The organism is Helicobacter cholecystus (assembly GCF_003364215.1).
Taxonomy (GTDB): Bacteria; Campylobacterota; Campylobacteria; order Campylobacterales; family Helicobacteraceae; genus Helicobacter_G; species Helicobacter_G cholecystus.
Genome location: NZ_NXLU01000002.1, coordinates 173,015 through 230,275 on the forward strand (window position 1 = coordinate 173,015; position 57,261 = coordinate 230,275).

General features: G+C 34.4%; 59 protein-coding genes and 4 tRNA genes (2 of these 63 only partly in view). 38 read left to right on the forward strand and 25 right to left on the reverse strand.

Features of this window, described 5'->3' with window-relative positions:
• The 7 genes in view from hypF to CQA62_RS02650 are tightly spaced (at most 9 nt apart) and all read left to right on the forward strand, a layout consistent with a single transcriptional unit that may run on beyond the window.
• Positions 1–370, forward strand: the end of a protein-coding gene (gene hypF, locus CQA62_RS02620) for a carbamoyltransferase HypF (RefSeq protein WP_104724486.1). The gene continues 1,841 nt to the left of window position 1, outside the view; 370 of the gene's 2,211 nt are visible here — the last part of the coding sequence; its start codon lies off the left edge, out of view; the stop codon is at positions 368–370.
• Positions 371–372: 2 nt separating this feature from the next.
• On the forward strand, positions 373–1,038 hold the full coding sequence (gene hypB / locus CQA62_RS02625; protein ID WP_104724485.1) for a hydrogenase nickel incorporation protein HypB: 666 nt from the start codon (positions 373–375) through the stop codon (positions 1,036–1,038).
• Complete coding sequence (locus tag CQA62_RS02630) at positions 1,038–1,283, forward strand: HypC/HybG/HupF family hydrogenase formation chaperone (RefSeq protein WP_104724484.1); 246 nt, start codon at positions 1,038–1,040, stop codon at positions 1,281–1,283. Before hypB ends, CQA62_RS02630 begins: the two co-directional genes overlap by 1 nt.
• Positions 1,276–2,394: a hydrogenase formation protein HypD gene (gene hypD / locus CQA62_RS02635; RefSeq protein WP_104724483.1), complete on the forward strand. Its 1,119-nt coding sequence runs from the start codon at positions 1,276–1,278 to the stop codon at positions 2,392–2,394. Before CQA62_RS02630 ends, hypD begins: the two co-directional genes overlap by 8 nt.
• Positions 2,395–2,403: 9 nt before the next feature.
• Positions 2,404–3,408 (forward strand): hydrogenase expression/formation protein HypE, encoded by a 1,005-nt coding sequence (gene hypE / locus CQA62_RS02640; protein ID WP_104724482.1) that lies wholly within the window; start codon positions 2,404–2,406, stop codon positions 3,406–3,408.
• Positions 3,408–3,749 (forward strand): hydrogenase maturation nickel metallochaperone HypA/HybF, encoded by a 342-nt coding sequence (locus CQA62_RS02645; protein ID WP_104724480.1) that lies wholly within the window; start codon positions 3,408–3,410, stop codon positions 3,747–3,749. Before hypE ends, CQA62_RS02645 begins: the two co-directional genes overlap by 1 nt.
• Before the next feature lie 6 nt (positions 3,750–3,755).
• Entirely contained in the window at positions 3,756–4,451 is a 696-nt protein-coding gene (locus CQA62_RS02650) for a M48 family metallopeptidase (RefSeq protein ID WP_104724478.1), read from the forward strand.
• Here CQA62_RS02650 and CQA62_RS02655 read toward each other — a convergent pair.
• The 7 genes from CQA62_RS02655 to selA all read right to left on the reverse strand — a co-directional run bounded on the left by CQA62_RS02655 (position 4,441) and on the right by selA (position 13,021).
• The gene (locus CQA62_RS02655; protein WP_104724645.1) at positions 4,441–4,818 is read right to left on the reverse strand and encodes an ankyrin repeat domain-containing protein; all 378 of its coding nucleotides are present in this window, start codon (positions 4,816–4,818) and stop codon (positions 4,441–4,443) included. The genes CQA62_RS02650 and CQA62_RS02655 overlap by 11 nt on opposite strands.
• A 47-nt stretch (positions 4,819–4,865) precedes the next feature.
• Positions 4,866–6,293, reverse strand: a complete 1,428-nt coding sequence (locus tag CQA62_RS02660) for a catalase (protein ID WP_104724476.1) — start codon at positions 6,291–6,293, stop codon at positions 4,866–4,868.
• Positions 6,294–6,440: 147 nt separating this feature from the next.
• A complete protein-coding gene (traF, locus tag CQA62_RS02665; protein ID WP_104724474.1) occupies positions 6,441–7,547 on the reverse strand; it encodes a conjugal transfer protein TraF in 1,107 nt (368 codons plus the stop codon).
• Positions 7,548–7,606: 59 nt separating this feature from the next.
• Positions 7,607–8,818: a molybdopterin molybdotransferase MoeA gene (locus tag CQA62_RS02670; RefSeq protein ID WP_104724472.1), complete on the reverse strand. Its 1,212-nt coding sequence runs from the start codon at positions 8,816–8,818 to the stop codon at positions 7,607–7,609.
• Positions 8,819–8,820: 2 nt separating this feature from the next.
• Positions 8,821–9,828 carry a hypothetical protein gene (locus tag CQA62_RS02675; RefSeq protein ID WP_104724470.1) on the reverse strand — a complete coding sequence of 336 codons (1,008 nt, stop codon included), beginning with the start codon at positions 9,826–9,828 and terminating at the stop codon, positions 8,821–8,823.
• Positions 9,825–11,669, reverse strand: a complete 1,845-nt coding sequence (gene selB, locus CQA62_RS02680; RefSeq protein WP_104724468.1) for a selenocysteine-specific translation elongation factor — start codon at positions 11,667–11,669, stop codon at positions 9,825–9,827. The genes CQA62_RS02675 and selB overlap by 4 nt, the downstream gene beginning before the upstream one ends.
• Positions 11,669–13,021: an L-seryl-tRNA(Sec) selenium transferase gene (gene selA / locus CQA62_RS02685; RefSeq protein ID WP_104724466.1), complete on the reverse strand. Its 1,353-nt coding sequence runs from the start codon at positions 13,019–13,021 to the stop codon at positions 11,669–11,671. Before selA ends, selB begins: the two co-directional genes overlap by 1 nt.
• Positions 13,022–13,074: 53 nt before the next feature.
• Between selA and CQA62_RS06880 the strand changes: the two genes are divergently transcribed.
• From CQA62_RS06880 to CQA62_RS02695, 3 genes are all read left to right on the forward strand, one after another.
• Positions 13,075–13,172: transfer RNA gene (locus tag CQA62_RS06880), tRNA-Sec, on the forward strand.
• Between the two features lie 64 nt (positions 13,173–13,236).
• A tRNA-Gln gene (locus CQA62_RS02690) sits at positions 13,237–13,311 on the forward strand.
• 28 nt (positions 13,312–13,339) lie between these two features.
• Positions 13,340–13,416, forward strand: a tRNA-Met gene (locus CQA62_RS02695).
• A 184-nt stretch (positions 13,417–13,600) separates the two neighbouring features.
• Here CQA62_RS02695 and CQA62_RS02700 read toward each other — a convergent pair.
• From CQA62_RS02700 to ccoG, 5 genes are all read right to left on the reverse strand, one after another.
• Entirely contained in the window at positions 13,601–15,205 is a 1,605-nt protein-coding gene (locus tag CQA62_RS02700; protein WP_104724464.1) for a phytoene desaturase family protein, read from the reverse strand.
• 73 nt (positions 15,206–15,278) lie between these two features.
• A complete protein-coding gene (locus CQA62_RS02705) occupies positions 15,279–15,839 on the reverse strand; it encodes an acyltransferase (protein WP_104724462.1) in 561 nt (186 codons plus the stop codon).
• A complete protein-coding gene (locus CQA62_RS02710) occupies positions 15,836–16,783 on the reverse strand; it encodes a Gfo/Idh/MocA family oxidoreductase (RefSeq protein WP_104724460.1) in 948 nt (315 codons plus the stop codon). Before CQA62_RS02710 ends, CQA62_RS02705 begins: the two co-directional genes overlap by 4 nt.
• Positions 16,780–17,622: a DNA ligase gene (locus CQA62_RS02715; protein WP_104724458.1), complete on the reverse strand. Its 843-nt coding sequence runs from the start codon at positions 17,620–17,622 to the stop codon at positions 16,780–16,782. Before CQA62_RS02715 ends, CQA62_RS02710 begins: the two co-directional genes overlap by 4 nt.
• Before the next feature lie 9 nt (positions 17,623–17,631).
• Positions 17,632–18,966 carry a cytochrome c oxidase accessory protein CcoG gene (ccoG, locus tag CQA62_RS02720; RefSeq protein WP_158653683.1) on the reverse strand — a complete coding sequence of 445 codons (1,335 nt, stop codon included), beginning with the start codon at positions 18,964–18,966 and terminating at the stop codon, positions 17,632–17,634.
• 75 nt (positions 18,967–19,041) lie between these two features.
• Between ccoG and CQA62_RS02725 the strand changes: the two genes are divergently transcribed.
• The 4 genes from CQA62_RS02725 to CQA62_RS02740 all read left to right on the forward strand — a co-directional run bounded on the left by CQA62_RS02725 (position 19,042) and on the right by CQA62_RS02740 (position 22,777).
• A complete protein-coding gene (locus tag CQA62_RS02725) occupies positions 19,042–20,085 on the forward strand; it encodes an autotransporter outer membrane beta-barrel domain-containing protein (protein ID WP_158653682.1) in 1,044 nt (347 codons plus the stop codon).
• The gene (locus tag CQA62_RS02730; RefSeq protein ID WP_104724452.1) at positions 20,082–21,032 is read left to right on the forward strand and encodes an autotransporter outer membrane beta-barrel domain-containing protein; all 951 of its coding nucleotides are present in this window, start codon (positions 20,082–20,084) and stop codon (positions 21,030–21,032) included. The genes CQA62_RS02725 and CQA62_RS02730 overlap by 4 nt, the downstream gene beginning before the upstream one ends.
• A gap of 7 nt (positions 21,033–21,039) precedes the next feature.
• The gene (locus tag CQA62_RS02735) at positions 21,040–21,861 is read left to right on the forward strand and encodes a helix-turn-helix domain-containing protein (protein ID WP_104724450.1); all 822 of its coding nucleotides are present in this window, start codon (positions 21,040–21,042) and stop codon (positions 21,859–21,861) included.
• A gap of 82 nt (positions 21,862–21,943) precedes the next feature.
• A complete protein-coding gene (locus CQA62_RS02740; protein ID WP_104724448.1) occupies positions 21,944–22,777 on the forward strand; it encodes a YncE family protein in 834 nt (277 codons plus the stop codon).
• A gap of 34 nt (positions 22,778–22,811) precedes the next feature.
• Here the strand turns inward: CQA62_RS02740 and CQA62_RS02745 are convergent, their stop codons facing one another.
• Positions 22,812–23,786: a transaldolase gene (locus tag CQA62_RS02745; RefSeq protein ID WP_104724446.1), complete on the reverse strand. Its 975-nt coding sequence runs from the start codon at positions 23,784–23,786 to the stop codon at positions 22,812–22,814.
• A 40-nt stretch (positions 23,787–23,826) separates the two neighbouring features.
• Between CQA62_RS02745 and CQA62_RS02750 the strand changes: the two genes are divergently transcribed.
• Positions 23,827–24,492, forward strand: a complete 666-nt coding sequence (locus CQA62_RS02750; protein WP_104724444.1) for a hypothetical protein — start codon at positions 23,827–23,829, stop codon at positions 24,490–24,492.
• Here the strand turns inward: CQA62_RS02750 and ligA are convergent.
• From ligA to waaF, 3 genes are all read right to left on the reverse strand, one after another.
• Positions 24,473–26,422, reverse strand: a complete 1,950-nt coding sequence (gene ligA, locus CQA62_RS02755) for an NAD-dependent DNA ligase LigA (protein ID WP_408609841.1) — start codon at positions 26,420–26,422, stop codon at positions 24,473–24,475. The two genes, CQA62_RS02750 and ligA, sit on opposite strands and share 20 nt — an antisense overlap.
• The gene (locus CQA62_RS02760) at positions 26,391–27,209 is read right to left on the reverse strand and encodes a ferritin-like domain-containing protein (RefSeq protein WP_104724440.1); all 819 of its coding nucleotides are present in this window, start codon (positions 27,207–27,209) and stop codon (positions 26,391–26,393) included. Before CQA62_RS02760 ends, ligA begins: the two co-directional genes overlap by 32 nt.
• A 94-nt stretch (positions 27,210–27,303) precedes the next feature.
• Positions 27,304–28,290, reverse strand: coding sequence for a lipopolysaccharide heptosyltransferase II (waaF, locus tag CQA62_RS02765; RefSeq protein ID WP_232006789.1), 987 nt, complete (start codon positions 28,288–28,290; stop codon positions 27,304–27,306).
• A 109-nt stretch (positions 28,291–28,399) separates the two neighbouring features.
• On the opposite strand from waaF, the gene hisS reads away from it, so the two are divergent.
• The 8 genes from hisS (at position 28,400) to CQA62_RS02805 (ending at position 36,023) form a co-directional block, all read left to right on the forward strand.
• Complete coding sequence (hisS, locus tag CQA62_RS02770) at positions 28,400–29,707, forward strand: histidine--tRNA ligase (protein ID WP_164752734.1); 1,308 nt, start codon at positions 28,400–28,402, stop codon at positions 29,705–29,707.
• Positions 29,704–30,495 carry an NYN domain-containing protein gene (locus CQA62_RS02775; protein ID WP_104724434.1) on the forward strand — a complete coding sequence of 264 codons (792 nt, stop codon included), beginning with the start codon at positions 29,704–29,706 and terminating at the stop codon, positions 30,493–30,495. The genes hisS and CQA62_RS02775 overlap by 4 nt, the downstream gene beginning before the upstream one ends.
• Positions 30,496–30,605: 110 nt before the next feature.
• Complete coding sequence (locus CQA62_RS02780) at positions 30,606–31,910, forward strand: Na+/H+ antiporter family protein (RefSeq protein ID WP_104724644.1); 1,305 nt, start codon at positions 30,606–30,608, stop codon at positions 31,908–31,910.
• A gap of 3 nt (positions 31,911–31,913) precedes the next feature.
• The gene (locus CQA62_RS02785; RefSeq protein WP_104724432.1) at positions 31,914–32,303 is read left to right on the forward strand and encodes a winged helix-turn-helix domain-containing protein; all 390 of its coding nucleotides are present in this window, start codon (positions 31,914–31,916) and stop codon (positions 32,301–32,303) included.
• A 67-nt stretch (positions 32,304–32,370) separates the two neighbouring features.
• The gene (locus CQA62_RS02790; protein ID WP_104724430.1) at positions 32,371–33,612 is read left to right on the forward strand and encodes an efflux RND transporter periplasmic adaptor subunit; all 1,242 of its coding nucleotides are present in this window, start codon (positions 32,371–32,373) and stop codon (positions 33,610–33,612) included.
• The gene (locus CQA62_RS02795) at positions 33,609–34,289 is read left to right on the forward strand and encodes an ABC transporter ATP-binding protein (RefSeq protein WP_104724428.1); all 681 of its coding nucleotides are present in this window, start codon (positions 33,609–33,611) and stop codon (positions 34,287–34,289) included. The genes CQA62_RS02790 and CQA62_RS02795 overlap by 4 nt, the downstream gene beginning before the upstream one ends.
• On the forward strand, positions 34,286–35,506 hold the full coding sequence (locus CQA62_RS02800; RefSeq protein ID WP_104724426.1) for an ABC transporter permease: 1,221 nt from the start codon (positions 34,286–34,288) through the stop codon (positions 35,504–35,506). Before CQA62_RS02795 ends, CQA62_RS02800 begins: the two co-directional genes overlap by 4 nt.
• A 43-nt stretch (positions 35,507–35,549) precedes the next feature.
• A complete protein-coding gene (locus tag CQA62_RS02805; protein WP_104724424.1) occupies positions 35,550–36,023 on the forward strand; it encodes a DUF2147 domain-containing protein in 474 nt (157 codons plus the stop codon).
• A 29-nt stretch (positions 36,024–36,052) separates the two neighbouring features.
• On the opposite strand, the gene CQA62_RS02810 is transcribed toward CQA62_RS02805, so the two are convergent.
• The gene (locus CQA62_RS02810; protein ID WP_104724422.1) at positions 36,053–36,547 is read right to left on the reverse strand and encodes a peptidylprolyl isomerase; all 495 of its coding nucleotides are present in this window, start codon (positions 36,545–36,547) and stop codon (positions 36,053–36,055) included.
• 70 nt (positions 36,548–36,617) lie between these two features.
• Between CQA62_RS02810 and CQA62_RS02815 the strand changes: the two genes are divergently transcribed.
• Complete coding sequence (locus tag CQA62_RS02815) at positions 36,618–37,601, forward strand: hypothetical protein (RefSeq protein WP_104724420.1); 984 nt, start codon at positions 36,618–36,620, stop codon at positions 37,599–37,601.
• Positions 37,602–37,605: 4 nt separating this feature from the next.
• Here the strand turns inward: CQA62_RS02815 and CQA62_RS02820 are convergent, their stop codons facing one another.
• Genes CQA62_RS02820 through gap form a run of 5 tightly spaced genes read right to left on the reverse strand, consistent with a single transcriptional unit; the run spans position 37,606 to position 42,840 of the window.
• Positions 37,606–38,322: a TerC family protein gene (locus CQA62_RS02820; RefSeq protein ID WP_104724418.1), complete on the reverse strand. Its 717-nt coding sequence runs from the start codon at positions 38,320–38,322 to the stop codon at positions 37,606–37,608.
• Positions 38,323–38,361: 39 nt separating this feature from the next.
• Entirely contained in the window at positions 38,362–39,309 is a 948-nt protein-coding gene (corA, locus tag CQA62_RS02825; RefSeq protein WP_104724416.1) for a magnesium/cobalt transporter CorA, read from the reverse strand.
• A 1-nt stretch (position 39,310) separates the two neighbouring features.
• Positions 39,311–40,525, reverse strand: a complete 1,215-nt coding sequence (locus CQA62_RS02830; RefSeq protein WP_104724414.1) for a phosphoglycerate kinase — start codon at positions 40,523–40,525, stop codon at positions 39,311–39,313.
• 50 nt (positions 40,526–40,575) lie between these two features.
• Positions 40,576–41,835, reverse strand: a complete 1,260-nt coding sequence (locus tag CQA62_RS02835; protein WP_104724412.1) for a glucose-6-phosphate isomerase — start codon at positions 41,833–41,835, stop codon at positions 40,576–40,578.
• A gap of 15 nt (positions 41,836–41,850) precedes the next feature.
• Positions 41,851–42,840 (reverse strand): type I glyceraldehyde-3-phosphate dehydrogenase, encoded by a 990-nt coding sequence (gene gap / locus CQA62_RS02840; protein ID WP_104724410.1) that lies wholly within the window; start codon positions 42,838–42,840, stop codon positions 41,851–41,853.
• A gap of 209 nt (positions 42,841–43,049) precedes the next feature.
• Here gap and CQA62_RS02845 point away from each other — a divergent pair, with 209 nt between their 5' ends.
• Positions 43,050–43,334, forward strand: coding sequence for an HU family DNA-binding protein (locus CQA62_RS02845; protein ID WP_104724408.1), 285 nt, complete (start codon positions 43,050–43,052; stop codon positions 43,332–43,334).
• A 27-nt stretch (positions 43,335–43,361) separates the two neighbouring features.
• A tRNA-Arg gene (locus CQA62_RS02850) sits at positions 43,362–43,438 on the forward strand.
• 1 nt (position 43,439) lies between these two features.
• Here the strand turns inward: CQA62_RS02850 and tsaD are convergent.
• Entirely contained in the window at positions 43,440–44,447 is a 1,008-nt protein-coding gene (gene tsaD / locus CQA62_RS02855; RefSeq protein ID WP_104724406.1) for a tRNA (adenosine(37)-N6)-threonylcarbamoyltransferase complex transferase subunit TsaD, read from the reverse strand.
• 54 nt (positions 44,448–44,501) lie between these two features.
• Here tsaD and CQA62_RS02860 point away from each other — a divergent pair, with 54 nt between their 5' ends.
• The 4 genes from CQA62_RS02860 (at position 44,502) to CQA62_RS02875 (ending at position 47,964) form a co-directional block, all read left to right on the forward strand.
• The gene (locus CQA62_RS02860) at positions 44,502–45,515 is read left to right on the forward strand and encodes an agmatine deiminase family protein (protein WP_104724404.1); all 1,014 of its coding nucleotides are present in this window, start codon (positions 44,502–44,504) and stop codon (positions 45,513–45,515) included.
• Between the two features lie 83 nt (positions 45,516–45,598).
• On the forward strand, positions 45,599–46,921 hold the full coding sequence (locus CQA62_RS02865; RefSeq protein ID WP_211305524.1) for an NCS2 family permease: 1,323 nt from the start codon (positions 45,599–45,601) through the stop codon (positions 46,919–46,921).
• Positions 46,922–46,924: 3 nt separating this feature from the next.
• Complete coding sequence (gene fliQ, locus CQA62_RS02870; RefSeq protein WP_104724402.1) at positions 46,925–47,191, forward strand: flagellar biosynthesis protein FliQ; 267 nt, start codon at positions 46,925–46,927, stop codon at positions 47,189–47,191.
• The gene (locus CQA62_RS02875; RefSeq protein WP_104724400.1) at positions 47,185–47,964 is read left to right on the forward strand and encodes a UDP-N-acetylmuramate dehydrogenase; all 780 of its coding nucleotides are present in this window, start codon (positions 47,185–47,187) and stop codon (positions 47,962–47,964) included. The genes fliQ and CQA62_RS02875 overlap by 7 nt, the downstream gene beginning before the upstream one ends.
• Here the strand turns inward: CQA62_RS02875 and CQA62_RS02880 are convergent.
• Both CQA62_RS02880 and CQA62_RS02885 read right to left on the reverse strand, forming a co-directional pair.
• The gene (locus CQA62_RS02880) at positions 47,957–48,280 is read right to left on the reverse strand and encodes an ArsR/SmtB family transcription factor (protein WP_104724398.1); all 324 of its coding nucleotides are present in this window, start codon (positions 48,278–48,280) and stop codon (positions 47,957–47,959) included. The genes CQA62_RS02875 and CQA62_RS02880 overlap by 8 nt on opposite strands.
• A complete protein-coding gene (locus CQA62_RS02885; protein WP_104724396.1) occupies positions 48,281–49,240 on the reverse strand; it encodes a permease in 960 nt (319 codons plus the stop codon).
• 135 nt (positions 49,241–49,375) lie between these two features.
• Here CQA62_RS02885 and CQA62_RS02890 point away from each other — a divergent pair, with 135 nt between their 5' ends.
• The 8 genes from CQA62_RS02890 to CQA62_RS02925 all read left to right on the forward strand — a co-directional run.
• A complete protein-coding gene (locus tag CQA62_RS02890; protein WP_104724394.1) occupies positions 49,376–51,532 on the forward strand; it encodes a PD-(D/E)XK nuclease family protein in 2,157 nt (718 codons plus the stop codon).
• A gap of 78 nt (positions 51,533–51,610) precedes the next feature.
• On the forward strand, positions 51,611–52,477 hold the full coding sequence (locus CQA62_RS02895) for a methionine ABC transporter ATP-binding protein (RefSeq protein WP_104724392.1): 867 nt from the start codon (positions 51,611–51,613) through the stop codon (positions 52,475–52,477).
• Positions 52,471–53,145: a methionine ABC transporter permease gene (locus CQA62_RS02900; protein WP_104724390.1), complete on the forward strand. Its 675-nt coding sequence runs from the start codon at positions 52,471–52,473 to the stop codon at positions 53,143–53,145. The genes CQA62_RS02895 and CQA62_RS02900 overlap by 7 nt, the downstream gene beginning before the upstream one ends.
• A gap of 14 nt (positions 53,146–53,159) precedes the next feature.
• Complete coding sequence (locus tag CQA62_RS02905; RefSeq protein WP_104724388.1) at positions 53,160–53,954, forward strand: MetQ/NlpA family ABC transporter substrate-binding protein; 795 nt, start codon at positions 53,160–53,162, stop codon at positions 53,952–53,954.
• A 206-nt stretch (positions 53,955–54,160) separates the two neighbouring features.
• Positions 54,161–55,912: a M3 family oligoendopeptidase gene (locus tag CQA62_RS02910; protein WP_104724386.1), complete on the forward strand. Its 1,752-nt coding sequence runs from the start codon at positions 54,161–54,163 to the stop codon at positions 55,910–55,912.
• The gene (locus tag CQA62_RS02915; RefSeq protein WP_104724384.1) at positions 55,905–56,354 is read left to right on the forward strand and encodes a hypothetical protein; all 450 of its coding nucleotides are present in this window, start codon (positions 55,905–55,907) and stop codon (positions 56,352–56,354) included. The genes CQA62_RS02910 and CQA62_RS02915 overlap by 8 nt, the downstream gene beginning before the upstream one ends.
• Positions 56,355–56,356: 2 nt before the next feature.
• Positions 56,357–56,629 (forward strand): hypothetical protein, encoded by a 273-nt coding sequence (locus CQA62_RS02920; RefSeq protein ID WP_104724382.1) that lies wholly within the window; start codon positions 56,357–56,359, stop codon positions 56,627–56,629.
• Positions 56,629–57,261 carry the 5' portion of a TerB family tellurite resistance protein gene (locus CQA62_RS02925; RefSeq protein WP_104724380.1) on the forward strand. Its footprint extends 135 nt past the window's final position, so 633 of the gene's 768 nt are visible here — the first part of the coding sequence; the start codon lies at positions 56,629–56,631; the stop codon falls past the right edge of the window. Before CQA62_RS02920 ends, CQA62_RS02925 begins: the two co-directional genes overlap by 1 nt.

The window sequence follows — 57,261 nt, forward strand, 5'->3', positions numbered from 1 at the left end:
GGGGGAGAGTGGGGTGTTGCTTCAAAACCTCTATTGTGAAAAGTATGCTCATATCAGTTATAACTTTAAGCTTAATAATGGCGAGATAGAGTTGGATTTTGTAGAAATGTTTCAAGATTATCTTAAAGAGAGTAAAGAGAGGATTGCATCAAAATTCATTAACACTCTGATTAACCTTGTGCTCTTGATTGCTCAAGAGAGAGATTGTAAAATCGTGCTTTGTGGGGGAGTATTTTGTAATAATATTTTGAGTGAAAAAATTTTAGAAAAATTAAGAAAAAGTGGGAAATCTTGTTATATTGGAAATAAGATTCCTCCCAATGACAATGGTCTTGCTTTGGGACAAATGTATTATCTTTTAAAGGAGTGAAAATGCAAGATAATCCACAACTTAAAAAATCACTTGATTTGGTGCAAAAGGTTTTAAGTAAGAATGATCAAGAGGCAATGAAGATTCGTAATTTTTTTAATGATCAAGGTATTTTGGGATTAAATCTCATGAGTTCTCCTGGAAGTGGAAAAACAACACTCTTAGAGCAGCTTTCCCTTAAAAAACCATTTAGTTTTAATGTGATTGAGGGAGATTTAGAAACTGAAAATGATGCAAATAAGCTTAGAGAAAAAGGAATTGAGGCGGTGCAGATTCAAACTGGGAGTGCATGCCATTTAGATGCTTTTATGATTTCTGAGGCACTTTCAAAGATGCAATTTGAGGGCATTGATGTATGTTTTGTAGAGAATATTGGAAATCTTGTTTGCCCTGCAAGCTATGATGTGGGTACACACTACAATATTGTTTTGCTCTCTGTTACAGAGGGGGATGATAAAGTGGAGAAATATCCTGTAATGTTTAAAGAAGCAGATTTAGTGCTTGTGAGTAAATGTGACTTGATTGAGCATTTTGATTTTGAACCTGATTTGGTGCTTACTAGGGCAAGAAAACTTAATCCAAAAGTTGAGATGATTAAATTTTCAAGCAAGAGCGGTGAGGGTTTGGATGAGCTTATTGCTTGGATTAATTCTAAAAGGAGAAAATAATGTGTCTTTCTATTCCATCACAAGTTGTATCTATTAATCAAGAAGAAAAGACCTGTATCGTCGATACAATGGGAACTCAAAGAGAGGTGAGTTTGGATATTTTACAAGAAGAAGTTGAAATTGGGGATTATGTGCTTATTCATATTGGCTATGCAATCAATAAAATCTCCAAAGAATATGCTTTACAATCTTTGGAGCTTTATGAGAAAATTGTAGATTCTATGCAAAAGGAAGAAGATGCTTAGTTTAAAGGATTTGTATCATGGTTTTAGAGATCCTAAAAGTATTTTAGCTCTTTGTGAGAATATTAAAGAGCAAGCAAGGGGTTTAGAGAAAAGAATTCGCGTGATGGAGGTATGTGGAGGGCATACTCATAGCATTATGAAATATGGTATCAATCAGCTTGTGGGCGATATTTTTGATTTTATTCATGGGCCAGGATGTCCAGTATGCATTATGAGTAAATCTCGTATCAATCATGCTATAGCTTTGGCTAAGCAGGAAAACGTCATTTTGGCAACTCTAGGAGATATGATTAGGGTGCCAAGCTCTGAGGGTTCTCTCTCTGAGGCTAGAGCAAATGGAGCAGATGTAAGATTTGTATATAGCCCTTTAGATTTAATTAAAATTGCAAAAGAAAATCCAAATCAAACAATTATTTATTTTGCCATTGGTTTTGAGACAACAACTCCAATGAGTGCGGCACTTTTAGAGCGTATGGAGAATGAGGGGGTTAAAAATATTTTATTTCATATCAATCATGTTTTAGTTCCGCCTCCTATGAAAGCCGTATTAAATATTCCTGAAGTAAACATTGATGCATTTATCGCCCCCTCACATGTTTCTGTGATTACAGGAAGTAAGATTTATGAGGAATTTCCCAAAGATTTTAAACGCCCAACTGTAGTTGCAGGATTTGAACCAGTGGATATTTTAGAGGGACTAAGTATGATTCTTAATCAAGTGAAAAATTCAGAAGTAAAACTTCAAAATCAATATACACGCTCTGTAACTTTTGAGGGCAACACATTAGCCCAAGAGAAAATTGAGCATTATTTTGAAAAAAGAGAGAGTTTTGAGTGGAGAGGAATTGGAGAGATTCCCTATTCTGCTCTTAAGCTTAAAGAGGAATTTCAAATTTATGATGCAGAAGTGATCTATGCAGATATTTTACCTAAAGATAAAGTCGCAGAGCCTAAGGGTTGTATTTGTCCAAAAATTATTTGTGGAAGTGCAAAACCTATAGAGTGTAAACTCTTTGCTAAAGTTTGCACACCTACTTCTCCTATTGGAAGTTGTATGGTCAGTAGTGAAGGAGTTTGTAATGCATATTTTAGATATGGAAATTTACTTTAGGAGAGTGGTATGAAGCTAGAAAAAATTAGTCTTGCTTGTGGAAATGGTGCAAGTGAGAATAATGCTTTGATTGAGGGAGTTTTCTATAAACATTTTAAAAATGAGATTTTAGAGCAAAGCAATGATGCCTCTATTTTTCAAGCACAAGGAAAATTAGCCTTTAGCACGGATTCTTTTACTATCTCTCCTTTATTTTTTAAAGGAGGGGATATTGGAAAACTAAGTATTTGCGGGACTTGCAATGATTTGGTGATGATGGGGGCAAGACCAAAATATTTGAGTGCTTCTTTTATTATTGAAGAAGGGTTTGAAGTGAGTAAGCTTGAAAGCATTGCCCACTCTATGGCTAAAGAGTGTGAACAAAATGGTGTAAGAATTATTACAGGAGATACAAAGGTTGTTGCTAGGGGGCAAGCTGATGGAGTGTATATCAATACTGCTGGGATTGGAGAGGTGATTTATGAAGGGATTTTGGCTTCAAACTTGAAGAGTGGTGATGTGATTATTGTCTCAAACAGTATTGGAAAGCATGGAGCAAGTATTTTTGCTCAAAGAGAGGGGATTGAACTTGTTTCCAATCTTAATTCAGATTGTGCATCTTTATGGCAAGTACTTGAGAGTGTATTTGCAAGTGATGTAAAAATCAATGCCTTAAGAGATGCAACGCGTGGAGGGATTTCAGCAGTTTTAAATGAGTGGGCAAAAGCTTCAAAGGTTTGCATTGAGATTGTAGAAGAGTGGGTGCCTATTTCAAGTGAAGTTCAAGGGATTTGTGAATTTCTAGGTTTAGAGGCTTATGCATTAGCCAATGAAGGGACTTTTGTAATGGCGACTCCAGAGAGTGAAGCTCAAAAGATCTTAAATCTTTTACATGCCAACCCTCTAAGTACTGAGGCAAAAATTATTGGAAAAGTGAGCAAGGAATATGAAGGAAAAGTTGTGTTGCACTCAAGTTATGGGACAAAAAGATTCCTTGATATGCCAAGTGGTGAAATTTTGCCAAGGATTTGCTGATGCATGAATATTCAGTCGTTCAATCTTTTATTGAACTTTGTGAAGATTATGTAAAGGAAAATCAATGCCAAAGAGTTTTGGAGGCTAAAGTCAAGGTAGGGATTTTAAGTGGAATTGAGTTGGGATTATTTCAAAGAGCATTGGAGACTTTTAAAGTTGGAAGTGTCTTAGGGGATGCTAAGATTGAGTATGTGATCCAGCCTCTAGTGCTAAAGTGCCAAGATTGCAACCGTATCACCCAAACTCAAAAACATCATGTGCAATGCTTACAATGTGGGAGTGTTGAAGTTAAGATTTTAGAGGGTGAAGAGATGACTTTGCTTCATCTTGAAATGGAATAAGAGAGTGTGATTAAAGAAATTAAGGGCTTAGGTGCTTTAACTCATGTGCATTTCACACTTCAGCAAAAAAAGATTAAAAGTATTATTTTAAGAGTTAAAGCTAATAATCATATTCATATTACTTTTCCTTATGGTGTGGGGATTGAAGAGATTGTAAGGGCAGTAGATAAAAGAAAAGAATGGATAGAATCCAAGCTTATTGATTTTTCCTGTGTACAGAAAGAGCAGTATTGCAATGGGGGATGGATATACCATCTAGGAAATATATACTCTATTGATTATATCTTTGCACCTAGAATTCATGTGAGTTTATATGAGGGAAAAATTCAAGTGAGTGCAAAAGAAGAAAGTGCAATAAAGCCAATACTTGAAAAATGGCAAAAAAAAGAAGCCCAGAGGATATATGCTGAGATTTTATCTTATTGGGCAGAAAGATTGGGAGTGCAAATCTCTTGTCTTTCTATTAAAAAAATGTCTTCACGCTGGGGATCTTGTAATCCTAAAAAAGGTTATATCAATCTTAATTTTGTATTAGTTAAGATGCCAAGAGCACTTATTGAATATGTTGCCGTGCATGAGCTTATTCATTTCTTTTTTTATTACCATAATAAAGACTTTTATGCGATGATGAACAAGTGTCTCCCTGAGTGGAAACAAAGAGAGACAATGCTAAAGGAATGGAGCAGGAAGATTAAGATTTAGAGTTTTTGCTCAGATGTAGAAGTCTTTTTGCCAAAGCAAAATGTCCAAACAAAAGAGCAAAGCGATAGGGTGTCATTCCAAAGCCACTACTTTGGTGAAGATTGGCACCATAACTTATAAGGAGTTTTGCTATATCTTCATAGCCTTTAAAGCATACACCAGCAAGAGGTGTTTGTCCTCTTGCATTGACTTCATTAACATTTGCTCCTCTTTCTAAAAGCATTTTTGTAGTTTTTAGAGCATTATTGTAACTTGCAAGCATTAAGAGCGAATCTCCTTTATGGGTTTTAAGATTAATATTTAACCCTGCATCAAGCATTATGCCAAGATTACTATAATCATCTTTTCTTGCAAAATCAAAAGCCATTAAGCATAATTCTTCAAACCTTTGCTCTTCTTCTAAAGTAAGTTGCACTAAAATCTCCTTAAAGCTGTTTTTACACCCTGTGCATACTCTGCAGAGATTTGTTCAAAAAGATCTAATGCTTTTTGGATAATTCTCTCTTCTACGCCATCTAGAGAATCCGCAATATTATTAAAGAGTTGTTGTTTTTGTTCCTTGCTCATAAGAGTAAAGAGTGCTCTTGGTTGAGAAAAATAGTCTTCATCAAGTGGTGCATAGCGTTGTGCATGACCTTCTAAGATAAGATCAGGTTCTAAATATTCTTTATGCTCCTTGGGTGCATCCGCATAACTATTAGGCTCATAATATGCACAACCATTGTTGTATGTATCAAAATTCATACTTCCTGCAACATTATAAGTATTCACCTCATTTCTTGCCCGATTAACAGGTAAGAGGTGATAATTCGTTCCTACACGATACCTTTGTGCATCCGCATAGCTAAAGATTCTTGCCTGAAGCATTTTATCAGGACTAAAGCTAATTCCAGGGACAATGTTAGCAGGACAAAAAGCAGCTTGTTCAACTTCATTAAAATAGTTTTGGACATTTTGATTAAGAATGAGTTCCCCAACTTCAATTAGAGGTGCAACTTTGTGAGACCAAACTTTTGTTACATCAAATGGATTAAAACCAAGTTGACCAACCTCTTCTTCTCCTAGAACTTGGATATAAAAAGTCCATTTTGGAAAATCCCCTTTTTGAATGCTTTCATACAAATCTCTTTGATGGCTTTCACGATCTTTTGCAATAAGTTCTCCTGCTTCTTGATTGCTAAGGGTTTGAATGCCTTGTTGGGTTTTAAAATGAAATTTCACCCAAAATCGTTGATTATCTTTATTGATGAGACTATAAGTATGGCTTCCATATCCATTCATATGGCGATAGGTTTTTGGAATCCCACGATCACTCATAAGAATAGTCACTTGATGAAGTGATTCTGGAGAGAGTGTCCAAAAATCCCATGCTGCATTATTACTTCTAAGATTATTTCTAGGATCCCTTTTTTGACTATGAATAAAATCTGGAAATTTGTATGCATCTCTTACAAAAAAGACGGGAGTATTATTCCCTACCATATCCCAATTGCCTTCTTTTGTATAAAACTTAATTGCAAATCCTCTAGGATCTCTTTCTGCATCTGCAGCACCAAGTTCTCCTGCTACTGTTGAAAATCTCAAAAACAAAGGTGTAACCTCTCCTTTTTGAAGAACTTGTGCTTTGGTATATTGAGAAATATCTGCAGTTACTCTTAGCTCACCATAAGCACCACTTCCTTTTGCATGGACAGTTCTTTCAGGGATACGCTCTCTATTTTGGTGGGCAAGTTTCTCTAATAAGATATAGTCTTGGAGCAAAAGTGGCCCCTTAGCTCCCGCTGTGAGTGAGTTTTGGTTATCTGCAACGATATTTCCAAAGTCATTTGTTAATTTTCTCATATTTTCTCCTTAATGATTTTAGATAATAAAAATTATCAATAAATTAATATTACTAATTAAAAAATAACAATAAAAAAACAAGAGTTTAAAAGTTTTAATAGAAGAATAAAAAGTTTATAGATCTCTCCCCAAAAAAGAGGAAAGAGATTAGAAGGAGAAACCAGCACCAACCTGTAGTGCAATATAGTCAGGGATTTTCTTTCCATTCACTGGACTTGTCTTCTTGCCAAATTGTACACCAATATCAAAGAATGTAAGTCCCAGTCCCAAAGAGAAGATCATATCATCTGTATGTTGTAAGTCTGTTGCGATACCTCCACGAAGTGCAATCCAGCTAAAATCAAATGCAGTCCCTAATCCAATCATTTGAGTTTTGAACTTTTCATTTCCAAGATCCTTGTTTGCAGTGATATCAACATCCATTCCAATCATAAACCAATCAAGATCCAAAGCCACACCAGCACGAGCTTGCGGAGCAATTGTAAAATTTCCAGTGCTCGTCTTAAATGTTGGAGAGTTAAGATATTTTCCTACCACTCCCATTGTGAAGCAATCAGCAATTTCATAACTTACTCCTAAATCAATTCCAAAGTTTGAAACTCCATCAGCAACTTTAAAATTCATAACATCTTTGAGGGTATCTTTTATATTTGAACCCTCTGCAATTTTAAGGTTTAGATTGGTTACTGAGAGACCCATATATTTTGCAACAATACCAAAACTAATATCCCCAGCATTTGTATCAAGTTCAAGAGCATAACCTACAGGAACTTCAAGAAGTGTAAATACAGAACCCCCAGTTAAAATTTGTGCATCTTGTAGATTGGTAGTGGGGGGTACTAATTGTAGAGAAGCATGTGCGCCCATATTTAAAAAAGCACCTGCAGCCAAAACCCCAAATCCAAAATCTGGAAGTTGAAGTGCTATGCCATCTTGATTTGTAATTTGGAGATTACTGCTTTTTGTTAGCCCATTAAGTTTAGATTCAATAAGATCTTCAGGAGTGCTTTGAACAATATCAAAAAGCTCATAGAAATGATTGCTCTTTGCTTGAAGTCCAGCATAGAGTCCAACCTTAAACCCATCATCTGCAGCCATTAGGGCAGGGTTATAATAAAGTCCCCAAGAAGAGTGTTTCATTGCGACACCAACACCCCCCATACCAAATGCTTGACTTCCCATAGTCCCAAACTCAAGAGCTTGAACTGAAGTGAGTGAAGCAATTAGAGCAAGTGATATTTTTATTTTTTTCATTATTCCTCCTATCTATGCAAAGACATAATCAGATTCTACCCTTTATTTGAAAATATGTTCTAAAAATTTATCCATTGAAATTTTTCCCCTTCAAAAGTAAAGGGGAGGAGTAAAATTTTAATTTCCTCATTTTCTTTTATATTTTCAAATCTTTCATCAAAGATTGCAATGGCATTGCTTTCTTTGATGGGTAAAATTGCCCCTGAACCATATTTTCCATCTTTATATGCCTTAAAATATTCACCATCAAAACTACCCAAAATCATATTGCTCCTTCCATTCTTTAGTTTAAAAGAGCTTTTATTTTTGGCTTTAAGTGAGTAAGGAAAGAATGAATTTGCACCTTGGAGTGCAAAAAGAGAGGGAAGGGCGATAGTGATAAGATTGAGAAGACCACTGAGTGGATTTCCTGGAAGTGAGAAAATAATGGTATTTTTAAGTCGTGCCATAAGCATTGGGCGTCCTGGTTTAAGGTTGATTCCATGAAATAAAATCTCTGCCCCTTTTGCAAGCAAGGCTTTTTCAAAAAAATCAGCCTCTCCCACACTTGCTCCTCCACTTGTAAAAACTACATCAAAATTTTTAAATTTATCAATTTCTTCTTCAATCGTTTCTAATTGATCACTTAAAATCCCTTGATAGTGTGGATTAAAGCCATAAGAGCTTAGAAGTGAATGATAAGAGAGTGCATTAATGTTGTAAATTTGCTCCTCTTTTGCACTTTCTCCTAGCTCAACGACTTCATTCCCACTAGAGTAAATTGCAATGTTGAGCGGTGAAAAAACTTCAAACCTATCAATTCCTTGAGAAGCAACTAAGGAGAGATTGGCATAAGTGAGTTTTTCTCCACGCTTAAGTAAAATTTCACCCTTCTTGCATTCTTCTCCTTCAAATTTAATATTGCTGTGAGGTTTGAGTTCTTTGATAGGCTCGATACAATCTCCTTGAAGTTTGGTATTTTCAAATGGAATGACTAAGAGTGCATTGCTAGGGACTTTTGCACCCGTCATAATCTTAAAACACTCTTCTTTGGGAATGAGATGGGGTGGAGTATCTCCAGCAAGGATTGTGTGTGTAATTTTATAGCTTTGTGCAATTTCACTCACCACATATCCATCCATTGCAGAATTGCTGAAGGCAGGGAGATTACGCTCACAGTATAGGTCTTGAGCCAAAATCTTATTGAGTGCTTCAAAACTTTTGATTTGCTGAGTTGTTCTGTTGAGTGATTGAGAGAAGGCAATTTCATAGGCTTGTTTTAAGGTAATCATATTTATATCTCCAAAGTTCTAAGTTGATTATAGTGATGGGCAAGAATTGAAGGGATTTTGGGATCAAAATCTGTAAAACTAATACTCAAGAGCTCTCTAGAAATAAGTTCAGTATATCCCATTTCTTGTAAAAGAAATGATGGCCTTGAAAAGCCAAAGAGACACTCTTGTCCATTGATTACATTAATCCCTTCAATTTGTAAGCTTTGTAACAAATTCCTTGCTTTAACTCCTTTTAATCTTAATGCTAGAGTATTGCAAAGAGAATGGGTTAATGGGGCAAATAAAGAGATATCTTTGTGATTAAGAAGAGAGAAGAACTCCTCTTTCTTGTCTTCTTTGGGAGTGCAATAGGATTTAATCTTTTGCAAAAGTGTGCCATAGAGCTGATGAGTGTAGCGTGTAGGGGAGAAGTAGTGAGTATGCGAGAGAGAGGAAAGAAATACCCCATGACCTCTTAAAAATCCCAAGCTCTCACAATCACATAAAAAGATTGTGTTTTTTTCTATTTTAGGCTTAAGACCAAAGCGCACAGCATAGCTAATATCAATGATAAAGAGTGCATCTTCTCTTTGTTTTATAAGTTTTTGTATGGGATTGATTGTGAGCAAATCTTGATTGATGTAGGGGATGATGAATGTATCACAAGAGTTAAATCTATTTAAATTTTCAATAATTCCACTCTCTTGAGTAGGAAGTATGGGGGTGATGGGAATGATAGATTTGAGGAGATGATAGGATTGATAAGCTTGTTGATGATTGCTTAGAGCAAGGGCAATATTGTGCTTATGAGTATGCAAAGAAAGTAAAAGTTCGCTAAATGCTCCGCTTAAAAAAGAAAAATTTCCTCCACTCTCCCCCCCAAAATATTCACTTAAAGCCTCAAGTTCTTTTTGATTATGTTTGAATATAGTTTGAGAAGCAGGGGGAATATTTTGGGTGGGAAGAGAGAAGAAAAATGCATTATCTTCTAGAGTGATATTAGGGTTTTGCAAAATATCAAGCTTCATTTTTGCCTCCTTTGATGCTTATAGATTCTCTTTGTCCCATCTTTTGTAATATCTTCAAAGCTATCTAAATACTCTAGATAGGCAATAAGATATTTTCTAGAAAGGGGTAAAACTTCTTTAAGACTTCCCACGTCTATAAAACTTTTTTCTTCAATCACACTTCGCATTAAGGCTAGGATTTCATTTAAAGCCTTTGTGGTGATGAAAAGATTATGCTCAAGTCTTACAACTTTTTGAGAAGCACAAAGCTTTTTGAGTGCATCATCCCCACTCTTTCTATCAATATTTAAAGATTCGTAAATATTATAAGGTGCCTCTGGGGAGTAAGATTGACTAAGGAGAATATTATAGATCTTATCCACTAAAAAATCTGCTTGATTTTTGATTTTACTTGTTTTGCTTGTGTATAAACCATTATGCAATGCAAGTTTTCCATAGGAGTGAAGAGAGGTTAAAATATGTTGTAAATAAGGCTCACTTGCCCAAGGAGTCTTGAGTTTTAAACTGGAGGCAGAGAGAAGAGCATTTGGATTTTTTTCTAGAGTTGAGAGAATATTTTGTGTAAGCTTTTGAGTGCTTTTGATTGAGTAGAGTACAAGATTTTTCTCATCAAAAAATACCTCTTTTAATTCTTTTGCAATTTTGCAAGCCTCAAAGTGAGAGAGTGCAAATCTTTGGCTACTAGAAATGAGTCCAAAACCCTTAAGATGAATAGAAGCAAGAAATAAGAAAGCTTTTGAAAAATCTTTTTGGAGCAAATAGGTTAAAAGCTCAACTTTTTGAGTCTTTTTAATAGGATCAGTAATAGGTGCTAAGATTTTTCCACCACATAGAGTTTGATTATTACTTCTTAGAATGAAGGCTTCCTCAAAGATAGAGTAAATTTTTTCTTCACACACAAGATTTGCAAAACAGCTTGTAGAACTTAAGAAATGCAAAGGAATAATTTTAACATTCACTCTTTTTGCACCAATATGCAATGAAGCATACTTTGGGAGTGAGTTAAATCCAAAAAGATAAACATCTAGCTTGTCAAACCCTCTTAAATATCCCTTTTTAGAAATAAGCATTCCACGTTTAAGCTCATTTGCTCTCACTCCAGAAAGATTAAGTGCTACACGATGAGAGGGGAGGGCAGATGAGGCAAAATCTGAGTGAATTTTAATTCCCCTGACATTCACTTCTTTGGCTAAATCATAAATAAAAACTCTCTCCCCCTTTTTGATTTCACCACTTAAAGAGCTTCCACTCACAACACAGCCTGCACCACTGATAGAAAAAGCTCGATCAATATAGTATCTAAAAAAGCCGACATCCTCTTTTTGAGGTTTTTGTAATGTTTGTAGATAATGTAAGATATCTATTTTATCTCTCTCTTGATTTAATGTGCTAAAAGTAAAAATTTTTTCTAGAGAAATTTCAAGAGAAGAGAAAAAGTCTTGGATTTGTTTTTTGACCTCTTGGATTCTGTGCGGAGAGCTTTTATCGCATTTACTGATCACACAAAAGCATTTTTTAATTCCTAAAAAATTTGCAATCTGCATATGTTCAATGCTTTGAGGCATTAATCCATCATCACTTGCAATAATTAAACAAATCACATCAACGCTAAAAGAACCTGCTATCATGTTTTTAATGAGTTTTTCATGTCCTGGAACATCAATAAAAGCAATATTGCGAGAGGGAAATTTAAGATTTGAAAAACTAATGTCTAAAGTAATTCCTCTTGCTTTTTCTTCTTTGCTTTCATCCCCATCAAAACCATTGAGTGCTTTGATAAAAGAAGTTTTTCCATGATCAATATGTCCTGCAAGCCCAACTAAAATATCATTATTTTGCATCAAATTTCCTTGCTAATTTCTTCAAGTGCCTCTTTGATTTGGATGTATTCACTCTCTTGGATACAGCGTAAATCCAAACATACTTTCTCTTGAATAATTCTAGCAATAATTCCCCTTTCCCTTAATTTTTGCTCTAAAACTGAAGCTTTAAGATTTGGAAGGCTTAAAGAGATGCCATAAGATTTAAAAGGGGTTTGAGGCAAACTTCCACCTCCAGCCAAAGAATCTAAAACAATAGTTTGAGACATCAAGGGGGGAATAGGTGCAAGAAGAGAGAGGAGGGCTTGAGTTTTTTGTTTGATTTGCTCAGTTGAGAGATTAAGCATGCAGAGAGTGGGAATTTTTTCAAACTCTTCATTAAGATAAGCCCTTAGAGTAGCCTCAAGTGTAAGTGTGGTAAATTTATCTATCCTTAATGCTCGTAAGAGATGGTTTTTTTTGAGTTGTGCAATGAGTGCAGATCTTCCTATAATTATTCCAGCCTGAGGTCCACCAAAGAGCTTATCTCCACTAAAGCTTAAAAGTGAAGGATTGGCTTTGCAAAGTTCTAGAATACTTGGTTCTTCATTTGTGCAAAGTCCTTGCATATATCCACTTCCTAAATCATAATAATCAATTAATCCTTTTTGTTTTGCTAGATCTGTTAAGGCAGAGAATTGTACACTTGCAGTAAAGCCAATTTGTTTAAAATTACTTTGATGTGCTTTCATTAGCATTGAAGTTTCTGTATTGATTGCTTCTTCATAATCGCTTAGATGGGTTTTGTTGGTTGTACCCACTTCTACAAGTTTACTTCCTGAAAGTTTCATCACTTCTGGGATTCTAAAAGCTCCTCCAATTTCTACCAACTCACCCCGTGAGATAATGACCTCTTTATCTTTACCAAAAGTGCTAAGTACAAGTAAAACTGCACTTGCATTATTATTCACAACAATGGCATCTTCACATCCTAAAAGTGTGCAAAGTAAATGTTTAAGATGGGTATATCTCTCACCTCTTTTCCCCTGTTTAATATCATATTCAAGATTGTTGTAACGTACAAGAAGAGGGAAAACTTCATCTAAAATCTCTTGAGAAAAAAGACTTCTTCCAAGATTGGTCTGAAGCACAACGCCTGTAGCATTAACAAGGGGCAAAACACTGCTTTGTGTGTGTTTAGAGTAGAGAGAGAGAAGATGAGATTTTAAAGTATGAATACAAAAAGAATGCAAAGTATTGCAGAGGATTTGCTCTCTAATCTTTTGCAGTTCTTCTTGAATAAGAGGTTTTAAAATCTTGCTTTTACACTGAGTGAAAAGTGGATCTCTGAGCAGTTCGTCAACTTTGGGTAGAGTTTGTAGCAATTCTTTCACGGAATTCTCCAAAAAATAAATTTCTAATATATAATTTTAACTCAATTTTATTTGGAGGGTAAGCGATTCTGGTGTTCGCCTTGGGCTTCAAACCCATAGAGTGATTAGGTGTCTAATTGCTGGGGAGTTCGATTCTCTCACCTTCTCGCCAAATATGATTTTTTTCTCTTGACAAGAGAAAAAAAACTGATTATAATCACAACTCTTATTTTTATTGGGGTATCGCCAAGCGGTAAGGCAGCTGGTTTTGGTCCAGCCATTCAGAGGTTCGAATCCTTTTACCCCAGCCAACTTCTGTGAAAACTTTCATTGATTTATCGCGGGATAGAGCAGTCCGGTAGCTCGTTGGGCTCATAACCCAAAGGTCGGTGGTTCAAATCCGCCTCCCGCAACCAATCTTTTGATATTTCCTTCTCTTTATAATCTGACAATCATTTAAGATTTATAGTTTTTTATACTTGTTTATTAAAAATAATTTTACATGCAATAATTGTTGAGATAAATATAAGTCTTGCATGCACTTTATATTAAGAAAAGTGCATATTGCAAGATTGGAAAATGAATAAACAATGAAAATTGTTATACAAGAGCTTTGATCATCAATTGTATCGCTTGGCTTAGAATCACTCCAAAGAGTATAGAGAAGAGAAATTTTCTTGGTAGGGCATAGGGATCAAGAATTTTTCGTCCTGTACGATAACCTGACATTATTGCTCCTGTAAAACCACCCCCAGGATTACAGAATGCAGAGGCAAAATAGAGGTTTTTAATACTATAGCTTTTCCATCGCTCACGACCAAAGAAGGTTTCTCTGTTTTGGTCATAACCATAAGGAGTTCCTTTGCGTGTTTTGATGTATCTCTCTATTGTTTTTGGTGTGGCAAGCTCTGAGTGAATGCAGTGTGTCATAATTTCAGGAAAAGCCTCTTGGAGTCTATCTTCAAGAATTTTTTTAACCTCTTCTTTTTTTGCTTTATATGCTTCTTTGCTAAGTCCATCCCAATCTTCATATTTTCCAAATGTTGTAATTACTCCAAGGTATCTATTTTCTTGCTTACTTAATCCACTATCGATTTTGGAGTAATTGACAAATACAAAGTCAATTTCCTCATAACTTGTGTTATAGCAATCTGTATATTTAAAATCTTTATTGAAATTCTTTGGATTTACAATAAAGGTACTGTAATCCATATTGGGGTAAAGTTCACTGAGATTTTTATCAAAAACCATATAGACAGAAATGAGTGAAGTGGTGATTTCAAAATCTTTTGTAAGATTTGTATCCTTACTGTAATCTCTCTCTTGTGGTAAGAGTTTGTTGTATACGAGGGCTGGATCGCAGTTTGCCACGATACTCTTTGCATAAACTTCTACACTCTTTTTGCTTTTTTTATCAAAATATCTTACACCTATTGCTTTATTGCCATCAAGTAAAATGTCTGTAACATCAGCCTTGCTTCTCACTTCACCGCCATGATCGACAATAATACTTGCAATTCCATCACTAAGGGCTTGAGATCCACCTTTTACATATGTTCCTTGTATATAGTAATTATTTTGAGCAATTGCATGATAACTCCAAATAAATTTGTAAGCATCGTGGTGATAATAAACAATATTAATATTGAGTATTCTTTTAAGATCGGAATCTTTAATGCATTTATCAAGAATTGTCCCAACAGTTCTATTGGTCAAGAAATTATAGATAAAATAAGGAATTGTTGTAATGGGTGCGAGAAAGAATTCAAAAAATCCCATATCAAAAGGAAATTTATAAGCTTTTCTTGCTTGAAGTCTAATTTTTTTAAAATATTCGTCAATCCCCTTGGCTTCATGAGGAAACATTTCTTTAAGAGCTTGGGCTGTATTACTGTGGGGGATTAAATAATCTTTATTGCCAATTTTGATTGTCCAAGCACTTGGGAGTTTAATAAACTCGACTTTTTCCCACAATCCAATGAAATCAAAGATCCTGTATTTTTGATCAACACGTCTATTTCCAAAGTCTAGTTCATGCAATCCTGCATCAACAAGCATTCCTTTTCTTTCAAAGCAAGTTGAGCATCCGCCAATAAGACTGTGTTGTTCAAGAACAAGAACTTTTTTCCCTTTTTTACTTAGAGTGGCTCCACAAGTTAAGCCTCCAAGTCCAGAACCAATGATAATAGCATCATAATAAGACATATCTTTTCCTTCTGTTGAAAATCATATAAGATAAACTTAAAGAAAAATTATATCACCTAAAAAGTTTATTAATTTACTTTTTTTGAAGATTGTCTAATAAATAAGATGTTCCATCATAGCTATCAATTGCTACTCCATCAATAAATTTCATTCTTATTCCAGCCTTATCCACCCAATCTATAATTCTTGCAGGATTTCCTACTGCTAATGCATAAGGGGGAATATTTTTAGTTACTACACTTCCAGCCCCAATAAGAGCATACTCTCCAATTTCCACTCCACATACAATTGTTGCATTTGCCCCAATGGAACAACCTTTTTTCAGGAGTGTTTGCCTGTAACTATCTTTTCTTGAAATAAAGCTTCTAGGATTAAGAACATTTGTAAAAACTACACTTGGACCAATAAAAACATCATCCTCACAGCTTACACCCTCATAAATACTGACATTATTTTGAATTCTGACATTATTGCCTATTTTGACATTAGGACCTATGACGCAGTTTTGACCAATATTGCAATTTTCTCCAAGGAAGCTTGAATGTAAAATATGACAAAAATGCCAAATTTTACTTCCATTCCCGATGTGAACATTTTCATCGAGAATGCAACTAGAATGGATAAAAAAATTCATTGGAAAAATGGGTGTGTTGTGTGAGAATCTCTTTGAGAGAGTGGAGCGTGTCTAAGGGCATAAACAAGTTCAATAGAAGGCTGAGCCTCAATTGCACTAAAGCCTCCACCATTTAAAATATCCTCATAACTCAGGGTATGTAAATCTGTAAAACCTTCACTAAACTCAAACTCTTCTTGATTAATTTTTAGACTTCTATATGTGGGTTTTCTTAATTCTTGAATTTTTTGGGGAAGGGTTGTTGCATCAACACTTAAAAACCACCTTACTTTTGCATGCTCTAATTCAAGATAGCCAACCATTGTTTTTTCACTCTCAAAATAAAGCTCACTTCTTTTGACCTTTCCAAAAATCCAAAGTAGCATATCAAAGAAATGGATTCCAATATTGCTTGCAATTCCGCCACTTTTACTTTTATCCCCTTTCCAGCTTGTGAAATACCAATTCCCTCTGCTTGTAATATAACTTAAATCAATTTCATAAACACAGTGAGGGTTTTGCTTGAGATTTTGTTCTACATTTTCTTTTAAAGCAATAATTTTGGGATGAAGTCTGAGTTGGAGAATATTATAAACTTTTTTTCCACTTTCCTTCTCAAGCTCAAGCAATGCTTCAAGATTCCAAGGATTAAGAACAAGGGGTTTTTCACAAATTGCATCAGAGCCATTCTTGAGTGCATAGCGAATATGTGAATCGTGTAAATAGTTTGGGGAACAAATGCTAAAAAACTCAATTCCTTTACCCTGTCTATGAAGTTTGTCAATATGGCGATCAAAACGCTCAAATTCTGTAAAAAAATGAGTATGCGGAAAGAAGCTATCCATGATACCCACACTATCATGTTTATCAATTGCACACAATACATTTCCACCACAATCCTTAATTGCTTTAAGATGGCGTGGAGCAACATAGCCTCCTACACCAATCACTGCAAATCTTTTCATTTTTCCTCCTTTGTATTTAAGCTTTCATCGCTACGAATTCTAAGAAAAACAGGAAATTTTGGCTTATTATTTTTGTGTAGACCAAAATATTTGTATGTGATAATTGTGCCAATTTTTGGAGGATTTTTTCTAAATTCATCGCTCATTCCACTTCCAATTTTAAATTTAGTTTTTTCATCTATACATTCAAAGGCTCCAACTTGATTTTTGTATTTCCCCCTACCTTGAATATAGGCTGTAATTTTGCATTCTCTATCTTGGTAGGGTTTAAATTTCATCGCATCTTTATTTCTACCTGTGTAATAGGGAGCAAACTTATTTCTTACCACCAATCCTTCTGCACCCTCTTTATGGATTGTTTGCAATACTTCTTTGAGTGCTTGAAGAGTTGTGACTTGAAATTGAGGAATAATTTGAATAAAGGGGGCAGGGTGAGTGTTAAGATAGGCTTGTAAAAAGTCTAATCTTTCTAGAATACCCCCTTTTTGATTGGGGACTTCAAAAATATAAAATTTTAATTCATGCCACTTTTGTGGATTGCTTTTAGATTTAATGATAGAGACAATATTTTCAAAATCCCCTCTCTTACTCCATAACTCTCCCTCTATAGCAAAAGGAGGAAAATTTTGTGTAAAAAAGTTTGGAGCAATAAGTTTCCTATCCCCCTTAGTGTATAAATGTTTTCCATCCCAATATGCCCTTACTCCATCGAGTTTTTCACTATAGACATATAAATGAGGATTATTTTGAATACTTTGGGGATCAAATTGTTGTAAAAGCCATAATTCTCTGCCAAAAAGAGAGAGAAAAAATAAAGAGAGGAGGAAAATAGCTCTCATTATTTTTCTTTATTGGTGGGGATAGATAAAAACACTTTCTTTTGTAATAGAAAGCGAAGGCTGCTCTTTAGAATAAAGTTTGAGTTTGAAAGGAATAGATTTGTCTTGATTTTTAATTTCCATTTTTCCTTGATAAGAGAGGATAAGCACCACCCTTCTTTTTTCTTTTCCATCCACATAAACTGCTTTTGAGGGACGAATGATTTTAAGGTTTTTGGCATCTTGAATTTCTAAGATTAAGTTTTGAGGATCTTGTGTTGTATTCTCCATCAAGAGAATATACTCATTTGTTATATTCCCATCTTGATGGATTGTGTAAAGTGAACTTGTGCGTGTGATATTAAGCAAGATATCATCTCTCTTTCCACCCATAAAAATTGCTAATGCGATACAAATAAAAATAATCAGCATATAACCAATTGTTTTGGGTCTAAAATAATGCACTTTTGAATTTGTGTCAATGGCTTGAGTGCTTGTCCATTCAATAAGTGAAGGGAGATTTTTTTGTGCCATTACTTTTGAGCATGCATCAGAACACTCAAGACAGTTGATGCATTCAAGTTGCATTCCTGCTCGAATATCAATATGTGTTGGGCAAACCTTAACGCATTTTTGACACTCTATACATTCTCCTTGTGGATCCCTAAATCTTAGTGCTTGAGAGAATTTTTCTCCATTTTCTTGATAGATTGCCCCACCGCGTTTTTGATTATAGATTACAGTTTGTGTATCATCATCATAAAGTACGCTTTGAACACGGCAATACGGACAGATATAGATACAAAAATTTTCTTTAAGCCAAACAATATCAAGAGTAAAGAAGGTTCCAATACTTAGCCAAAAGCCAAGCAATATCAAATGATCTTGAGGATTGGCTAGATAGTTAAAAAAATCATAGGGAGGAACAAAATAAAAAAGTAAAACAGCACTTGCACTGAAAGTAAAAAGTGAAATGATAAGAATAGAGAGAAGTTTTTTTATTTTTGCTCCAAAGGTACTAAGATTAGTTGATTTTTGGCGATTAGCAATATTAGTGAGCCCAAATATTGCCCCCTCAATTAAATCTCGATAAATAACTCTAAAAATAGTTTGTGGACAAGCCCACCCACACCATAGTCTCCCCATAAGAGTTGTGGCAAAAAAGACTCCAACAAAAAGCAAAATAACCAAAAAAGGAAGAACATAGAGTTCTTGCATATTAAAGACCATTCCTAAAAGGTGGAATTGTTTCTTATCAAATGAGAGAAGGAAAATTTGCCCATTATTAATTTGAATAAAAGGAAGTGCCACAACAAAAACTGTAATAACACAATAAGTAATATAGCGTTTCAAACGATAGCTCATAGTCATTCCTTGGAATAAAATTGGTTAGAATTATATAACTTAATGCAAAATCCAAAGAGTTACAAAGGAAGCAATTTGAAAAAAAGACTGATGTGTTTGTTGTTTTTTTCCCTCTTTGCTTATGGACAAACTCATCAAGATACTTACTCCATAATGACAACTCTTTTGCGTTCAAATTATTTAATTTTTAAGACTCATACCCTCACGACTTTTTCTAGACTGGGTGAACTTAGAGATCAAGAATTAGATAATACAGTATGGATAAGTGAGAATTTTGGATTTTTAAGATTACAAGAGGGTAATGGTAATAATCAAAATATACAAAGTTATAATAATTTACTTTTAGGACTTGACACTTCAATTGCTATAAGAAAATCAAGATTTTTCGTTGGAGGCTATTTGGATATCATTACAGATGATAGTCAAAGCAATGGAGTTGATGGAAGTTTGCAAAGCTATGGTTTGGGTGCTTATCTTGGCTATATGAATGCGTATCGATTCTATTTAAATTTAAATATGCAATATTATTATCTTGCCTCTGATTATCGTTTATGGGGGGAAAAAGTCGATAAGATGGATACACATAATTTTTATTTGGGTGTAGAAGTAGGACAGAGATTTGCTTTGACTTATTCTTTTGATCCAGGGTATTTCTTTTGGGAGCCAAGTTTAAGTATGCATACAGGATATTTGCCAAGAAGCACAAACTCTTTCCCTAATGGTTTATATGGAAGAATTGCACATCTTGTGCCTTTTGCTCTTGATGCACGTGTAGCTTTTGGAAGGGAGTTTAATAGTATTTATCGAGGAGATATTAAGGGAGGGATTAGCCTAGGATATGACAACCGTTTGGGTGGAGATATTTTGATCAATGACTTTGGAGAGTTGATTGAGAGAAATAATAAAAGTGATTGGAGGATAGGATTATTTTTGGAATCTGATTTTATCCTCAATCAGTATTTAAGATTCTTTTTTAGAAGTGAAAGCACATTTTTAGGTGATTTTAATGTGACTTATCAAGCAAGTTTGGGAATAAGATTTTACTTTGGCAAGATTGCCACTAGCTCTCTTAAAGTAAAGTCCAATAATACTTATTGGCAAAATGAAGGCTTGCAGTGAGGAAGGTTCTTTTCTTTCTAGCCTTTAGTTCTTTGCTTATTGCAGATTCTCCTTTATTTATGCAAACACATTTTGTAAGCTTAGAACAAAGCTTACAAAGAAGACATCTTGAACAATTGCATTATCCTTCTCTTGGCTCTTGGAGAACTTGGGGGATTGTGCACACTAGGATTAAACAAACATTTATTGGGCAAAAAAATGATTTTATAGAGATGATGCCCCAAATTGGTGTGGATAAAGAATTCTCAATGCTTCACTCCAAGGTTTTTTTGGGTATGGATGTGAATTCTGATATTGTAACTTTGACACATCCTCAAGGTACAATTACTGGGAAGTCTTATGGATTGGGTGGGTATTTATTATGGAAGTGGGATAATGAGATTTTTACATCTTTCTCTATAAAATTTGCCCATTTCTTTGAGGAATATCAAACACAATTCTTTAATAATGCTCTTGTTTTATTTGATTTTGGTGTGGGGAAGAGATTTTTTCTACCTAATGAATATTTTTTACAACCTGAATTAAATTTTGGGACAGGGATATTGCTTGATAGTGAGCTAAGTGTAAATGGAGTCAATGAAGTGATGAAACCTTGGGCTCCTTTTAGTTTTCTTGGAAGCTTGGGTATAGGTAAAATGCTTGGAAAACATCAAGTGCAAACTAAGATTAAAATGCTTTATGATGTTGGAGCTGGAGGAGAACTTATGGTGAATGGAATTTCTACTCTTGCCACACCCAAACAAAAGTTTGATATGTTTTTAGGCATTGACTATAATGCTGAGTTTCTAGAGGGAAGCACTTTTTATGTTTATGCTGATTTTAGTGCATTAAATTTAGATATTGCACTGGGTGTAGGATTTAAATTTGAATTTGGTATTAAAGAAAGTGATTTACTTAAGTTCCCCTCACGTTCACTGAAGAAGCTTCCAAATACAAAGATTAAATAGGAAAAATATGTCTCTGATTGTTCCTCAAGAGCTGTATTCTCATAAAATTTTCACTTCTCCTTCAATGACGATGATTGATTTTGTGCAAAAAGGAAATATTTTTAATCGCTCTGTATATTTTCAAAAAGATTGTTTGATTTTTGTCAAAGAGGGGGAAAAAGAAATGAGAGATTTGCACCAAAGCTTTCAAGTTAAAAAATATCAAGCTCTTTTTGTTTCGATGGGAAGCTATGCTTTTAGTAATATTAGTAGAAACAATCTTTATCATTCCGTGCTTTTTTTCTTTAATAAGAATCCCCTTGTCCAATTTGCTCAAAAGCATTGTATGACTAAAAATAGGGATACTGGAAATTTCTGCCTTTTTAGAGAAAGTGAGAGAATAGAGAATTTTGTTAGGGGAATAGAATTATGGGGAGAATTGGGTGAGGAGATTATGGAGCTTAAAGCCCAAGAGCTTTTATTACTTTTACTTAAAGAAAACAAAGTAGGTTTTCTTCCTTTTCTTTATAAAATTTTTAATAGAAAAAATACTCTTATAGAAGATTTAGAGGTTAAAGATTTTTTGCAAGTAAAAGATATGGCAAGAGAGGTAAAGCTAGAAACTAGTATTTTTAGTAAAAAATTTAAAGAGGAAAGTGGAATTTCTCCCAAGGAGTGGATTGACAAAAAACGTCTTTCTAAAGCCAGATTTATGTTGCAATTTGAGGGAAAGAATATTCAAGAAGTCGCATATGAACTTGATTTTGGATCCCCTTCCTGGTTTATAAAAAGATTTAAAGACTATTATGGAATGACTCCAAAGCAATTTCAAAAAATATCAAAAAACTAGTATTTTTTATCATAAAGCTTTTATTTTTCTATACAGTTCTTTTTTACAATCCCTTTGCAAATTTTTTACAAAGGAAAAAACAATGAAAAGAATAATTTTAGGTATTTCTCTCTCACTTTCGCTTTCCCTTGCTTGGAATATGCAAGAAATTTCAGGATTCCAATCTCCAGAGAGCATTTATGCAACAAAAGATTATATTTTTGTAAGCAATCTTGGAAAGGAAGTTAAACCTCTTGATAAAGATGGAGATGGTTTTATCCTTAAATTAGATTCTAAAGGAGAAGTGCTTAACAAAATTAGTAATCTTAATGCTCCAAAGGGAATGAGTATTGTTGGAGATATATTATATGTGAGTGATATTGATGAGATTAAGGGTTTTGATCTTAAAACCTTTAAACAAGTTTTTGCTCTTCCTGTCAAAAATGCAATCTTTTTAAATGATTTAGTTTCAGATGGAAAAAATCTTTATGTCAGTGATACGGGAAGTGGAATAATTTATTTTATTGATATTCAGAAAAAAAGTTACAGCAATTTCATTACTCTTGAAAGTGCAAAGTATGGTGGAGGACCCAATGGTTTATTTCTTAAAAAAGGAGATCTTTGGGTTGTTACTTATGATCCTAATGGAAAAATGCAGGGTGTAGTTTTAAAAATCTCTCTTCAAGATAAAAAGCTTCAAATTTTCTCTAAGGTAAGGGGTTTGCTTGATGGAATTGCTGAGGATGAGAAGGGGAATATTCTTGTAAGTTCTTGGGGGGAAGATCTCAAAGGCTTGGTTTATCAAATTTCAGCAAAGCAAGAAGTTAAGGCCTTGCCACTTAGGGCAATTAAGGGGTGTGCAGATATTTTTTATGCCCAAAAAACACTTTGGATTCCAGCAATGTTGGAAAATAAGGTATTAAAAATTACAAAATAAAAGAAGGGAATCTCTTATCCCTTCTTTTATCACTTCACTTCTTTAGCACTTTTAATAAATCTGTGAAACTTTCTTTAAATGCTTGAAGTCCTTCTTCCAAGAGTGTGTCATAAATTTTTTGAAGATCGATATTTCCCAAAGAGTGAATAAAAGCATCAAAATCAATATTTGAATCTTTAAGTTCTGTATCTTGGTGTGCAAAATAAGCCTCAATAGTATCAAGGGGTGCAGTATTGATAGAATGTGGCAGAAGAAGAGAGTTGATATAATAGTTTGCAGGCAGACTATTACCTTTAACCCCTGTGCTTGCAAAGAGTGTGCGAGTTTGTTTATCATTAAAATTTTCAATAAGGTTGTAAATCATTTTTGCATTATTAATTCCTAACTGTGTTTGGAGGTTTTGCGGGAGTGAATGATCAATATAGCGATCAAGCCGTGAAACAAAGACACTGATCACACTTTTTGCAACTCCACCCCTATCTCTTGCTTTTTTAAAGGCTTCAAGACATTTTTGTGCCTGTATTGGAGAGAAAATTAAGGTTGCATTAATGCAAATATTTTGAGCCATAAGCTCTTCAATCACTTCATATCCAGCTTCTGTTGCAGGAACTTTAATCATCACATTGGGCTCATTGATACTTTGGAATAATCTCTTTCCTTCTGCAATACTTGCCTTAGCATCATTGCAATAAAGGGGATCAATCTCAATGCTAATATATCCGTCATCTTTATTCTTTTCCCATAGCCCTCTTAAAAGAGTAGCAGCAGTTTTAATATCCTCAATTGCTAAAGTTTCATAAATCTCTTTAGCACTTTTATTTTGCAAGGATTGAATTTGATGACGGTAAATAGGGGAATTTTTAAATGCAGAGGCAAAAATACTTGGATTGCTTGTTGCACCTAAAATTTTTTTCTCTGCAATAAGAGTTTTAAATTGCGTATTAAGAAAATCTCTTTCAATAAAATCACACCAAATACTAAAGCCGTGTTTGATTAAGTTTTCATTCATTACAATACTCCAAAATTTTTTTCTTAAGGATTATAACAAATTGATAGGAATTGAGTTTATTGCAAGTGATCATTTTCATGCAGACATTTATATACTCAGAGAGTTTAGAAATTATGTGGCTTATGACTTTATCATCTTGCCTGATAATCCTTTGGGTTGTGCCTCTCCTTCTTCACTTTTGTGTGCAAAAATGCTTCAAGATATTTTGCAAATTCCCTGTTATCCTTGCATAAGTGGGAGAGGGAAAAGTAGAGAGAATATACTCTCTTGGCTTAAAGGTGCAAAATATGCGGGAATAGAGGGAATTGCTTGTGTGAGTGGAGATGGTGAAGGGTGGGGGTGCAGTATTGAGGAAATTTTAAGTGAGGCAAGAGGATTTAAAGAGGTGATTACTACCTCTAAATCTTGGAGACACAAAAGATCTTTAGGTGCGACAAAAGCAATCCACCAGCCCTTTTTTCTTCATCCCTTTCCTCCCTTGCAAGAGGGGGTTATACCAAGTTTTATGCCTATTTTCTCTCATGCAACTTTCAATTCTTTGCAAGAAAAAAAACTTGACTTTTTTATTCCTAGTGCATATAAAAACTCCAATAATCTTATAAAAAGTAATCAAGAGCTTTGGCAAGAGTTTATTCAGAGAGATTTTTATCTCATTGTTTTAAATCTCAGAAAACAATTGCACTTTTTTAAGGAATTAATGCATTAAACTCTTCTTCACTTAAGCATTTAACTCCTAGTTCCTGCGCTTTATCTAGCTTGCTTCCCGCACTTTGACCAAAAATAACAAAATCTGTTTTTTTACTCACACTTGAAACTACTTTTGCTCCAAATGATTCTAAAAGAATCTTAATGCTTTCTCTATCTTGACTCAGAGTTCCTGTGAGCACAATGTTTTTACCCATAAAAATTGAATCTGAGTGAATATGTTTTTGAGGGCATTGAGGCTGTAGAATTGAGAGAAGGGTTTGGATTTGGTGGGCATTAACTCTTCTAAACTCATCAAAAGATCTTGCCATTTCTTCACCAAATCCCTCAAGAGCAATAATGTCTTCGTATTCTTTTTTAAAAGTATCTAGGGCAAAACTTTCTTGAAGTTTTTTACTTGCTCCCTCTCCAATATGCTCAATCCCTAAGGCATTAATAAATCTCCACAATTCAATTCCCCTACAATTCTCAATACTCTGAAGTGTATTTTTAACCTTTTTTTCTTTCCAACCTTCAAGCTTAAAGAGTTGCTCATAAGTGAGCGAGAAAATATCCTCAAGATTTTTAATCAGCTTTTGCTCATAGAGTTGTTGAATAATCTTTTCTCCTAGACCATCAATATTAAGAGCTTTTTTAGAAACAAAATGAATAAGAGATTCTATTTTTCTAGCTTCACAAGAGAGATTTTGGCATTTAATAAATTTTTCTTCAATTAAAAGCTCACTTTGACAAATTGGGCAGTAAGTAGGTTTGTTAATGATTTGCTCACTACCATCTCTTACTTCTTTAATGGGTTTTATGATTTTTGGAATCACATCTCCACTTCGAATAATAATGACTCTATCTCCTACTCTAATATCTTTTTTTTCTATTTCTGAAAAATTATGCAATGTTGCTCTTGAGATCATTGCACCTTCAATTTCTACTAACTCTAATTCAGCTACTGGGGTAATGACACCTGTTCTTCCTACTTGAAGCGTGATTGAAAGAATTTTTGAGCTTTTCTCAACTGCTGGAAACTTATAGGCGCAAGCAAAGCGAGGAGATTTGATTGTAAAGCCAAGCTTTTCTTGTAAGGGTATTTCATCCACTATCATCACCATTCCATCAAGCATCATAGGATACTCTTGACGACTTTGAAGGATGTGGGTATAAGCTTCTTGAACTTCTTTGGGGGTTTTACAATGTTGAATAAAAGGTGGGATAAAAAAGCCAAAGGAGAAAATTTCAGAGAGTAGGGAGTAAAAACTAGAGTGTGTAGAGTGATGTGCTCCCACACCCCAAGGCACAAAAATGAGATTACGTTTTGAGGTAATATGACTATTGAGTTGCCTTAAGCTACCAGCTGCAGCATTGCGTGGGTTTGCAAAGAGATTTTCGCCATTTTGCAATCTTTCTTGATTGATAATTTGAAAATTATCCTTTGTCATCAAAACCTCTCCACGGATTTCAATTTGATCTTGGTAGGGAATTTGCAATGGAATAGAGCGAATGGTTTTTGCATTTTGTGTCACAAGTTCACCCATTCTTCCATCTCCTCTAGTTGTAGCATTTTGGAGCAATCCATTATCATAAAGGAGATTGAGTGAGGCTCCATCAAATTTTGGAGAACAAGTAAAAGTAGCTTCAGGATTAAGCTTGTGAACCCGTTCAATCCATTCTTGAAGTTCATTTTCATTAAAAATATCATCTAAACTCCACATTCTTTGAAGATGTTGATTTTTTTCAAATTCATTAAGTGGAGTATCTCCTACTCTTTGTGTTGGAGAAGAGGGGGAGATGAGGTGAGGATGAGTAAGTTCAAATTCTTTAAGTTTATGATAGAGAAGATCGTATTCCTCATCAGTAGCAATGGGATTATCAAGGACATAATAGGCATAAGCCATAGTGTTGAGTTTTTCAATAACTTGGATGTAGTTCTGAGGCGTAATTTGCATTTTTGTCCTTTATTTGAGTTAAATCCTGTAGCTCTTCTTGTGTAAAACCACATTGTAATCTTGCTACGGTATTAAGAACTTGAGGAAGAGAATAGTTATAAAGTTTGAGTATTTCCTTAAATGAATGGGGATCTTTGCTGTATTTCCACCATTTATCCCCCTTGCTGACATGTGAAATTTCATCTTTTAAAATAATGCTAAGCTCATAAAGGATTTTTTCTTTGAGATGATGAGAGCTTAGGGAAACTTTTTGTGCAACAAAAGGATTGGCATCAAGCCCTCCAGCCTCCATTCCCCTATGCACTAATGCCATACGATGAGAAAATATTTGTGTTGCTTTCATTGCATTAAAAAGATTGTTATGCACAGGGAAGTCTCCATAATCATATCCACACGCATTAAGCAATGCTCTTAAAGCATTAAAGTGCTCAATCTCTTCTTTAGCAACATCAAGCCAATTATGATAATACTCTAAAGGAAGATTTCTAAAGCGGTAACTTGCATCAAGTGCTAAATCAATGGCACTGTATTCAATATGAGCAATGGAGTGAAGAAAACCCCCCATTGTAGAATCTGTGTTAATGGTTTTGCTTCGTGAAATTTTTGTAGGGTGAAGAACTTTGCAAAATGATTGATAGATTGGATCTGTAATGGGAGTGATAGTGTGATGATGATTAAGTGTGAGAGTATGTAAAGCATTATAGAGCTGATTAAATAGAGAAAATCTTTTTGCAATATCTGGAGTGTGTAAAATTTCCTCAAGACTTGAAAATAATTCCATTCTTTTCCTCAATCTTTAAGTTTTGAGCGATAAAGTAAGAGCGCAAAAATAAGAAACAAAAAAACAATACATTCTATCCATAAACTCTCCATCATTACGCCTTAATTTCATGCAGTAAATTTTTAATGCCACTGAGCACTTCATCAGGAGTAATAAGTTTCATGCATTGATGATGCTTAAGGGGACATTCTCTTTTTTTGCAAGGAGAACAAGAGAGATGTTTATTAAAAATAATTTGAGCAGATTGTGTATTAAAAGGAGAAGTTTCTGTGCAATCTGTTGGACCAAAGAGGGCAATAAGAGGAATGCAGAGTGCTGAGGCAATATGCATAGGGCCACTGTCATTGGTGAGAAATAAATCAAGTGATGCAATGCTGTCAATAAGCTCTGTAATACTTGTTTTTGCAGTAAGATTGTGAAAATTCTGTATAGATACAAGGTGGATAAGAGCATTTTGAATTCTTTGATTGCTTTGTATTTCCTCTTCTCCTCCATAAAGTAAAACTTCATAGCCTTCTTGTAATAAAGTCGCAATTACTTCAATAAAATAAGCTTCACACCATCTTTTTGCACTCCCATATTTTGCTCCAGCACTTATACCAATACGGATGAGTTTTCCTCGTTTTTGTGGATGGGCTATAAGTTGAAGATGGGGATGCTCTACATTAAGGGATAGAGCAGAGAGAAGATGGGTGTATTGAAGAACTTGATGAAGATGTTTTTGGGCAGGAAGGGGATGAGTGAGTAAAAAGCTTCTTATATTTGCTTGATAACCGATACGTATTTTTGATTTTGTCGCCCAAAGAAGCCAAGCTGAAGGAAAATTATTTTGTAAAGTTATAGCAATATCAAATTTTCCCAAGTTTCTTCCAAGTTTATAGAGATAAAAAAGACGATTCTTACTTTTTTTGCTTTCATCTAGGATTAAAGTGGCTTTCTCTCTTTGAAAGATGCCAAGACTTGCTTTTGAACCAATGAGCGTGAAATGAGCCTTGGGAAATTCTCTTTTGAGAGCATAATAAGTGGGTGTTGCCATTACTGCATCACCTAGCCAAGTTGGAAGCCGAAGTAGGATTTTCAAAATTAACCTTTGATTTTAGTTGTGTTTTTGCGATAATTTTTGCGATAATTTTACCTCATAAAATTGGTATAAAAAATAAAACAATATTTTAAAGATTGGAGAGTTAATGTTGATTACCCCACGTACTTTGAGTGGTTTTAAAGATAAATTGCCTAAAGAGGCAATTGCTAAGAGTGATTTAATTAAAAAGATTATAGAAGTTTTTGATAGTTTTGGTTTTACACCCATTGAAACCCCACATTTAGAATATGCTGAAGTTTTACTTAAGCAAGGAAGTGATGAGATTCAAAAAGAACTCTATGCTTTTAAAGATCATGGAGGAAGAGAAGTTGCCTTAAGATTTGATCTTACCCTTCCTTTAGCACGTTTTATCTCTCAGCATAGGCATTCACTTCCTCTCCCTTTTAAACGTTATGCCATTGGTAATGTTTTTAGAGGAGAGAGGGCACAAAAAGGAAGATATAGGGAATTTACGCAATGTGATTTTGACTTTATTGGTTCTAATTCTATTGCAAGTGATGCAGAAATCATTGAAGTCATTGCAAGTATTTTGCAAAAACTTGAGGTAGGTAAATTTACCATTTCAATCAATCATAGAATGATACTTAATGGAATTTGTCAATTTTTGGGTATTGATGATGTTCATAATACTTTAAGGATTGTTGATAAGCTTGATAAAATTGGAGCAGAGGGTGTAAGTGTTGAATTAATGGAAAGTTTGGGATATTCAAAACAGAGCGTTGCTTCACTTCTTGAGCTTATCTCTCTCTCTCAAACTGGAAGCTCTGCTGATTTTTTGCGTGAAATTGCTTATCTTAAAGAAAAAAATGAGCTTCTTGCAAAAGGAATTTCAGACTTAGAGTCATTGTGTAAGATTTTAGATTATATTGGATTGGAGTGTTATAAGATTAACTTTTCCATTGCAAGAGGATTGGGATATTATACAGGGATTGTGTATGAAAGCACTCTTGATGATTTAAGCAGTATTGGAAGTGTATGCTCTGGGGGTAGATATGATAATCTCACACAAACCTTTTGCAAGGAAGCTATGAGCGGGGTAGGGGCAAGCGTAGGGTTGGATCGTTTGCTTAGTGCATTAGAAGAGCTAGGGCGACTTGAGGGAAAACAGACATATGCAGAGGTTTTGTGTGTGGCAATGGATGAGGAATATATACCCTACCTCCATAAAGTGGCTTCTATATTAAGGAATGAAAAAATCTCTACAGAAACTTATCCTGAAATTACAAAACTTAAGAAACCTTTTTCTTATGCGCATCAAAAAGGGCATGCATATGTATTAATTGTAGGTGAGGAGGAAATCAGAGAAAAGAAGGTTACCTTAAAAAATATGTCTAGTGGAGAGCAAGAGGGCTTAAGTATAAAAGATGCAATCAGAAAGATAAAGGCTCAACAATGATAGAACAAGGAGTAAGAAAGAAAATCGCTCTTTTTATTGATAGTGAAAATATAAGTTATAAACTGATTGAAAAAATCCTTAAAGAACTTAATGCAATGGGTGAAGTGTGTGTGAAAAAAGCTTATGGTGATTGGCGCAGAGATGCGATGAGGGGTTGGGATGAGATTTTAAATTGTCATTCCATTGAGCCTATTCATATCATTACGGGCAATAGCAATAAAAGCAATTCTAGTGATATTCGTCTTACTATCGATGTCATGCATACGCTTTATGAAGGAAAAATGGAGTGCATTGCTTTGGCAACAAGTGATAGTGATTTTGCTCCACTTGCACAAGAGATTCGTACAAAAGGGGTTGAATCTATTGGTTTTGGAGAGCAAAAAAGTCGTGATGATTTGCGAAATGCTTTTAGTCATTTTTATGAACTTTATCTCAACAAAGAAAAATCAAAAATGATACAAAATAAAGAAGCACAAAAGCCCTATAAAAACAAAGATATAGAGAATATAGAAATCTTAAAAAGAGCCATTATTGCAAATCTTAACAAAAGTGGTTGGGCCAGTCTTAGTCAAGTAGGGAGCTATTTAAAAAAAGAATACAGAATCACTCCAGCAGATTATAAACGGGCAACTTGGAGTAAGGTATTTACAATGTTTCCTGATGATTTTGCTCTTAAGAATGAAAATTCTTTTAGCTTCGTCTCTCTTAAAAAGTATTCTAAATCTACAAAACATCCAATTTCAGAGAAATACAAAAAGATTTGTAATTTTTTTGGTTTTAGTCATTAAAAATACAACTCTCTTTGAAGCAGTGAGTTTTAAACTAAAAAAGGCCAAAGCTTTTGCTAGAATAAAAGTATACTGATTTAAATTTAGAGTAATGGGAGAGAAAAATGAGCATTATTACAAACCCTGTAGTGGTTTCGATTCTTGTTATGTCTGCACTATGTTTGATGCGGTTTAATGTTTTGCTTGCCATTGCTTATAGTGCGCTTTTAGCAGGACTTATTTCAGGAATGCCTCTTTTAAAAACTATGGATATCTTTATTCATGGAATGAGTGGGAATTTAGAAACCGCATTAAGTTATATTTTACTTGGAGCCATTGCTTATGGAATTTCACAAAGTAATCTCACAAAAATTCTTATTCATTGGGTGGCAAAGTTTGTGGGCAGTAAAAAAATCCTTTTTTGTCTTTTTATTGCCTTAATTTCTTGTTTTTCACAAAATCTTATCCCCGTTCACATTGCTTTTATTCCCATTTTAATCCCTCCACTTTTGGCTTTAATGAATGAGTTAAAAATTGATCGAAGAGCAGTAGCGTGTGCAATTTCTTTTGGTCTTCAAGCACCTTATATTGCACTACCTGTTGGTTTTGGATTGATTTTTCAGAATATCATCAAAGATAATCTCACTCAAAATGGAGTGAGTGTGAGTCTTTCTGAAGTAACAGGAGTGATGTGGATGGGTGGAGTGGCAATGCTTATTGGGCTCCTCTTGGCTATTTTTGTATTTTATGTTCGACCAAGAAATTATGTGCAAACACGTTTAGAACAAAGAGGATTTGACACTTCAGAACTTACAATGAGAAAACAAGATTATGGAGTGCTTCTAGGTGCAATCGCTACTTTTGTGATTCAATTAATTACCTCTTCTTTGCCTCTAGGTGCTTTAGGAGGACTTTTAATTATGATTTTAAGTGGTGGAATTTCTTATAAAAAGATTGATAAAGTGATGGAGGGTGGAATGGCTATGATGGCATTTATTGCTTTTGTAATGCTTGTAGCCTCTGGTTTTGGTGCCATACTCAAAGAGAGTGGAAGTATTGAAATTCTTGCGAGCTCTGTTTCAGGGATGCTTGGAGGTTATGGAATTTCTGCTTTGATTATGCTTCTTGTGGGTTTATTTATTACTATGGGAATAGGAACTTCATTTGGAACAATCCCTATTATTGCTGCAGTTTTTTGCCCTCTTGCTCTCTCTCTTAACTTTTCAATCCCTTCTATTATTTTACTTGTAGGGATTGCTGGAGCATTGGGGGATAGTGGATCTCCTGCAAGTGACAGCACACTTGGACCAACTTCAGGGCTTAATGCTGATGGACAGCATAATCACATATGGGATACTTGTGTTCCAACTTTTTTGATGTATAACATTCCTTTGATCATTGTTGGGGTTATAGGGGTAATTCTTTTAAATGGATAAGTAATGAAGATACAAGCTCGTTTTTGGATTGATAAGGATTCAAAAAGTTATTTAGGGAGTGGAAGAATTACATTGCTTAAATTCATTCAAAGTGAGGGGTCAATCTCTGGAGCTGCTAAAAAAATGAGAATGAGTTATAAAGCTGCATGGGATAACCTTAATCAGATTAAGGATTTGGGTGGATCCCCTTTGATAGAGAGCAATAATGGAGGAGTTGGGGGAGGTGGAACTTCTTTGACACGCGAGGGAGAGAGAGCCATTGAGATTTTTGATCATCTTCAAAAGGTGGGGAGAGATTTTTTTGATTTTTTTGATGGCTGTGAAAATTTAGAAGAACTTGAAGAGAGATTGAAAAAAGCTCAGATTCTGATAGAAAATTTTAAAAAAGAGTAATTTTATATATATTTTACATTATTTAAATAACCTTACACTATGAAATTAAATGTTGTTAAGGAAAAAAATGGAAGATATTGCCTCAGTCATTAAGCCCAAGAAAAAGTTTTATAAAATCTTAAGTTATTTTTTAATTATATTGATAGGCTGCGGGAGTGGGGTATATTATTATTTTCAACCTAAAGAAAGTAGAATTGTTTATGATACAGTTGAACCCCAAAAGGGGGATATCTCTACAATTATTTCGGCCACAGGTACACTCAACCCTCTTAATGAAGTCCAAATTGGTTCTCAAGTTTCTGGAATCATTTCTCAAATTTATGTTGATACCAATGATCTAGTTAAAAGAGGGCAAGTTTTAGCCAAGATTGATGATCAAAAAATTCTGCAAGAATTAAGTCGTTTTGAGGCTCAACTTAAAAGTGCAAAAGCCCAATTAGCTTCACTCCAAGCTACGCTTAAAGATAAAAAATGGCAATATGAAAGACTGCAAAAACTTTATAAACAAAGCAAGGGTAAGTATCCTTCATTTGCTGATGTGCAAACTGCTCAAGTTGCCTATGAAATTGCACAATCAGATATTGAAAGTAAGAAGGGAAATATTGCAGAAATTGAAGCCAATATCAATGGAGTAAAAATTGATCTAAATAATACAATCATTACTTCTCCTATTGATGGAGTTGTGCTTACGCGTAGTATAGATGTAGGGCAAACTGTGGCTGCAAGTTTTTCGGCACCTGAACTTTTTAGAGTTGCACAAAACCTTGAAGAAATGAAGCTTGTTGTTCAAATTGCCGAAAGTGATGTGGGTAAGATCAGTCCAGATCAATCTTTAAGCTTTAATGTTGATGCTTATCCTCATCATAAGTTTTTTGCAAAGGTGGATAAGATTAATTATGGATCCACAACAACAGATAATATTGTGAGTTATGAGGTGACAATCAATGTTGCCAATAAAGATTTGCTTCTTCGACCAGGAATGAGTGCAACAGCAGATATTGTTGTAGCTAATCATAAAAATGTTCTTTTGCTTCCTGTTTCTGCACTTTATTTTTCTCCTAAAACTCTTGGGCATACACAGAGCAAAAAGAGTAGCTTCTTCTTCGCTCCTCCTATGAAGAGTCAAAAAAGTTTAAAACCTAACTCTCAAAAAATAGATACAGGGGGAGAAGATGAAATTTGGATCTTGCAGGGAGATCAACCTGTGAGTAAAAAGATTAAAGTAGGAATCACTGATGGTAAAAAAGTTGAAGTTGAAGGAATAGATGAAGTAAGCAGAGTGATTGTGGGTATGAGAGAAGAGCAATGAGTTTTATAAATCTACAGGGAATAAGAAAAACATATGGGAAGGGGGAGAATGCTTTTGAAGTTTTAAAGGGAGTAGATTTAGAGATTCATAAGGGTGATTTTATCTCCTTAATGGGTCCAAGCGGTTCAGGAAAATCTACACTCTCAAATATCCTAGGATGTCTAGATGAAGCGGATGGTGGGATTTATGATTTTTGTGGTGTGAATGTATGTGAATTGGATTTTAATCAGAAAGCAAGACTAAGAAGAAATTATTTTGGTTTTATTTTTCAAAGTTTTAATCTTTTGCCTAAAACAACTGCACTTGAGAATGTTGAACTTCCCTTGATTTATAAGGGTATGAAGAAAAAACAAAGAAGGGAGCTTGCATTCCAAGCTTTGGCAAAAGTGGGACTAGAGAGGTGGGCCAATCACACAAGTGCACAGCTTAGTGGAGGACAACAGCAACGGGTTGCAATTGCTAGGGCATTAGTCATTTCCCCACTTTTTCTTATCGCTGATGAGCCAACAGGAAATCTTGATACTCAAAGGAGTATTGAGATTATGGAGATTTTGCAAGGATTAAACCAGGAGGGTATTACGATTTTAATGGTGACACATGAGAGCAATATGGCAAGCTATGCTTCAAGGGAAATTCACTTTCTTGATGGAAAGATTCAAAAAGAGATAAAAAGATGATTTGGAATGCTTTTGCAATCGCATTTAGACAGATTTATAGGAATCTTTTGCGTTCTATTCTTACAATGCTTGGAATCATTATTGGTGTTGCCTCAGTTGTGAGTATGGTTAATTTTGGGAAAGCCACTACGCTTAATATCACTCAAAGCATCTCTTCTCTTGGGAGTAATCTTTTAATTATTAGACCCTCAAAATCTTTAGATTCACGAGGAGTGAGTGCAGGGAAAAAATTATTTTCTCTAAGAGAGGTTGATTTACTGTCTTCAAGAATCAGAGCATGGGTCTCTAGTCTATCCCCCGTTTCAGTTGCTGATGCAATTGTACAATATGAAGGGAAGAATCTCTTAAGCAGTATTTCTGGAGTGGGAGAAGAGTATTTTCAGACCACTAATTCTCAAGTTGCTCTTGGTCGTGAATTTTCTCATGATGATCAAGAAAATATTTCAAGGGTCTGCATTATTGGAAGTACAGTAAAAGACACGCTTTATCAAGAAAAAAATCCCCTAGGAAGTCAGTTAAAGATTGGAAATTTTATTTGCAGTGTTGTTGGTGTGCTTGAGACCAAGGGGCAGGGGGTAATGGGTCAAAGTCAAGATGAAATGATTTTAGTCCCTATTAAGACCTTTAACTCCCAAGTTAATTCCAATGCCTCTCTTAATAATATTAAATATATTTATATTTCACTCAAGGATGGAATTGATTCTGCTCAAGCAGTTAAGGAGATATTAAAGATTCTTAGAGAGATTAGAGGAGTTCAGGATGGAGGGAAGGATCCTTTTTCAATTATGGATACCAAGGAGATTTTAAAAACAATTAATTCCACTACCCAAATGATGACAATTTTTATCACAGCTATTGCTGGAATTTCTTTACTTGTAGGGGGAATTGGGATTATGAATATGATGCTGGTCTCTGTGACTGAACGAACAAAAGAGATTGGGATAAGAATTGCTATTGGTGCAACGGGAGGAGAAGTACTTTTGCAGTTCTTAATTGAATCTATAGTTCTTAGTTTTTTAGGTGGATTTTTGGGAATTCTACTTTCTATTGGAGTAAGTATTGGACTCACTAAATTCTTTAATATGCCTTTTGTATTTGATTTAAATATTGTTTTCTATGCACTTATTTTTTCTATTTTTATTGGAATTCTTTTTGGTTATCTTCCAGCAAGAAGGGCATCAAAACTCAATCCAATTGATGCTCTAAAGCATGAATAAAATTTAGATACAATTTATACTTTAATTTTATAAAGGAAGAAATATGAAGAAAATTTTTCTTGCTCTACTTTTAGGCTGTTTTGCTTTTGGAGAAGAGATCTGTGGATATTATATTTTGGAAAAAAATGATACAGGAAATCAAACAATTGTTGAGATTTTTCAAAAAGATAATCAATATTATGCCTATGGATTTGCCAATACTGATGGAAGTGTAAGTTATGATGAAAATAATCCTAATGAGAAACTTCGAGGAAGGCCTTTAAGAGGAGTTGTATTTTTATGGGGATTAACCAAAGAGGGAGATGAGTATGATGGAGGCAAAATCTATAATTATGCTAATGGAAAAACTTATAGTGCAAGTGCAAAACTTGAGGGAGATACACTTAAGGTAAGAGCAACAGTTTGGACTTTTGGTAAGACATTAATTTGGAAAAAATTAAGCGATGAGCAAGTGGAGCAATATTTGGGAAAAAAGCCAAATCTACAAGAAGTCATCAATACAATTCCTGAAAAATAATCCCCCCCCCCTTTTTTTTAAAAGGCATGTTATTGAGATAGAGTTTCTGAGACAATAATATCTTCAATGATGTCATTACCCTTAATCTTATCAAGAACTTTTAGACTTTCTTCATCAATGATTTGTCCAAATACAGTGTGTTCTCCATCTAAGTGGGGTAAAGAAGTAAAACAGATAAAAAACTGACTTCCCCCTGTATCCCTTCCTGCATGAGCCATGGAGAGTGTGCCTTTAATATGTTTGTGGGGATTATTTTGCACCTCGCACTTAATGCTGTATCCTGGTCCTCCGCAACCATTTCCAATTGGACATCCTCCTTGTGCGACAAAGTTTGGAATTACACGATGAAATGTTAAATTTTTATAAAATCCTTCTTTTGCCAAGGTCATAAAGTTGATGACATTTTGTGGAGCATCTTCACCAAAGAGTTCAAAATGCATTGCACCTTTATTGGTAATGATGGTTGCATATTTTGCTTTAGCAATTTCTTCAGGGGTAATTTCATAAATTTTTACTGCCATAATTTGTATATCCTTTTATTTAGAGTTTTGGATATTTTACCGATTTATTGAATAAAATTTTGAGTGAGTGAAAATGAAGAAAATTTGGTATGTATTATTTGCTGTTTTTTTGATGGGATCAGAAGATAAGATTGAGGAGAGTGTTCCAAAAACTATTCCTTTAACAAAAGAACAGAGAGCTTTGCTAGAGGAATCAAGTAAACAAAGCGATTCTATGAAGCCTAAACAAAAAAATATTAAGGGTTCAATACAACTTAAGCATTCTAAAAATTCTTCAAAGTCTAACAATACAAAAGAAATAAGGAGTGAGAATCCTTATGAGGGATATAATTTTTCACAAAAAAAACAAAAGCAAAATCATACAAGGCTTGTAGGAAATGAAGATTGGATTTATGGAACTGCAGTGATTACAACAACATTTTTAGATGGAGTGATTAAGAGAAGTTATGGAATTTTGCTTCATGATGGGTTATATTTAACTTCTGCAAATATGGTGTATAACAAAAATATATATCCACGTACAAGCTATGCCATGATGCAAGATGATAATATACCGCCTTTTATTTGTATTGCAAAACTTTCAGTTAAAGCACTTGATTTACAAAGAGGTTTAGCAGTGCTTGAAACTTTGGAATATACTGATGCATATTGCAATATTAGAGAAAAATCATTCTATCATGATCAAATTTATTCTAAAAACTGGATTGATGTTTTTGATCCAAGAGAGCTTGATGAGCAATATAGTGTGCTTTACTCTGCAACAATTAGCCCTATTAATTCTTTTCAAACAAAAATTACTCCACTGAAGGGAAAAATTGAAGATTTGGCTCGCGAGTCAACAAGTAGTTTTGAGGGCTATAAATATTCTTATGGTAAAGGGTATTACACAAAAGATGGACGACTTGTAGGGATTGTTGGGGCAAATATTGATGATGAGCCTCATATAGTTAAAACAAAAGAGATTGCAAATTTTTTATGTGAGCTAAAAGATAAAAAGATTTTAGAGAATCATTTTTTGCAAATCCTCTGCCCCCAAAAGGAGCTAGGAGAAAAATAAAAGATTAAGATTGTTTGCTTTTTTTGCGGATATAAATATTGAGTAGCTCTACTGCAAATGAGAAGCCCATTGCAAAATAGATATAAGCTTTTGGGATATGGATTTTAAAACCTTCTAGAATTAAAACAATCCCTACCATCAATAAAAATGCAAGTGCAAGGGTTTTAATCGTAGGATGTGTATCCACAAATTGAGCAATACCTCTTGAGGCAAACATCATAACACCAATGGCAATGATAATTGCAAGTATCATGATTTCAAGTTGTTGTGCCATTCCAACAGCAGTAATCACAGAATCAAGAGAGAAGACAATATCTAAAAATGCAATTTGAATGAGTATGGCAATCAATCCACCTTTAGACTTATTTTCTTCTTTTTGCTGATGAACTTCTGTTTGCTCATAAATTTCTTTTGTACTTTTATAAAGCAAAAAGATTCCCCCAATAATCAAGATTAAATCTCTCCCAGAAATTCCCATTTCTCCAATATAAAATAAAGGTTTTATAAGCTTCATAATCCAAAAAAGTGAAGCAAGCAAACCAATACGTGTAAGCATTGCCAAAGAGAGGCCAAAGAATCTTGCTCTATCTCTTTGATGAGCGGGGAGTTTATTGACAAGAATTGCAATAAAAATAATATTATCAATCCCTAAAACAATTTCTAGGGTAGTGAGTGTAACGAGGGTAACCCACGCTTCAGGTTGTAACAACCATTCAAACATTAAATACTCCTTTTAAAAAAAAGGTGTATTGTATCAAAATTATTGAAGCCAGCCTCTTTTCTTAAAATAGAGTATAGGTAAAAGTGTAGAAGCAATCATTAAGCCAATAGCAAGTGGATATCCAAAACTCCAATCAAGTTCAGGCATATACTTAAAGTTCATACCATAAATTGTGCCAATGAGTGTTGGAGGTGTCATGGCAACCGTAACAACAGTGAAAAGTTTAATGATTTTATTTTGTTCAATATTGATTTGATTTGTTAGAAGGCTTTGAATGTTGTCTAATGCATTCATACTTGTATTGGCAAATTCAATAAGTGAATTAATGTCTTTAAGAATAATTGTTAAAGTTTTTTTTACATCCGTATGAGGTTTAACACTTCTAAGCATAGCAGTAATTGCACGACGTTTGTCAAAAAGAGAATCCCGCACAGCCATATTAAACTCTTGAAGTCTTGAGAGATGCTGTAATACTTCGTGACTTACCTCATTATCTCCAAAGATCTTCTTTCTTAGGGCACGAGTAGAGCGAGCCACACCTTCAAGAATATCTGCATCTTTTTCAACTCTCACTTCAAAAATTTTACTGATGATGTCAAGACCACAGTTGAAGAGTTTTGGATTTGAGAGAAGAGTTTTTTGTACCTCATCAATTCCTCTAAATTCTCCATATCGGACAGTAAAGAGAATGTTGTCTTTGAGGATAAAGGTAATGGTTTGATTTGCAATACGTTTTTCTTCTTTAAATTGCATAAGAAAGTAAGTATTGATTGTAATGCTCCTATCATCTTCCCAATACCTTGCACTCTCTTCAATTTCTTCTCTTTCTTCTTGACTAGGAATATCAATATTATAGGTTTTACAAATATAAGAAATTTCATCGCCTGTTGGCTCAAGTAAATCTACCCAAAGAATATTTTTTTTTTCGGGATTTAAAATCTCTTCTTTACAAATCTTTTGTAAATTCTCTTTGAGAAAAACAAGCATATCATCCTCTTTTATCCAGCACTTCAAATGCAGGCAAAACTTTCCCCTCTAAAAGCTCAAGTGAAGCCCCACCACCTGTAGAAATAAAGCTCATATTATCTCTCTCTCCTGCCTTATCTACTGCATCTGCAGTATCTCCACCCCCGATAAGACTAAAAGCATAAGTATCAGCAATACTATGAGCTATACTGAAGGTCCCTCGTGAGAACTGTGAAATTTCATATACTCCTAATGGTCCATTCCAAATAATTGTTTGACTATCACGGATAACTTGATTGAATAGTTTTGTGCTTGCTGGTCCAATATCAACAGCCATAAAGTTTTCAGGAACATCTTGAACTGGAGAGATTTTAATTTCTTTTGGATCACTTAGAAATTGAGTGCTTACTACATCAACGGGAAGATAAACTTTTACACCTTTCTCTCTTGCGTGCTCAAGAATATTTTTTGCCTCATCAATCAAATTATTTTCTATAAGAGATTTTTGCATATTATGTCCAAGTGCTTGTAGGAATGTATTGCTCATTGCCCCACCAATAATAATCTTATCTACTAGTCCAAGAATATTATTCAGCAATGCAAGCTTTGAGCTTACCTTGCTTCCACCTACAATAAGTAAAACAGGTTTGAGTGGATTTGAAAAAGCTTTGGCAAAAGAATCAATTTCCTTTTTAAGAAGAAGTCCTGCAACCTTTTGTTGTGCATATTTTGCAATTCCATGAGTACTTGCATGCGCTCTATGGCTTGTCCCAAAAGCATCATTAACATATATATCGCAAAGACTAGAAAGCTCTTGTGCAAGAGAGCTTTCATTTTTCTCTTCACCCTCATAAAATCTAATATTTTCAAGTAAGATAATTGCATTATTTTTAAGTGTTGCTTGAATACTTTTTGCACTATCAATATCGTCTGCAAAAACAATATTTCTCCCTAGTAATCTCTCGAGTCTTTTGACAATGTGTTTAAGGGAAAGTCCAGAATTCTTACCATTTGGACGGCCAAGATGACTAACTAAAACAATACTTTTAGCTTGGTGATCAATACAGTAATTGATTGTAGGAAGTGCCTCTCTAATTCTTGTATCATCCGAGATATTGTATTCTTTATCCATAGGAACATTAAAATCTACTCGTATAAGCACACGCTTATTGCAAACATCAATATCTCGGATTGTTTGTACTTGTTGCATTAATTCGATACCAGCGACTTCTAACATCACATCCTCCAAATAATTAATATTGCTAATTGTAGCAAGATTTAAAGTAATTAAAACATCTCCTTAAGGCGAATCTTTCCAAATTCTACACCAGGTTGATCATAAGTATTAATATCTAAAATTCTTCCAACACAAGAGGTTAAAAGTTCAAAATAGAAGATCAAGATCCCAACACTTTCTTCACAAAGAATATCTACTTTTATTTCGTCAGTAGGAATTCCTTCATTTTGAATTGTTTGCATTGTTGCAATTTGCTGATAGTTTAAAAGCTTTGCAAAAGAAGTATTATTCACAAAATCTGTGCTTTCAAGATAGGGGATTGAGAGTTCAGGAATCTTAGGTTCAGAATAATTCTTGCGATTAAAGTTAAGAAAAGTTACAGTTTTATCCATCACCCCTTGTGTAATGAGTTGAAGGAAGGAGTGCTGATCAATACTCCCAATGAGTGCAATAGGGGTTAAACCTACCTTTTTTCCATAACTATCAATCTTGCCCAAACTTTCTGCCCAAAGCTGAACATACCATGCATTAAAATCTTTAAAAGAGCTAGAATAAGAAAATAAAACATTGATTGGGTAACGATCGCGGCTTTTGGCTAAAAAAATTGCTTTGCGTAGAATATGGTCTTCTTGACGATGCAAAAAATTCATCATAAATTTTTTTGCCCCCTCAAGCAAACCTTTAACATCATAACCTAAAATCATCAAAGGTAAAATTCCTACAGAACTGAGCACTGAAAATCTTCCTCCAACATTTGGAGCAATGCAAATATGGTCAATTTTAACACTTTGTGCCCATTTTTGTAAGGGAGAGTTTTCATCCGTAATTACAACTAGATGATGTTTATATTCTAAAAGCTTATAGTGAGCTAAAACATATTTCATTAAAGAGGAAGTCTCAATAGTTGTCCCAGATTTTGAAATGACTATAAAGAGGCTGTCTAAGACCTCTACACCTTGAAGAGCCTTATTAATCTCAATAGGATCTGTATGTTCTAAGAATTTAAGAGCAATATTTTTTCTACAAGGAAGATGACAAAGCATGGTATCAATGGCTTTAGTCCCTAATGAGCTTCCCCCCACACCAATGATAATAAGATTTTTGATTTTGGAGAGTAGGGAGTAATGAGATTGTATATAGGCTTGAGAATCCTTAATGCCCTTATCTTCAAAAGGGAGGTGATAATATCCACTATATGTCGCTACTTTTTCCTTGATGATCAGATCATAAAGACTATCAAGGGCACTTTGATTGGGATGTGGGCTAGATTTTGACCCAATAGTCTCAAAAAAATTCTTGAAAGTTACCATTACTCTATCTCTATTTTAGTGATTTAATGCATACACACTCATATCTACAAGTCTATGGCAATATCCCATTTCATTATCATACCAAGCAAGGACTTTGACATGTGTATCATTAAGAACAATAGTCTTATCAGGAATAAAGATTGAACTTGCACTTGAGCCAATAAAATCACTTGAGACTCTTTTTTCTTCATCAACCTCAATAATTCCTTTCATCTCCTGCAAAGAAACTTGTTGCATCAAATGATTAATCTCTTCAACTGAAGTTTTATTTTTGAGATTGAGGCTTACATCTACAAGACTAACATCAGGAGTGGGCACACGAATTGCAAAACCATTAAGTTTGCCTTGGAGATGGGGTAAGACAAGTCCAATTGCTTTAGCAGCACCTGTTTTTGTCGGGATCATATTTAATCCAGCAGCTCTGGCTCTACGGATATCTTTGTGCTTGACATCAAGGAGATTTTGATCATTGGTGTAGCTATGAATTGTGCTCATCAAACCATCAATAATCCCATATGCATCATCTAAAACTTTTATAAGCGGAGCAAGGCAATTTGTTGTGCAACTTGCATTTGAAATTACATTTTCTCCTTTATAATTTGTATGATTAACTCCATAAACAAAAGTAGGAGTTTGCTCAGCAGGAGCTGAAATGATCACTTTTTGAATACTGTCATGAAGATGAACACTTGATTTTGCAAGTGAATTAAATGCACCCGTACATTCAATCACTCCTCTAATTGCATATTTTTCAAACCCAATTTCTCTAGGATCTCTAGAGCTTAAAACTTTTATATTTTTAGAATTTCCCATTGCAATGGTATTTTCATCAATTTTTTGTACTTCAAAACTACGATGCACAGAATCGTATTTAAGTAAATGAATGAGTGTATCAATATCTGTTGTTGTGTTGATAGCTCCTAATTCTATATCTGTACGATTTGCGATAATTCTTGCACTGCAAAGTCCAATACGACCACTTCCATTGATTCCGACCCTAACCATAGAAGAACTCCTTACTTTGATTAATTGTTATTTTCTTAATAAATTTTAGATTCTATCTTATGCTTAGCAAAAAGTATAAAAAAGTATAAAAAAACAATAATGTATCCCTAAAAATCCCCTTATTTGCTTGATTATTTAATGAAAAACCTGTAGAATAGCCTAATCTTTGGCATTTACAAAGATGATTTTATTTCATATGGAGGTTTCTGATGAATAAATCAGAATTTATCGAGATTGTAAAAGAGAAGGGTGAGTTTGAAACTAAGAAAGATGCTGAGAAAGCAATCAACGCTTTTGTGGCTGGTGTTGAAGCTGCTTTGTCAAAAAAAGAGAGCATTGAGCTTGTTGGTTTTGGTAAATTTGAAGCAGTAATGCAAAAAGGAAAAGAAGGGAAAGTTCCTGGAAGCAATAAAACTTACAAAACTGCAGATAAGTTTGTTCCTAAATTTAAACCTGGAAAAGGTCTTAAAGATCTTGTAGCTAAAGCTAAGTAATCTTACACTCCCTTTTAGGGAGTCTTTGTCCTCATAGCTCAGCAGGATAGAGCATATGATTCCTAATCATAAGGTCGGGAGTTCGAATCTCTCTGGGGACACCACTTAAAATTCTCTACTCCTTGGTGAAATATCTAAATTTATAATATCAGCAAAATTCCCTTCTAAATACTGTTGAACTGCTGCCCTTCCAATCATTGCAGAATTATCTGAGCAAAACTCTAAGGGTGCAAGCAAGAGATTTATATTAAAAGATTGTGTGAGTTTTTTAATTTTTTCTCTTAAGAAGAGATTGGCACTTGCACCTCCAACAATAGCAAAATGAGAAATAGGTTCATTTTTTTCCCTTTTATTTAAAAAGTAGGATTTGCATTTTTGAACAATATGGGTGCATGCACTTTTTTGAAATGCATAAGCTAATGCATTTTTATTTAATGTCTCTGCTTGTTTTTGTATTTCAAGTCTCATAGCATTTTTTAATCCTGAGAAACTAAAGGCTAGGATTTTGTTTTGCAAAGGAATGGGAAGAGAATAGAGTTCTTGAGTACAGTGTGTGGCCAATTCTTGAATAATTGGTCCCCCTGGATAACCAAATCCTAGCATTTTAGAGGCCTTGTCAAAGCTTTCTCCAAAGCTATCATCTAAACTTTGTGCAATAATTTTTATTTCTTGAAGACTTGCCTCTAAAATCAGTGTGTGTCCCCCAGATACCAATAGAACACTTAAGGGGAAAACACTCTCTTTTTGATTGATAAAAAGAGAATAAATATGACCTTTGAGATGATTAATTGAAAGAAGTGGAAGAGAGAGTGAGAGAGCAAGAGTTTTTGCCATCATTAACCCTTCAATGAGTGTTACACTGAGTCCTGGCTCTGTTGTAACTGCAATTGCTTTAAGATCTGAAAAATCATTATTTAAGAATCTTTTGAGATTTTCAAGTATTTTTGGAAGTCTTTGTGCATGCAGTCTTGAAGCAATTTCTGGCACAATACCCCCATAAGTGCTATGTATTTCATCTTGAGAAATTTTTTGATGAAATAGAAGTTTGCAGTCCTCAATTTGTGTGAGTGCTAAAGAACTGTCATCGCAACTACTTTCAATACTGAGTATCATTTTGTACAATCCTTATTTGTTTTGTAAAATCATATAAAAATTTTGGAGAAAAGAATGAAAAGAATGCGTGCAGAGTGGGAGAAGCAACGAGCAATCTTATTTGCTTTTCCTCATGAGTGGAGTGATTGGCACCCTTATTTGCAAGATGCAAGAGTAAATTTTATTGCAATCATCAAAGAAGTTTTAAGATTTGAAGATGTGATTTTACTCCATCATCCCAAAGATGATGAGGGCAGGGAGATCATTTCTCAAACTTTTGTGCAAGAGATTAAAGAGGGAAGAATGAGGGTGTATGGGGTCAATTGCAATGATACTTGGGCAAGAGATTTTGGAGCAATTAATCTCATTGAGGATGCAAAAAACGTTTTACTTGATTTTGGTTTTAATGGATGGGGATTGAAGTTTGCAAGTCATTGGGATAATCAAATTAATTTTGCTCTTAAGAAGTTGGGAGAGTTTGGTGATGAATTAAGGGTTATGGATATGATTCTTGAGGGTGGAAGTATCGAGAGTGATGGAGGAGGTGTAATTCTTACAAATACACAATGTTTATTAGAAAAAAATCGTAACCCTCATTTAAATCAAGATCAAATTACATCTAAACTTAAGGAGTATTTGGGTGCAAAGAAAATCCTTTGGCTTAACCATGGGTATCTTGCAGGAGATGATACAGATAGCCATATTGATACACTTGCACGTTTTATTTCTCCCACCCAAATTGCTTATATTTCTTGTGATGATGTAACTGATGAGCATTATGCAGAGCTTAAGGCAATGGAAAATGAGTTAAAAAATTTAAGAGATCTTAAGGGTAATCCCTATGAGCTTATCAAACTTCCTTTTGTAGGCGCAATTTATGATGAAGGAGAGAGATTGCCTGCAACTTATGCAAATTTTTTATTTGTAAATCAGGCTTTACTTGTGCCAGTTTATGGAGATAAAAATGATCAACTTGCTCTTGAAGTCCTTAAAAAAGCTCTTCCACACCTTGAAGTCATTGGAATAAATTGTCAAACTTTAATCAGACAGCATGGAAGCTTACATTGTATAAGTATGCAAATTTATTGATAAAGTTATTTTTTTCTAGGGATTTGGGGGCTTTTTAGCTTACAATTCTTGCTTTATTTCTTTAATTTTAGGAGAAGCACAAAATGAATTTTTTGGATCGTTATTTTGGCGTAAGTCAAAGTGGTAGTAATTTTAAGACTGAAGCTTTTGCAGGGTTTACAACCTTTATTTCAATGCTTTATATTATCCCCGTTAGTGCTTCTATTCTTTCGGATTCAGGAATGCCAAAAGAGGCGCTCATTACTGCAGTAACTCTTGCTACAGTCATTGCAACTTGTTTGAGTGGTCTTTGGGCTAGAGTTCCTGTTGCAATGAGTGTGGGAATGGGATTAAATGTCTATTTTTCTTATGGAATGGTCAAGGGAATGGGACTAAGTTGTGAACAAGCTTTAGGTGTTGTTTTTCTCTCAGGAGTAGTATTTTTATTGATCTCTTTTACAAAGATTCGAACTTGGTTAATTAATAGCATTCCCTTGGGGCTTAGATTTGCTCTTGCGGGGGGTTTAGGTGCTTTTATTTGCACTATTGGGCTACGATCTTTGGGGATTATTACAATTTCTCCTATGGGTTTGCCCGAATTGGGTGGATTAAATAAGCCAGAAGTGTGGATTGGGCTTGTGGGCATTGGAGTGATTTTGGCATTGAGTGTGAGAAAAATTCATGCATCTTTTATTATAGGGATTGTTTTCTGCTCACTTCTAGCTTGGATTTTTGGAATCTCCAATACACCAAAAGAGTTTTTCTCAACCCCTGCCTCTATTGCTCCAATTGCTTTTAAAATGGATATTATGGGTGTGTTTACCCTTGCTTTAGTGCCAACAATTATTTCTTTGCTTGTACTTGATTTGTTTGATTCTTTGGGAACTCTTGCAGGTGTGGGTGCAAAAATTGGGCTTTTTCAAAATAAAGATGGAAAGGGTGATGAGACTTTGGAGAAAACTCTTAAAGTTGATGCAGCAGCGACTGTCATTGGTGCAAGTCTTGGTGTATCCACAACAACAAGTTTTTTAGAAAGTGCAAGTGGAGTGAGTGAGGGAGGGAGAACAGGATTAACCTCCGTATTTTGTGCATTTTTCTTTGCTTGTACACTTTTCCTGCTTCCCTTTTTTCTCTCTATCCCGAGTTTTGCAATTTATCCAACACTTATTGTTGTAGGAGCTATGATGTTTTTAGAGGTTAAACATATTGATTTTACTGATCTCCCCATAGGACTTGCATCATTTTTTGCCATTGTTCTTATGCCTTTGACATATTCTATTGCTAATGGTTTGGCTGGAGGATTTTTAGTCTATATTTTGACTTCTTTAGCTCTTAGACAATATTATAGAATTAATTGGGGTGTCATTTTACTTGGGGCACTCAGTATCATGCCCATTATTGTGCATGGTATATTTTTAAAAGGATAAAAAATGGAAGCCAAATTAATGGCCTTGGCTATTGAAACTTACAAAATTACTCTCCTTATTTCTTTGCCAATGTTGATGGCAGGATTAATTGTGGGGTTACTTGTAAGTATTTTTCAAGCTACAACACAAATCAATGAAATGACTCTTACTTTTGTACCAAAGATTTTAGCTGTAATTGGAGTGCTGATTTTTACTCTCCCTTGGATGTTGAATATGATTTTGGACTATACCAAGGGGATTTTTGATTTGATTGCGAGTTTTCCATTTTGAAAAAAAGTATTGATTTTTGCAAATATACAAGCCTTAAAATTGGAGGGATTTTAGAGGTTGAATTTTTAAATGAGCCCAGAGCATTAAATGACAGAGAAAAGATTCTTGGTGCAGGGAATAATATACTGGTTTCCCCAGATGCAAGTGATCTTTATATTTTAGGCAAAGAATTTGATTATATTTTAGATTTGGGAGAGCTGATTGAGATTGGGGGGGCAGTAAGCAGTGGGAGGATTTATAGTTATTTTAAAAAAAATAATCTTTTTGGATTAGAGTTTTTAAGAGGGCTTCCAGGGAGTTTGGGGGGGCTTATAAAAATGAATGCAGGAATGAAAAACTATGAGATAAAACAGATCTTACAAAGTGTATGTATAGATGGTGAATGGGTAGAGAGTAAGAAACTTGATTTTGCTTATCGTCATAGTGGAATAGATGGGGTGATTTATGGAGCAAGATTTTTTAAAATTGAAGGTTTTAGGAGTGAGCTTATAAATGTATTTGAAATGATGAGAAATTCTCATCCACATTTACCAAGCTGTGGGAGTTGTTTTAAAAATCCAAATGGAGATTTTGCAGGAAGACTTTTGGAATCTGTGGGAATGAAAGGATTTAGAGTGGGGGGAGTGGGATTAAGTGAGAAGCATGCAAATTTTTTAGTTAATCTAGGAGGTGGGAGGTTTGAAGAAGCTTTAGGGGTTATTTTTGAGGCGAAAAGGAGAGTAAGAGAGGAAAGAGGGATAGAACTAGAATGTGAGGTGAAGATCATTACTTAGAGTGCACTTCTTTACAAGTAGAACTTTTAATAGGTGGAAGGAGAAGATTAAGGGATAAAATTTCATTAAGCAAAGAGCAATGGAGTGGGGAGAGAGTAGAGGAGAGGGAATAATATGCCCAAGTACCCTTACGCTTTAAGTGAAGAAATCCTGCTTCTTTAAGGATTTTAAGATGACGGGAAAGTCGGGACTGAATCATTCCCAAAGAGTGCTGAAGATCACATACACAAAGCTCTCCATGATGAGATAAAAAACACAGAATCATTACTCGACTTTCATCATTGAGTGCACTCATTACCTTTAAAAACTGCTCCATTTAAACTCCTAATATTTCTATAAAAAATCCAAACCCAATTGCCACACAAAGCACAATACTTGCAAAAAGAGCTAAGAATTTTGTCTTAAACATACTTTTAAGAAGTATAAGTTCAGGCAGCGAACATCCAGCTCCAGCAATAAGAAAGCTCATTACAGCACCACTAGGCACACCCCCTTCTATCAATACTACACCAATAGGGATAATCATTGAGGCTCTGATATAAAGTAAAATTCCTAAAAATGCTGCAAGAATAATGCTTAAAGCGCCATATTCTTTGAGTGTATTTTGTAAGAACTCCTGAGGAATGAAGCCATGAATCCCTGATCCTATCCCCATACCTATAGCAATATAGGGAAGAAGTTTTTTATATTCTATAAGAGAATTTTTCAAAAAATATATCAAATTTTTTTTATCCCTTAGAACTTGAGGAGTTTGAAATTTGAGTAAAAATGAAGGGGAGAGTGTGGATGTAAAACTAGGCTGATCACTCCATTTATTTGTGCAACAAGTTTGATAAGAGGTGAAGCTAGATAGGAGTAAAGAAGAAGGATTAAGTTTTGAAATTAAAAGAGAAATGAAGAAAATGCAAAAGACCAAGAATCCAATATATGCCCCTGTAAGTTTAAATCCGAATGTAAGAAAAAGTAAGGTAATAATGATGGGATTAATAAGAGGTGAAGTGAGTAAATAAGCACTGCAAACCCCAAGAGGGATTCCACTTTTTAGAAATGCTCTAAGAAGTGGAATGGTTGAGCAAGAGCAAAAAGGGGTAATGCTTCCTAAAAATATTGCTTTAAGATAACTATAGAGTGAAGTAGATTTGAGTTGTTTTTGAAAAAACTTTTTATAGCGATGATTGAGAAAATCAGAAAGTGTAGAAATGATGATAAAGAGCATGGACAGCTCCATAAAGAGAAGCAAAAAGTCTAGAAATAGAGATAAAAGCTTCTGTGTCATTTTGACTCCTTGTATGATATGTAAAGTAAGTATAGCAATAATATATCAATATATCAACATATATTGATATATTGAATATGATATACTCTTGAACTTCATTAAACCCTTAGGTCCATTCTTACAAAAGGAGAAAAAATGAATCATCGTCTTTATGTCTTTTCAAGCTCAAGAGCAATGCAAGAGTTTTTAAAAACTCAAAAAAAAGGATTTTTACCTCAAAGTATGCTCATACACGATTTTTTTTCTCAAATTTTGATTGTGGAGGGGAAAAGTAAGATTCCTGCAATGATGAGAAAAATCCTCTTAAGCGATGTTTTAAGTGAGTTCAAGTTTAATGATAAAGAGAGCGAAGTTTTCTTTTTTGAGAAAAACTTTTTAGGCTATCTGGAAACTTCTTCTTTTTTGATCACCTTTTTTAATGAGCTCAATGCTCACAAGATTGCTATAAAGGACATTCCTCAAAAAGATATTTATGGAGATTATGAAGATCATTTGCATGTTTTGGAACGCATTTATGAGTGCTATGAGGCAAAACTAGAAGAATATGGACTTTATGATTTTCCTCAAAATGCGAGTATTTTTAATGAGTTTATAGAGAGCTTTGAGGGGATTGAGATTTTTCTTGATGGATTTCTTACTCCTTTTGAGATTGATATTCTTAAAGAAATTTCTCAAAAAATTGAGCTTCTTGTGCATCTTAGAATTGATGAATACAATCTTACTCATTATGATTTCCTTTCTACAAACTTTCAAGTCGATAATACTTACACCTTTTCCCTTAGTACTCAAGAGATTTTGCATCAAACCCCCTCACCTTTGCTTAACAAACCCAATGCATACTCTTGTACTTTGCGTTTGGATCAATGTGCCTTTATTTTAAAAAAAATCCAGCAATGGCTTAATGAGGGGATTGCTGAAGATGAGATTGCAATTATTTTGCCACAAGATGATTTTAGATCTTATCTTAAAGTTAGCGATGAAGCACGTAATCTTAATTTTGCAATGGGATTTGAAGCTAAAGAATTTTTAGAGCAAATTAAGGCAATTGGAGAGAAAGAGTGTCATGGGGATAAGCTAGAGTTTTTAATTGATAATCTTAAGGGACTTTGTATCCCTGAAGGGTTTGAAGTTAAGCTTGATGAGATCATTTATATTTATCAAAAAATGCATAACGTCCTACAAAAGCTTAATCTTGCCCAGATTGTCCATTTACTTGCTTTGGAAGTAGAGAAGATGAGTGTTGATGATTTTGGGGGTGGAAAGGTGCGTGTGATGGGTCTGCTTGAAACTCGTGGATTAAAGCTTAAAAGAGCGATTATTCCTGATTTTATCAGCAGTAATATCCCTAAAATTTCACAGAGTGATATTTTTCTTAATACAAAGATTCGTAAAGCTTTAGGAATGCCAACACTTAAGGATAGACAAGACTTGCAAAAACATTATTATCTTGAGATTTTTAAAAATACTCAAGAGGTAGAATTACTTTATCTTGAAGGAGAGTTGGCACCTTTTGGTAGAGAAGTGGGTGTAAACATATTGGGACAAAATCACTACACACTTTTTGAACCTGCAAAAAAATACCAATACAGTTTTGATGAAGCTAGATTATCTATTGATAAAGACTTTAAACTCTCGTTTACAAGTCTCTCTTGCTTTAAAGATTGTAAAAGAGCTTTTTATTGGAGGTATCTTAAGGGATTAAAAGAAGAGAGTGAAAGCGAGGCAATGAGCATTGGGCTTTTACTCCATGAGCTTTTATATGAATCCTATAAGCAAGATCCCCAAAATGCAAAAATATATTTTGAGCGTCAACTTCTTAAAAGGATTGAACAAGAAAAGAGTGAATTAGTAAAGTTTGAGCTTAGGCTGTATCTTAAACAAATGCAAAAGTTTTTCTCTTATCATTTAGAATACGATGAAATTTTAGGACTTGAAGAGGGGTTTGAGTTTATTAAAAATGATTTAAGGATTACAGGAAAAATTGATCGAATCGATCGTGTAGGTGACAGGATATTTGTCATTGATTATAAAAGTGGAAAAAAGGCTGATGTCATTCCATTGCAAAGTGCCATTTATGCAAGTTATATTCAAGAGAAATACCCTCATCTTGATGTACATGTTTGCTTTTACTCTTTACGCAATGGGGAATTAAAGGAGGATAAGGATTTGCAAAAGCATATTCAGGAGCTTGAAAAGCTTTTAGATATTGCAAAAGAGGAGAGGGAATTTGCAATGACTTTAAATCGTTCAAAATGCAGAGAATGTTCCTATAAGGTTTTATGCAATAGATAGCAAATTTTTTTAAAATCATATTGTATTTTTATTTTTTTGAAGTATAATCTTTGAAATTTCATGTAGAAAAGGCATACCTTGATTGAATTAATAGATGTAAAAAAAAATTACCCTAATGGTTTTTGTGCACTCAAGGATATTACCCTTAAAATTAATGAAAATGAGATTATGGGGATTATTGGATATTCAGGTGCAGGAAAATCAACACTTGTGCGTCTTATCAATCGATTAGAAGAACCTAGTGGAGGGAGAATTCTTATTGATGGTGAAAATATTTTAGAACTTGATAAAACAACTTTACGCAAGAGAAGAAGAAAAATTGGAATGATTTTTCAGCATTTTAATCTATTGAGTGCTAAAAATGTATATGAAAACATTGCGTTTGCGCTTAAAATTGCCCATTGGGATAAAAAAATCATTCCCCATAGAGTTGAAGAGCTTTTGGAACTTGTGGGTCTTTGTGATAAAGCCAAAAGTTATCCTTCACAATTAAGTGGGGGGCAAAAACAAAGAGTGGCAATTGCTAGAGCTTTGGCAAATGAACCAAAAATCTTACTTTGTGATGAAGCGACTAGCGCACTTGATACCAAAACTACACGCTCAATCCTCGATCTTTTAAAACAGATTCAGAAAAAAATGAGTCTTACAATTGTATTGATTACTCATCAAATTGAGGTGGTCTCTCAAATTGCAGATAAAATATGTGTTATGAGTGAGGGAAGAATTGTAGAAGTGGGAGATAAGGAGAAAATACTTTTGTCTCCTAGTCATAAAGTGACTCAAGAGATTTTATTAGAGAGTGGAAGAAATTTACGCTGTGAGGGACTATCGCTCCAAAGTTTAGAGAAGTTAAGGGAAGAGGGGAAAATAGAATTGTGGATGAGGCTTAAAAATGAAGATATTCCTTCTAAGTTTCAGACTTTTAGAGGAGGCAATCAATGTTAGAGCAATATTTACTTTTACCCTCCCACTTGATTGAAGTGCTGTGTGATAGCACACTTGAAACTCTTCTTATGGTAAGTATATCAAGTATGATTGCATTATTTTTTGGACTAATTGTTGGAGTAATTTTAAATGTCACTAAAAGGAATGGGGTTTTACCCTGTTTTTGGCTTAATCAAATTTTGAGTTGGCTCGTTAATATTACACGCAGTTTCCCTTTTATCATTTTAATTATTTTGCTATTACCCCTTTCAAAATTCATTGTAGGACAAAGCTATGGAACAATTGCTGCTATCGTGCCTCTCTCTCTATCTGCTATTCCCTTTGTAGCAAGGTTGATTGAAGGTGCATTGGATGAAGTAGATAAAGGGTTAATTGAAGCCACACAAAGTATGGGAGCAAATCAGTGGAGCATTATTTGTGTAATGCTCTCAGAGGCATTTCCCTCAATCCTCAATGCTGCAACAACAACAATTATTGGTCTGATTGGATATTCAGCAATTGCTGGTGCTATTGGAGCAGGAGGATTGGGGGATCTTGCAATTCGTTTAGGTTATCAGACTTTTATGCCAAATGTATTGTTTTGGGCAGTTATTGTCATTATTGTGATGGTGCAACTTGTTCAAACTATAGGTGACCTATGTGTTAAATGGGTTAAAAAATATCGATGAGATAAGGAGTAAAGATGAAAAAGAAAATCTTATTTACAAGTATGATTTTAGTGGGTTTACTTAATGCAATTGAGCTTAAAGTTGGAGCTAGTCCAGTACCTCATGCGCAAATTTTAGAGGTTGTGAAAGATGAATTAAAGGAAAAGGGGGTAGAGCTTATTATTGTCCCTTTTACTGATTATGTTACACCAAATCTTGCACTTAATGATGGTGCAATTGATGCAAATTACTTTCAACATCTTCCCTATATGGAAAAAATGATCAAGGATCGTGGATTAAAGATTAAGGAAATTGCAAAAATTCATATTGAACCCCTTGGGATTTATAGCAAAAGATTTAAGAGTCTTGAAGGATTAAAAGATGGTGCAAGAGTAGCAATTCCTAATGATCCTACAAATGCTTCAAGAGCACTTATTTTACTTCATAATGAAGGTATCATTAAGCTTAAAGATCCTAATAACCTTGCTTGCACGACTTTGGATATTGTTGATAATCCCAAAAAAATAAAAATCGTGCAAATAGAGGCACCCCTTTTGCCTAGAATGCTTGGTGATGTGGATCTCGCAGTAATTAATGGTAATTATGCATTCCAAGCAGGACTATCACATAAAAATGCACTTGCTTTAGAAGATGAACGCTCAGCCTATGCCAATATTATTGCAATTTCAGAGAATACTTCACCCCAAAAAATGCAAGCATTGCAAAAGCTCATCAAGGCTATTCAAAGTTATAAGATTGCAACATTTATCTATAAAAAATACCAAGGAGAGGTAATCCCTGTCTTTAAGATAGACAAAGCCGCAAAATAGCGGCTTTCCCCCTCTTTTTAATTCTAAGTACTCAAACACTTAAATACGACACTATCTCTTCCTATATCTTTATTTATAGAAACAGAGTTTGATCATAATTATTTTTTTAGAAAATTCTTTAAGTAAGGATAGGGGCGGGATAGAAGTAGGTTAATATTCTTTATAAATTGATAAAATACGCTAAATTATCAAGATTAAGGAAGAATATGTCTAAAAATTATTGGAAACTTACAGACATTTTTGCCTCCACATCTGCACTTGAACAGAGAGTGGAAGAGCTCAAAGTTCAGGCTCAAAATTTTCAGATGAACTATGAAGGTAAACTTAATGAGATTCATCCACAAGCCCTAAAAGAATATGAGGAGATTTTAGAAGGGGTGGGTGCTGTTGCAACATATAGTTTTTTACTTTTTGCACAAGATAGTTCTTTGGGGGATTTGTATGCTAAATATGAAATGATATGCAATCAAATACAAAGTTATCTGCTTTTTTTTGAAATTGAATTTTGCACCTTGAGTAAAGTAGAACAAGAAGAATATAAAAAACAGTGCCCTAAATACGCCTATTATTTGAGCAATCTTCTTAAAAGTAAGTCTCATCAACTGACTCTAGAACAAGAGCAAGTTCTCCTAGAAGTCTCTCCAGTAGGTATAGGAGCATTTGGTAGGTTTTTTGATGAGTATTTTTCAAGAATAAAATTTAAGTTTGGTAAAGATGCTAAGCGTATTGGCGAAGAAGAGATTCTTGCGTATTTATATTCACTAGAACGTAAAGAGAGAAAAAAAGCTCAGAAAGTCTTTAGCAAAAAACTCAATGCATCAAGTCATTTTCTTACCTTTATTTTCAATATGGTGAGAAAAGATTTAGCTATTCATACAAAGCTTAGAAAGTATGCCTTGCCCGAATCTTTTAGGCATCTAAGCAATTGTACGACACAAAAAAGTGTTGATGCTCTAATTGATGTTGTTGAGCAAAACTTTTCAATTGTGCAACGTTACTATGAGGTTAAAAAAGAAATTTTAGGTTTGAAAAAACTTAAAGATTATGATCGTTATGCGCCTATTGGTAAAGAAGGTGGAGAGAAGATTTCTTATAAAGAAGCCTTAACGCTTGTGCAGGATTCTTTTGAGGAATTTTCCAGTGAGTTTGCAAATATTGTAAAAAAAGCACTCCAAGAAGGTTGGGTAGATTCTCATCCCAAAGAGAGAAAAAGGGGAGGGGCATTTAGTCATGGCTGCGTACCTTCTGTGCACCCATATGTTTTGCTTAATTATACAGAGGGAAGACGCGATGTATTTACGATTGCCCACGAGTTTGGGCATATGATCCATCAAGAACTCAGTAAGTCTCAAGGCTATCTCAATATGGATACACCTCTTACAACAGCTGAAACTGCCTCTGTCTTTGCAGAAATGCTTCTTTTTGACACTCTTAAGACTAGAGTGTCAAAAAATGAGCTAATTTCACTATATTCTGGGAAGTTGGAAGATATTTTCTCTACACTTTTTAGACAGATTGTGATGACAAATTTTGAAAGAAGAATTCATTCACTCAATGATGAATTAAAAACTGAAGAGTTTGATCGTATTTGGAAAGAAGAAAACCAAAAAATGTTTGGAAAAAGTGTAGAGCTAAGTAAAAACTATCAAAGATGGTGGAGTTATATTCCTCACTTTGTGCATTCCCCTTTTTATTGCTATGCTTATAGCTATGGACAACTCCTTGTGCTTGCACTCTTTGGTCTGTATAAAAGATCAAGTCAAGAGGGAAGGAGAGATGAGTTTATTGCCCAATATATAGAATTTTTAAGTGCTGGGGGAAGTGCATCTCCACGTGATTTGGTAATGAAATTTGGATTTGATGTAGAAAATGAAGAATTTTGGAAAATAGGAATGCAACAAGTGCAAAATTTACTTGTAGATTTTTTGGAAATCTTGGGGAGTAGGGATAATGTCTAAAGAAATTAGTGCAAAGATTCGTAATCTTTTCTCAACTCATGCAAAAGAGATGATGCAAGCACTTCAAGAAGAAGGAATGGATTTTTCTATTATTTGTGAAACTTCAATGATTGGGTTTTATCCAGAACTTAGTCATTATGCACGCAGTAAATTAGGAGATATGACAGCTTTTGTTCTCTCAGGATACAGTCTTTTATCTCTTGTACTTGAAGATGCAGTATTTGAGTTTGAGGCAGGACTTATTTCACAAGATAGAGATGACCAACTTGGAACAATTGTAAGAATTCCCTATATTGCAATAATGCAGATTTTTATAGAAGATGAAAATTTGCGTCAAAGAACCGTGCTTTTTTACAATCCTTATGAGCCAGATGATTGTGAAAATGTTCGATCTTCCATGCTTGCAGTGTTATCAAAAAATGGACATTTACTTAGAGGATAGTAATGAAAATAATATTAAAAATTGTTTTTGCCTTTGCTTTGGCATCTGCATGGTATATACTCTCAGGGGAGGGATCTGAGGCTATCAGTGTTGTATTTTTCTTCTTGATTGTTTTTGCATTTTTTATTAAGCCTCAAAAAATTCAACGTTCTGCATTGAGGGAGAAATACCTTGAGAAACTTAAGGAAAACAAAAAGAGAAGTCAAGAGGTTAACAAAGAACTAAATCAAGAACAAAGAACGGTATATAGAGATTTAAGAAGGAGAAAAGAATAATGGATATTTTGACATTACTTGTAATTATTGTTGCTGGAGTTGTGATGTATTTTTTATGGAATACACTCAAAGAATATTTGAGCATAGAAGAAAATGTTAAGAGGTTTAAGGATAGGGAATTTCTTAAAGATCAAATTGTCATTGAAGAAGAACCAAGCTTTGAGGAGAAAATTTTAGCAAGTGAGTATGGAGTGCTTGCTGGGATTTTAGGGTATGTAGGTAATGCAGATGGCGAGATTTGTGATCTTGAAAAGCAAATGGCATTTTCACTTCTTGATGATATGGCAAATGAAATGAATGGATTAGGAGACAAAGAAGAAGTCCTTAATGCTCTTAAGGAAATCTTTCTTTCATCAAATAATGATATTCAAGCACTTTGTGAAAAATTCTTAGATTTAAGCAAGGGGGAGTATAAAAAGAAATTAAAGGTTGTGGAGTTTTGCTTTGCTTTGGGCTATGCAGATGGAAACTTAAATGATACGACTAAAGATGCGATTTTGGATGTTGGAGCATTTTTACAGATTGATAATAGTGATTTTAATAAAATTTATGATGATTTTGAAAAAAATTACTATGTAGAAGTTTCTCAACAAGAAGCAAAAGAAATCTTTGGGGAGTATACAAATTTACAA

Excerpts from the sequence above, each read along its gene's own strand:
- hypB (WP_104724485.1), top strand. The coding sequence starts at position 373 with ATGCAAGATAATCCACAACTTAAAAAATCACTTGATTTGGTGCAAAAG.
- CQA62_RS02630 (WP_104724484.1), top strand. The coding sequence starts at position 1,038 with ATGTGTCTTTCTATTCCATCACAAGTTGTATCTATTAATCAAGAAGAA.
- hypD (WP_104724483.1), top strand. The coding sequence starts at position 1,276 with ATGCTTAGTTTAAAGGATTTGTATCATGGTTTTAGAGATCCTAAAAGT.
- hypE (WP_104724482.1), top strand. The coding sequence starts at position 2,404 with ATGAAGCTAGAAAAAATTAGTCTTGCTTGTGGAAATGGTGCAAGTGAG.
- CQA62_RS02645 (WP_104724480.1), top strand. The coding sequence starts at position 3,408 with ATGCATGAATATTCAGTCGTTCAATCTTTTATTGAACTTTGTGAAGAT.
- CQA62_RS02655 (WP_104724645.1), bottom strand. The coding sequence starts at position 4,818 with ATGGCTTTTGATTTTGCAAGAAAAGATGATTATAGTAATCTTGGCATA.
- CQA62_RS02660 (WP_104724476.1), bottom strand. The coding sequence starts at position 6,293 with ATGAGAAAATTAACAAATGACTTTGGAAATATCGTTGCAGATAACCAA.
- traF (WP_104724474.1), bottom strand. The coding sequence starts at position 7,547 with ATGAAAAAAATAAAAATATCACTTGCTCTAATTGCTTCACTCACTTCA.
- CQA62_RS02670 (WP_104724472.1), bottom strand. The coding sequence starts at position 8,818 with ATGATTACCTTAAAACAAGCCTATGAAATTGCCTTCTCTCAATCACTC.
- CQA62_RS02675 (WP_104724470.1), bottom strand. The coding sequence starts at position 9,828 with ATGAAGCTTGATATTTTGCAAAACCCTAATATCACTCTAGAAGATAAT.
- selB (WP_104724468.1), bottom strand. The coding sequence starts at position 11,669 with ATGCAAAATAATGATATTTTAGTTGGGCTTGCAGGACATATTGATCAT.
- CQA62_RS02700 (WP_104724464.1), bottom strand. The coding sequence starts at position 15,205 with ATGTCTTATTATGATGCTATTATCATTGGTTCTGGACTTGGAGGCTTA.
- CQA62_RS02705 (WP_104724462.1), bottom strand. The coding sequence starts at position 15,839 with ATGAATTTTTTTATCCATTCTAGTTGCATTCTCGATGAAAATGTTCAC.
- CQA62_RS02710 (WP_104724460.1), bottom strand. The coding sequence starts at position 16,783 with ATGAAAAGATTTGCAGTGATTGGTGTAGGAGGCTATGTTGCTCCACGC.
- CQA62_RS02715 (WP_104724458.1), bottom strand. The coding sequence starts at position 17,622 with ATGAGAGCTATTTTCCTCCTCTCTTTATTTTTTCTCTCTCTTTTTGGC.
- ccoG (WP_158653683.1), bottom strand. The coding sequence starts at position 18,966 with ATGAGCTATCGTTTGAAACGCTATATTACTTATTGTGTTATTACAGTT.
- CQA62_RS02735 (WP_104724450.1), top strand. The coding sequence starts at position 21,040 with ATGTCTCTGATTGTTCCTCAAGAGCTGTATTCTCATAAAATTTTCACT.
- CQA62_RS02740 (WP_104724448.1), top strand. The coding sequence starts at position 21,944 with ATGAAAAGAATAATTTTAGGTATTTCTCTCTCACTTTCGCTTTCCCTT.
- CQA62_RS02745 (WP_104724446.1), bottom strand. The coding sequence starts at position 23,786 with ATGAATGAAAACTTAATCAAACACGGCTTTAGTATTTGGTGTGATTTT.
- CQA62_RS02760 (WP_104724440.1), bottom strand. The coding sequence starts at position 27,209 with ATGGAATTATTTTCAAGTCTTGAGGAAATTTTACACACTCCAGATATT.
- CQA62_RS02775 (WP_104724434.1), top strand. The coding sequence starts at position 29,704 with ATGATAGAACAAGGAGTAAGAAAGAAAATCGCTCTTTTTATTGATAGT.
- CQA62_RS02785 (WP_104724432.1), top strand. The coding sequence starts at position 31,914 with ATGAAGATACAAGCTCGTTTTTGGATTGATAAGGATTCAAAAAGTTAT.
- CQA62_RS02790 (WP_104724430.1), top strand. The coding sequence starts at position 32,371 with ATGGAAGATATTGCCTCAGTCATTAAGCCCAAGAAAAAGTTTTATAAA.
- CQA62_RS02795 (WP_104724428.1), top strand. The coding sequence starts at position 33,609 with ATGAGTTTTATAAATCTACAGGGAATAAGAAAAACATATGGGAAGGGG.
- CQA62_RS02800 (WP_104724426.1), top strand. The coding sequence starts at position 34,286 with ATGATTTGGAATGCTTTTGCAATCGCATTTAGACAGATTTATAGGAAT.
- CQA62_RS02805 (WP_104724424.1), top strand. The coding sequence starts at position 35,550 with ATGAAGAAAATTTTTCTTGCTCTACTTTTAGGCTGTTTTGCTTTTGGA.
- CQA62_RS02815 (WP_104724420.1), top strand. The coding sequence starts at position 36,618 with ATGAAGAAAATTTGGTATGTATTATTTGCTGTTTTTTTGATGGGATCA.
- CQA62_RS02820 (WP_104724418.1), bottom strand. The coding sequence starts at position 38,322 with ATGTTTGAATGGTTGTTACAACCTGAAGCGTGGGTTACCCTCGTTACA.
- corA (WP_104724416.1), bottom strand. The coding sequence starts at position 39,309 with ATGCTTGTTTTTCTCAAAGAGAATTTACAAAAGATTTGTAAAGAAGAG.
- CQA62_RS02830 (WP_104724414.1), bottom strand. The coding sequence starts at position 40,525 with ATGTTAGAAGTCGCTGGTATCGAATTAATGCAACAAGTACAAACAATC.
- CQA62_RS02835 (WP_104724412.1), bottom strand. The coding sequence starts at position 41,835 with ATGGTAACTTTCAAGAATTTTTTTGAGACTATTGGGTCAAAATCTAGC.
- gap (WP_104724410.1), bottom strand. The coding sequence starts at position 42,840 with ATGGTTAGGGTCGGAATCAATGGAAGTGGTCGTATTGGACTTTGCAGT.
- CQA62_RS02845 (WP_104724408.1), top strand. The coding sequence starts at position 43,050 with ATGAATAAATCAGAATTTATCGAGATTGTAAAAGAGAAGGGTGAGTTT.
- tsaD (WP_104724406.1), bottom strand. The coding sequence starts at position 44,447 with ATGATACTCAGTATTGAAAGTAGTTGCGATGACAGTTCTTTAGCACTC.
- CQA62_RS02860 (WP_104724404.1), top strand. The coding sequence starts at position 44,502 with ATGAAAAGAATGCGTGCAGAGTGGGAGAAGCAACGAGCAATCTTATTT.
- CQA62_RS02865 (WP_211305524.1), top strand. The coding sequence starts at position 45,599 with ATGAATTTTTTGGATCGTTATTTTGGCGTAAGTCAAAGTGGTAGTAAT.
- fliQ (WP_104724402.1), top strand. The coding sequence starts at position 46,925 with ATGGAAGCCAAATTAATGGCCTTGGCTATTGAAACTTACAAAATTACT.
- CQA62_RS02880 (WP_104724398.1), bottom strand. The coding sequence starts at position 48,280 with ATGGAGCAGTTTTTAAAGGTAATGAGTGCACTCAATGATGAAAGTCGA.
- CQA62_RS02885 (WP_104724396.1), bottom strand. The coding sequence starts at position 49,240 with ATGACACAGAAGCTTTTATCTCTATTTCTAGACTTTTTGCTTCTCTTT.
- CQA62_RS02890 (WP_104724394.1), top strand. The coding sequence starts at position 49,376 with ATGAATCATCGTCTTTATGTCTTTTCAAGCTCAAGAGCAATGCAAGAG.
- CQA62_RS02900 (WP_104724390.1), top strand. The coding sequence starts at position 52,471 with ATGTTAGAGCAATATTTACTTTTACCCTCCCACTTGATTGAAGTGCTG.
- CQA62_RS02905 (WP_104724388.1), top strand. The coding sequence starts at position 53,160 with ATGAAAAAGAAAATCTTATTTACAAGTATGATTTTAGTGGGTTTACTT.
- CQA62_RS02910 (WP_104724386.1), top strand. The coding sequence starts at position 54,161 with ATGTCTAAAAATTATTGGAAACTTACAGACATTTTTGCCTCCACATCT.
- CQA62_RS02915 (WP_104724384.1), top strand. The coding sequence starts at position 55,905 with ATGTCTAAAGAAATTAGTGCAAAGATTCGTAATCTTTTCTCAACTCAT.
- CQA62_RS02920 (WP_104724382.1), top strand. The coding sequence starts at position 56,357 with ATGAAAATAATATTAAAAATTGTTTTTGCCTTTGCTTTGGCATCTGCA.